The sequence below is a fragment of the Serratia sp. HMSC15F11 genome (assembly GCF_001808215.1).
GTDB lineage: Bacteria > Pseudomonadota > Gammaproteobacteria > Enterobacterales > Enterobacteriaceae > Serratia > Serratia nevei.
In genome coordinates this window covers 11,528-69,198 of sequence record NZ_KV792508.1, presented here as the reverse complement: position 1 = coordinate 69,198, position 57,671 = coordinate 11,528, and the positions used below count along the sequence as shown (strand labels likewise).

General features: G+C 59.8%; 52 protein-coding genes and 1 tRNA gene (1 of these 53 cut by a window edge). 41 read left to right on the top strand and 12 right to left on the bottom strand.

Annotated features, from left to right (window positions below; translation table 11 throughout):
* The 5 genes from nagE to HMPREF3138_RS23100 form a co-directional block, all read left to right on the top strand.
* Positions 1-1,478, top strand: partial view of an N-acetylglucosamine-specific PTS transporter subunit IIBC gene (gene nagE / locus HMPREF3138_RS23120; RefSeq protein WP_038877485.1) — the 3' portion only. 559 nt of this gene lie to the left of the window's left edge; only the last 1,478 of its 2,037 coding nucleotides appear in the window; its start codon lies beyond the left edge, outside the window; the stop codon is at positions 1,476-1,478.
* A 240-nt stretch (positions 1,479-1,718) separates the two neighbouring features.
* On the top strand, positions 1,719-3,383 hold the full coding sequence (gene glnS / locus HMPREF3138_RS23115) for a glutamine--tRNA ligase (RefSeq protein WP_038877487.1): 1,665 nt from the start codon (positions 1,719-1,721) through the stop codon (positions 3,381-3,383).
* 578 nt (positions 3,384-3,961) lie between these two features.
* Entirely contained in the window at positions 3,962-5,365 is a 1,404-nt protein-coding gene (locus HMPREF3138_RS23110; RefSeq protein WP_038877490.1) for a chitoporin ChiP, read from the top strand.
* Between the two features lie 46 nt (positions 5,366-5,411).
* A complete protein-coding gene (chiQ, locus tag HMPREF3138_RS23105) occupies positions 5,412-5,738 on the top strand; it encodes a ChiQ/YbfN family lipoprotein (protein WP_038877493.1) in 327 nt (108 codons plus the stop codon).
* A 13-nt stretch (positions 5,739-5,751) separates the two neighbouring features.
* A complete protein-coding gene (locus HMPREF3138_RS23100; RefSeq protein WP_038877496.1) occupies positions 5,752-8,409 on the top strand; it encodes a beta-N-acetylhexosaminidase in 2,658 nt (885 codons plus the stop codon).
* A gap of 245 nt (positions 8,410-8,654) precedes the next feature.
* Here the strand turns inward: HMPREF3138_RS23100 and fur are convergent, their stop codons facing one another.
* From fur to ybfF, 4 genes are all read right to left on the bottom strand, one after another.
* Positions 8,655-9,101 (bottom strand): ferric iron uptake transcriptional regulator, encoded by a 447-nt coding sequence (gene fur, locus HMPREF3138_RS23095; RefSeq protein ID WP_019454058.1) that lies wholly within the window; start codon positions 9,099-9,101, stop codon positions 8,655-8,657.
* A 329-nt stretch (positions 9,102-9,430) separates the two neighbouring features.
* The gene (gene fldA, locus HMPREF3138_RS23090) at positions 9,431-9,970 is read right to left on the bottom strand and encodes a flavodoxin FldA (protein ID WP_025301862.1); all 540 of its coding nucleotides are present in this window, start codon (positions 9,968-9,970) and stop codon (positions 9,431-9,433) included.
* Between the two features lie 264 nt (positions 9,971-10,234).
* Positions 10,235-10,522, bottom strand: a complete 288-nt coding sequence (gene ybfE, locus HMPREF3138_RS23085; RefSeq protein WP_004939936.1) for a LexA regulated protein — start codon at positions 10,520-10,522, stop codon at positions 10,235-10,237.
* Positions 10,523-10,778: 256 nt separating this feature from the next.
* A complete protein-coding gene (gene ybfF / locus HMPREF3138_RS23080) occupies positions 10,779-11,552 on the bottom strand; it encodes an esterase (RefSeq protein ID WP_080213354.1) in 774 nt (257 codons plus the stop codon).
* 224 nt (positions 11,553-11,776) lie between these two features.
* Between ybfF and seqA the strand changes: the two genes are divergently transcribed.
* From seqA to HMPREF3138_RS23060, 4 genes are all read left to right on the top strand, one after another.
* Entirely contained in the window at positions 11,777-12,319 is a 543-nt protein-coding gene (seqA, locus tag HMPREF3138_RS23075) for a replication initiation negative regulator SeqA (protein ID WP_038877499.1), read from the top strand.
* A 77-nt stretch (positions 12,320-12,396) separates the two neighbouring features.
* The gene (gene pgm / locus HMPREF3138_RS23070; RefSeq protein ID WP_038877565.1) at positions 12,397-14,040 is read left to right on the top strand and encodes a phosphoglucomutase (alpha-D-glucose-1,6-bisphosphate-dependent); all 1,644 of its coding nucleotides are present in this window, start codon (positions 12,397-12,399) and stop codon (positions 14,038-14,040) included.
* Between the two features lie 191 nt (positions 14,041-14,231).
* Positions 14,232-14,876: a PadR family transcriptional regulator gene (locus HMPREF3138_RS23065; RefSeq protein WP_038877502.1), complete on the top strand. Its 645-nt coding sequence runs from the start codon at positions 14,232-14,234 to the stop codon at positions 14,874-14,876.
* A complete protein-coding gene (locus tag HMPREF3138_RS23060) occupies positions 14,876-15,175 on the top strand; it encodes a DUF3861 domain-containing protein (protein WP_038877504.1) in 300 nt (99 codons plus the stop codon). The genes HMPREF3138_RS23065 and HMPREF3138_RS23060 overlap by 1 nt, the downstream gene beginning before the upstream one ends.
* Before the next feature lie 27 nt (positions 15,176-15,202).
* Here the strand turns inward: HMPREF3138_RS23060 and kdpE are convergent, their stop codons facing one another.
* The 6 genes from kdpE to HMPREF3138_RS23030 form a co-directional block, all read right to left on the bottom strand.
* Complete coding sequence (gene kdpE / locus HMPREF3138_RS23055; RefSeq protein WP_038877506.1) at positions 15,203-15,892, bottom strand: two-component system response regulator KdpE; 690 nt, start codon at positions 15,890-15,892, stop codon at positions 15,203-15,205.
* A gap of 16 nt (positions 15,893-15,908) precedes the next feature.
* The gene (kdpD, locus tag HMPREF3138_RS23050; protein ID WP_038877508.1) at positions 15,909-18,605 is read right to left on the bottom strand and encodes a two-component system sensor histidine kinase KdpD; all 2,697 of its coding nucleotides are present in this window, start codon (positions 18,603-18,605) and stop codon (positions 15,909-15,911) included.
* 73 nt (positions 18,606-18,678) lie between these two features.
* Positions 18,679-19,248: a potassium-transporting ATPase subunit KdpC gene (gene kdpC / locus HMPREF3138_RS23045; protein ID WP_038877509.1), complete on the bottom strand. Its 570-nt coding sequence runs from the start codon at positions 19,246-19,248 to the stop codon at positions 18,679-18,681.
* An 18-nt stretch (positions 19,249-19,266) separates the two neighbouring features.
* A complete protein-coding gene (gene kdpB / locus HMPREF3138_RS23040) occupies positions 19,267-21,336 on the bottom strand; it encodes a potassium-transporting ATPase subunit KdpB (RefSeq protein WP_038877510.1) in 2,070 nt (689 codons plus the stop codon).
* Between the two features lie 26 nt (positions 21,337-21,362).
* Positions 21,363-23,051, bottom strand: coding sequence for a potassium-transporting ATPase subunit KdpA (gene kdpA / locus HMPREF3138_RS23035; protein WP_038877511.1), 1,689 nt, complete (start codon positions 23,049-23,051; stop codon positions 21,363-21,365).
* Entirely contained in the window at positions 23,051-23,140 is a 90-nt protein-coding gene (locus tag HMPREF3138_RS23030) for a K(+)-transporting ATPase subunit F (RefSeq protein WP_016928742.1), read from the bottom strand. The genes kdpA and HMPREF3138_RS23030 overlap by 1 nt, the downstream gene beginning before the upstream one ends.
* A gap of 441 nt (positions 23,141-23,581) precedes the next feature.
* Between HMPREF3138_RS23030 and HMPREF3138_RS23025 the strand changes: the two genes are divergently transcribed.
* From HMPREF3138_RS23025 to nei, 12 genes are all read left to right on the top strand, one after another.
* Entirely contained in the window at positions 23,582-23,791 is a 210-nt protein-coding gene (locus HMPREF3138_RS23025) for a YbfA family protein (RefSeq protein WP_038877512.1), read from the top strand.
* 141 nt (positions 23,792-23,932) lie between these two features.
* A complete protein-coding gene (locus HMPREF3138_RS23020; RefSeq protein ID WP_038877513.1) occupies positions 23,933-24,889 on the top strand; it encodes a YbgA family protein in 957 nt (318 codons plus the stop codon).
* A gap of 15 nt (positions 24,890-24,904) precedes the next feature.
* Entirely contained in the window at positions 24,905-26,335 is a 1,431-nt protein-coding gene (gene phrB, locus HMPREF3138_RS23015; RefSeq protein ID WP_038877514.1) for a deoxyribodipyrimidine photo-lyase, read from the top strand.
* Positions 26,336-26,357: 22 nt separating this feature from the next.
* A complete protein-coding gene (locus HMPREF3138_RS23010; protein ID WP_038877517.1) occupies positions 26,358-27,338 on the top strand; it encodes an MBL fold metallo-hydrolase in 981 nt (326 codons plus the stop codon).
* Positions 27,339-27,356: 18 nt separating this feature from the next.
* On the top strand, positions 27,357-28,100 hold the full coding sequence (locus HMPREF3138_RS23005; RefSeq protein ID WP_038877518.1) for a type 2 GTP cyclohydrolase I: 744 nt from the start codon (positions 27,357-27,359) through the stop codon (positions 28,098-28,100).
* 159 nt (positions 28,101-28,259) lie between these two features.
* Positions 28,260-28,916, top strand: a complete 657-nt coding sequence (pxpB, locus tag HMPREF3138_RS23000) for a 5-oxoprolinase subunit PxpB (protein ID WP_094300707.1) — start codon at positions 28,260-28,262, stop codon at positions 28,914-28,916.
* Complete coding sequence (gene pxpC, locus HMPREF3138_RS22995) at positions 28,910-29,842, top strand: 5-oxoprolinase subunit PxpC (RefSeq protein WP_038877519.1); 933 nt, start codon at positions 28,910-28,912, stop codon at positions 29,840-29,842. Before pxpB ends, pxpC begins: the two co-directional genes overlap by 7 nt.
* Positions 29,832-30,572: a 5-oxoprolinase subunit PxpA gene (gene pxpA / locus HMPREF3138_RS22990; protein ID WP_038877521.1), complete on the top strand. Its 741-nt coding sequence runs from the start codon at positions 29,832-29,834 to the stop codon at positions 30,570-30,572. Before pxpC ends, pxpA begins: the two co-directional genes overlap by 11 nt.
* Positions 30,573-30,658: 86 nt before the next feature.
* On the top strand, positions 30,659-31,390 hold the full coding sequence (locus HMPREF3138_RS22985; protein WP_038877524.1) for a DUF969 domain-containing protein: 732 nt from the start codon (positions 30,659-30,661) through the stop codon (positions 31,388-31,390).
* Positions 31,387-32,406: a DUF979 domain-containing protein gene (locus HMPREF3138_RS22980; RefSeq protein ID WP_070559354.1), complete on the top strand. Its 1,020-nt coding sequence runs from the start codon at positions 31,387-31,389 to the stop codon at positions 32,404-32,406. The genes HMPREF3138_RS22985 and HMPREF3138_RS22980 overlap by 4 nt, the downstream gene beginning before the upstream one ends.
* Before the next feature lie 8 nt (positions 32,407-32,414).
* A complete protein-coding gene (pcp, locus tag HMPREF3138_RS22975) occupies positions 32,415-33,059 on the top strand; it encodes a pyroglutamyl-peptidase I (protein ID WP_038877528.1) in 645 nt (214 codons plus the stop codon).
* 53 nt (positions 33,060-33,112) lie between these two features.
* Positions 33,113-33,904 carry an endonuclease VIII gene (gene nei / locus HMPREF3138_RS22970; RefSeq protein ID WP_038877530.1) on the top strand — a complete coding sequence of 264 codons (792 nt, stop codon included), beginning with the start codon at positions 33,113-33,115 and terminating at the stop codon, positions 33,902-33,904.
* A gap of 57 nt (positions 33,905-33,961) precedes the next feature.
* Here nei and HMPREF3138_RS22965 read toward each other — a convergent pair whose 3' ends face one another.
* Positions 33,962-35,254 carry a citrate synthase gene (locus tag HMPREF3138_RS22965; RefSeq protein WP_016928730.1) on the bottom strand — a complete coding sequence of 431 codons (1,293 nt, stop codon included), beginning with the start codon at positions 35,252-35,254 and terminating at the stop codon, positions 33,962-33,964.
* 730 nt (positions 35,255-35,984) lie between these two features.
* Between HMPREF3138_RS22965 and sdhC the strand changes: the two genes are divergently transcribed.
* From sdhC to sucD, 8 genes are all read left to right on the top strand, one after another.
* Positions 35,985-36,374: a succinate dehydrogenase cytochrome b556 subunit gene (gene sdhC, locus HMPREF3138_RS22960; protein WP_004939893.1), complete on the top strand. Its 390-nt coding sequence runs from the start codon at positions 35,985-35,987 to the stop codon at positions 36,372-36,374.
* Positions 36,368-36,715, top strand: a complete 348-nt coding sequence (gene sdhD, locus HMPREF3138_RS22955; protein ID WP_004939891.1) for a succinate dehydrogenase membrane anchor subunit — start codon at positions 36,368-36,370, stop codon at positions 36,713-36,715. Before sdhC ends, sdhD begins: the two co-directional genes overlap by 7 nt.
* Positions 36,716-38,482, top strand: coding sequence for a succinate dehydrogenase flavoprotein subunit (sdhA, locus tag HMPREF3138_RS22950; RefSeq protein WP_015376974.1), 1,767 nt, complete (start codon positions 36,716-36,718; stop codon positions 38,480-38,482).
* A 16-nt stretch (positions 38,483-38,498) separates the two neighbouring features.
* The gene (locus tag HMPREF3138_RS22945) at positions 38,499-39,215 is read left to right on the top strand and encodes a succinate dehydrogenase iron-sulfur subunit (protein ID WP_038877532.1); all 717 of its coding nucleotides are present in this window, start codon (positions 38,499-38,501) and stop codon (positions 39,213-39,215) included.
* A gap of 275 nt (positions 39,216-39,490) precedes the next feature.
* The gene (gene sucA, locus HMPREF3138_RS22940; RefSeq protein ID WP_025301881.1) at positions 39,491-42,298 is read left to right on the top strand and encodes a 2-oxoglutarate dehydrogenase E1 component; all 2,808 of its coding nucleotides are present in this window, start codon (positions 39,491-39,493) and stop codon (positions 42,296-42,298) included.
* 64 nt (positions 42,299-42,362) lie between these two features.
* The gene (gene odhB / locus HMPREF3138_RS22935) at positions 42,363-43,580 is read left to right on the top strand and encodes a 2-oxoglutarate dehydrogenase complex dihydrolipoyllysine-residue succinyltransferase (RefSeq protein ID WP_033637469.1); all 1,218 of its coding nucleotides are present in this window, start codon (positions 42,363-42,365) and stop codon (positions 43,578-43,580) included.
* Between the two features lie 122 nt (positions 43,581-43,702).
* Complete coding sequence (gene sucC, locus HMPREF3138_RS22930) at positions 43,703-44,869, top strand: ADP-forming succinate--CoA ligase subunit beta (RefSeq protein ID WP_015376978.1); 1,167 nt, start codon at positions 43,703-43,705, stop codon at positions 44,867-44,869.
* Positions 44,869-45,741 carry a succinate--CoA ligase subunit alpha gene (sucD, locus tag HMPREF3138_RS22925; RefSeq protein WP_004939878.1) on the top strand — a complete coding sequence of 291 codons (873 nt, stop codon included), beginning with the start codon at positions 44,869-44,871 and terminating at the stop codon, positions 45,739-45,741. The genes sucC and sucD overlap by 1 nt, the downstream gene beginning before the upstream one ends.
* 72 nt (positions 45,742-45,813) lie before the next feature.
* Here the strand turns inward: sucD and HMPREF3138_RS22920 are convergent, their stop codons facing one another.
* Positions 45,814-47,712: a bifunctional metallophosphatase/5'-nucleotidase gene (locus tag HMPREF3138_RS22920; protein WP_038877536.1), complete on the bottom strand. Its 1,899-nt coding sequence runs from the start codon at positions 47,710-47,712 to the stop codon at positions 45,814-45,816.
* Positions 47,713-48,395: 683 nt separating this feature from the next.
* Here HMPREF3138_RS22920 and cydA point away from each other — a divergent pair.
* From cydA to HMPREF3138_RS22860, 12 genes are all read left to right on the top strand, one after another.
* Complete coding sequence (cydA, locus tag HMPREF3138_RS22915) at positions 48,396-49,964, top strand: cytochrome ubiquinol oxidase subunit I (protein WP_019454034.1); 1,569 nt, start codon at positions 48,396-48,398, stop codon at positions 49,962-49,964.
* A gap of 14 nt (positions 49,965-49,978) precedes the next feature.
* Positions 49,979-51,118, top strand: a complete 1,140-nt coding sequence (gene cydB / locus HMPREF3138_RS22910) for a cytochrome d ubiquinol oxidase subunit II (RefSeq protein WP_019454033.1) — start codon at positions 49,979-49,981, stop codon at positions 51,116-51,118.
* Between the two features lie 17 nt (positions 51,119-51,135).
* A complete protein-coding gene (gene cydX / locus HMPREF3138_RS22905; RefSeq protein WP_004939868.1) occupies positions 51,136-51,249 on the top strand; it encodes a cytochrome bd-I oxidase subunit CydX in 114 nt (37 codons plus the stop codon).
* Positions 51,249-51,545, top strand: coding sequence for a cyd operon protein YbgE (gene ybgE / locus HMPREF3138_RS22900; protein ID WP_038877538.1), 297 nt, complete (start codon positions 51,249-51,251; stop codon positions 51,543-51,545). Before cydX ends, ybgE begins: the two co-directional genes overlap by 1 nt.
* A 130-nt stretch (positions 51,546-51,675) precedes the next feature.
* A complete protein-coding gene (gene ybgC, locus HMPREF3138_RS22895; RefSeq protein WP_025160034.1) occupies positions 51,676-52,080 on the top strand; it encodes a tol-pal system-associated acyl-CoA thioesterase in 405 nt (134 codons plus the stop codon).
* On the top strand, positions 52,077-52,760 hold the full coding sequence (gene tolQ, locus HMPREF3138_RS22890; RefSeq protein WP_004939862.1) for a Tol-Pal system protein TolQ: 684 nt from the start codon (positions 52,077-52,079) through the stop codon (positions 52,758-52,760). Before ybgC ends, tolQ begins: the two co-directional genes overlap by 4 nt.
* A 12-nt stretch (positions 52,761-52,772) precedes the next feature.
* Positions 52,773-53,201: a colicin uptake protein TolR gene (gene tolR / locus HMPREF3138_RS22885; protein ID WP_004939859.1), complete on the top strand. Its 429-nt coding sequence runs from the start codon at positions 52,773-52,775 to the stop codon at positions 53,199-53,201.
* A gap of 81 nt (positions 53,202-53,282) precedes the next feature.
* Positions 53,283-54,509 (top strand): cell envelope integrity protein TolA, encoded by a 1,227-nt coding sequence (tolA, locus tag HMPREF3138_RS22880; RefSeq protein ID WP_038877540.1) that lies wholly within the window; start codon positions 53,283-53,285, stop codon positions 54,507-54,509.
* 195 nt (positions 54,510-54,704) lie between these two features.
* Positions 54,705-55,997, top strand: a complete 1,293-nt coding sequence (tolB, locus tag HMPREF3138_RS22875; protein WP_004939856.1) for a Tol-Pal system beta propeller repeat protein TolB — start codon at positions 54,705-54,707, stop codon at positions 55,995-55,997.
* Positions 55,998-56,041: 44 nt separating this feature from the next.
* A complete protein-coding gene (gene pal, locus HMPREF3138_RS22870; RefSeq protein WP_004939853.1) occupies positions 56,042-56,557 on the top strand; it encodes a peptidoglycan-associated lipoprotein Pal in 516 nt (171 codons plus the stop codon).
* Between the two features lie 9 nt (positions 56,558-56,566).
* A complete protein-coding gene (gene cpoB, locus HMPREF3138_RS22865) occupies positions 56,567-57,361 on the top strand; it encodes a cell division protein CpoB (protein ID WP_038877542.1) in 795 nt (264 codons plus the stop codon).
* Between the two features lie 177 nt (positions 57,362-57,538).
* Positions 57,539-57,614, top strand: a tRNA-Lys gene (locus HMPREF3138_RS22860).
* Positions 57,615-57,671 lie beyond the last annotated feature (57 nt).

Sequence of the window (57,671 nt, the reverse complement as noted above, 5' to 3'; positions counted from 1 at the left end):
AACACATCCAGAAATTGGGCTCCGTCGGCGCGGGCATCTATGCCTTCTTCAACCGTCTGCTGATCCCGGTCGGCCTGCACCACGCACTGAACTCGGTGTTCTGGTTCGACGTGGCCGGCATCAACGATATCCCTAACTTCCTCGGCGGCCAGCAGTCGATCGAAGCCGGTAAAGCGGTCGTCGGCATCACCGGCCGTTATCAGGCGGGCTTCTTCCCGATCATGATGTTTGGTCTGCCGGGCGCAGCGCTGGCTATCTATCACTGCGCGCGCCCTGAGAATAAGGCGAAAGTGCTGGGGATCATGATGGCGGGGGCATTCGCTGCCTTCTTTACCGGCATCACCGAACCGCTGGAATTCTCCTTCATGTTTGTGGCGCCGGTGCTGTATGTGCTTCACGCGATCTTGACCGGGATTTCCGTCTTCATCGCCGCCAGCATGCACTGGATTGCCGGTTTCGGCTTCAGCGCCGGTTTGGTGGATATGGTGCTGTCGTCGCGCAACCCGTTGGCGACCCACTGGTACATGCTGATCCCGCAAGGTCTGGTGTTCTTCGTTATCTACTATGTGGTGTTCCGCTTCACCATCAATAAATTCAACCTGATGACCCCGGGCCGCGAGCTGGCGGTTGCCGGTGACGAAACCGACGGTTATGACGTCAACGTCAACAGCAACGCCGGTAAAGACGAGAACGAAACTACCACGCTGGCCCGTCGCTACGTCGGCGCGATTGGCGGTTCCGACAACCTGACCGGCATCGACGCCTGCATTACCCGCTTGCGTTTGAACGTGAAAGATTCTGCGCTGGTGAACGACGCATTGGCGAAACGCCTCGGCGCATCCGGCGTTATCCGCCTGAACAAGCAGAGCGTGCAAGTGATCGTCGGCACCCGTGCTGAACTTATCGCCAGCGCAATGCGCAATGTGATTGCCGCCGGCCCGGTAGCGGCAGCGGCGGCCCCGGCGGCGGCTCCTGCGGCGGAAGCCAAATCGCAGGCGGTACCGAACGCACCGAAAACCGCGCTTGAAACGCTGGTGGCGCCGGTGACCGGTGAAGTCGTGGCGCTCGATCAGGTGCCGGACGAAGCTTTCGCCAGCAAGGCGGTAGGTGACGGCCTGGCGATTCGCCCGACCGACAACATCGTCGTGGCGCCGGCGGACGGCACCGTGGTGAAAATCTTCAATACCAACCACGCGTTCTGCCTGGAAACCGACAAGGGCGCCGAGATCGTGGTGCACATGGGGATCGACACCGTCGCGCTGGAAGGCCAGGGCTTCAAACGCCTGGTGGAAGAGGGCGCGGAAGTGAAAGCCGGTCAACCGATTCTGGAACTGGATCTGGATTATCTGAACGCTAACGCGCGTTCGATGATAAGCCCGGTGGTGGTCAGCAACTCTGACGACTACGCCGGCCTGGCGGCGCTGGCCAGCGGCTCTGTCGTCGCCGGTCAGACCAAGCTGTACGAGATCCAAAAGTAAGGCCGTTTTTACCTGAGTAGTACCGGGGGCCGGCCACGCATCATGGCGGAGTTTGCCCCGACTTGGCGGGAAGAGAGCGATCTCTTCCCGCTTTTTTTATTCCGTTTCGCCCCACGGCGGTGCGCTGCGCGCCGACGGTGCAACGCGCCGCATTTTTCGTGAAACAAACGGTTGTTTCCAGACGTGGCTTGTTGGATCATAGGCGGTTATGTGTAGCGCTTTGCATTGAGGAACAGTGAAATGAGTGAGGCTGAAGCCCGCCCAACCAATTTTATCCGTCAGATCGTCGATGAAGATCTGGCGTCGGGGAAACACACGTCGGTACATACCCGCTTCCCACCGGAGCCTAACGGCTATCTGCATATTGGCCACGCCAAGTCCATCTGCCTGAACTTCGGCATCGCCAAGGACTATCAGGGCCAGTGCAACCTGCGTTTCGATGACACCAACCCGGTGAAAGAAGACATCGAGTTCGTGGAGTCAATCAAGCACGACGTGGAGTGGCTGGGCTTTGAGTGGAGCGGCAACGTTCGTTACTCCTCAGACTATTTCGATCAGCTGCACCAGTATGCGGTTGAGCTGATCACCAAGGGCCTGGCCTACGTCGATGAGCTGTCGCCGGAGCAGATCCGTGAATATCGCGGCACCCTGACCGCGCCCGGTAAAGACAGCCCGTACCGCGGCCGCAGCGTGGAAGAGAACCTGGCGCTGTTCGAGAAGATGCGCAACGGCGAGTTCGCCGAAGGCGCCGCCTGCCTGCGCGCCAAGATCGATATGGCTTCGCCGTTTATCGTGATGCGCGATCCGGTGCTGTACCGCATCAAGTTCGCCGAACACCACCAGACCGGTAACAAATGGTGCATCTATCCGATGTACGATTTCACCCACTGCATTTCCGATGCGCTGGAAGGGATCACCCATTCGCTGTGCACCCTGGAATTCCAGGATAACCGCCGTCTGTATGACTGGGTGCTGGATAACATCACCATTCCTTGCCACCCGCGTCAGTACGAGTTTTCGCGTCTCAACCTCGAATACGCCATCATGTCGAAGCGCAAGCTGCACCAGCTGGTGGCCGAGAAGATCGTCGAGGGCTGGGACGATCCCCGTATGCCGACCGTCTCCGGTCTGCGCCGTCGCGGTTATACCGCCGCCTCGATTCGCGAGTTCTGCCTGCGCATCGGCGTGACCAAGCAAGACAACAACGTCGAGATGGTGGCGCTGGAATCCTGCATCCGCGACGATCTGAACGAGAACGCGCCGCGCGCCATGGCGGTGCTGGATCCGGTGAAAATCGTCATCGAGAACATGGGCGATGCGGTGGAAATGGTCACCATGCCTAACCACCCGAACAAACCGGAAATGGGCAGCCGCGATGTGCCGTTCAGCCGCGAGATCTATATCGATCGCGCCGACTTCCGCGAAGAAGCCAACAAGCAGTACAAGCGCCTGGTGCTGGGCAAGGAAGTGCGTCTGCGCAATGCGTACGTGATCAAGGCCGAGCGCGTCGAGAAGGACGAAGCGGGCGAGATCGCCACCATCTTCTGCAGCTACGATGCGGAAACGCTGAGCAAAGATCCTGCCGACGGCCGCAAGGTGAAGGGCGTGATCCACTGGGTGTCTGCGGCGCACGCGCTGCCGGCGGAAATTCGCCTGTACGATCGCCTGTTCAGCGTGCCTAATCCGGGCGCGGCGGAGGATTTCCTCTCCACCATCAACCCGGAATCGCTGGTCATCAAGCACGGCTTCGTCGAGCCGAGCCTGGCGGCTGCACAGCCGGAGAAAGCCTATCAGTTCGAGCGTGAAGGTTACTTCTGCGCCGACAACCGTCACTCGTCGGCCGAGCATCTGGTGTTTAACCGCACCGTCGGCCTGCGTGACACCTGGGCGAAAATCGAAGGCTAATCTTATTCGCCTCGAAAATTAATGAATCAGCGCGGCTTTAAGCCGCGCTTTTTTATGCCTGCGCTCAGCTCACGCTCTATTTCTCTCTCATTTTATCCGGGATGCGTTTAATTAATGGCGACGCATTAACCCATTAGTTCTCTTATATTGGCTCTATTAGTCTTCATTTTTTCTTATATATTCGTGATGCGAATTAATTTCATTTGGAGAGCGCTCTCAATTTTTATCGTCTGACTGACGAATTTGGTCAGGCTGAAACCATTAATCGTCTCTGGTTGACCTGGTATCTCAATTTATTCTGATTTAATTGAATTTTTTATTCGACAGCCTCTATGATCGCCAGCGTAACAAATTCTCACTGATATGTGCTCCTTGTCATACTTTGACAAATCCCCCGCATTTTTTGTTTGATAATTCGCGTCGCGAAAAATAGTCTGTCTGTAGCAATTAGTGCTGTGGGAATAACATCTCGTCGGCAATATTTTTTACCCGTTCGGGTTTTTTATTGGCAGTCGTGCAGGGCAGTGGTGAACACAGGCGGCTGCAACTTTTAAGTTAAGTCAAAGAGGAATTTCAATATGGGTACGCACGGTGCTCAGCGTAAAACGCTGGCGCTCGCAGTCGCGGGCGCGCTGTTGGGAACAGGGTTTGCCATGGCGCCTGAGGCGAAAGCCGCAGGGTTTATCGATGATTCCACGCTGACCGGCGGCATTTATTACTGGCAACGTGAGCGCGACCGTAAAGATCTCAATCCGGACAGCAAGGATTACAACCAATACACCACCAACCTGTCGCACTCCACCGCCAACCTGAGCCTGGATTTCGCTTCGGGCTACGCCTGGGACATGTTTGGTCTGGACGTCGGTGCCTTTACCGCCATCGAGCTGGCAGAATCCAGCGCCAGCGGCCACCCGAACGAGATCGCGTTCTCCTCGAAAAACCGTACCTACGACGAAGACTATTCCGGTGACAAAGGCGGCGTGAGCCTGTACAAAGCCGCCGCCAAATTCAAATACGGCCCGGTCTGGGCGCGCGCCGGCTATATTCAGCCGAGCGGCCAAACCCTGCTGGCGCCGCACTGGAGCTTTATGCCGGGCACCTATCAGGGGGCCGAAGCCGGCGCCAAGTTCGACTACGGCGACGCCGGCGCGTTGAGCTTCTCCTACATGTGGACCGACAAATACAAGGCGCCGTGGCATATCGAGATGGACGACTTCCGCCAGAACGATAAGAAAACGCGCGTCTCCTACCTGCACTCGCTGGGCGCCAAGTACGATTTCAAAAACGATCTGGTGCTGGAAGCCGCCTTCGGCCAGGCGCAGGGTTATGTGAATCAATACTTCACCAAGGCGTCTTACAAATTCGATGTGCTCGGCAACCCGCTGACCACCAGTTACCAGTTCTACGGTGCGGAAGACCGCATCAGCGACAAGAACGATCCGAACAGCATCTACGACGGCCTGGCCTGGCTGCAGGCGCTGACCTTCGGTTACACCACCGGCCAATTCAACTGGCGTCTGGAAGGCACCATGGTCAAGGCGGAAGGCAACCAGGGCTTCTTCCTGCAGCGCATGACCCCGACCTACGCCTCGTCCAACGGTCGTCTGGACGTGTGGTGGGATAACCGCTCCGACTTTAACGCCAACGGCGAGAAAGCGGTGTACGCCGGCGTGATGTATGACCTCAGCAACTGGAACCTGCCGGGCATGGCGGTCGGCGGCTCCTACGTTTACGCCTGGGACGCCAAGCCGAGCACCAACCCGATCTACGATCAGAGCCAGCGCCTGAAAGAGAGCGCCTGGAGTCTGGACGCGATGTATACCATCCAGGAAGGGCGCGCCAAGGGCACCCTGATCAAGCTGCACTACACCCAGTATGACAACCACACCAACATCCCGAGCTGGGGCGGCGGTTACGGCAACATCTTCCAGGACGAGAAAGACGTCAAGTTCATGGTCATCGCGCCATTCACCATCTTCTGATGTGTTCCCCGGCCTCGCCGCCGGGGGCAGTTAAGGGAATTCAACGATGAAAAAAATCATGCTGATGTTGGCGGCCGCCGCGGCCTTGAGCGCCTGTGCGCAACCCGCCGCGCCGCCGGAAGACGCCAAATTGAAGCAGGCTTACAGCGCCTGCATCAACACCGCCGAAGGTTCGCCGGAGCGTCTGCAGCCCTGCAAGGCGGTGCTGAACGTGCTGAAACAAGAGAAGCAGCACCGGCAGTTCGCCGCGCAGGAAACGGTGCGGGTGATGGATTATCAGAACTGCATTATGGCGGTGCACAGCGGTAACGGTCAGGCTTACGACGCCAAGTGCGGCAAGCTGTGGCAAGAAATTCGCGATAACAATAATTAAGAAGGACAAGAACATGAACGCATTCAAACTGAGCGCATTAGCCGCGTTGACGGCAACGATGGGGTTCCTGGGCGGCATGGGAAACGCCATGGCCGATCAACAGCTGGTGGATCAGCTGAGCCAGCTGAAGCTGAACGTAAAAATGCTGGATAACCGCGCCGGCGAAAACGGCGTGGATTGCGCGGCGCTGGGCGCCGATTGGGCCTCTTGCAACCGGGTGTTGTTCACCCTCAGCAACGACGGCCAGGCGATCGACGGCAAAGACTGGGTCATCTATTTCCACAGTCCGCGCCAGACCCTGCGGGTAGACAACGACCAGTTCAAGATTGCTCACCTCACCGGCGATCTGTACAAGCTGGAGCCGACCGCCAAATTCAGCGGCTTCCCGGCCGGTAAGGCGGTGGAAATCCCGGTGGTCGCCGAATATTGGCAGCTGTTCAGAAACGACTTCCTGCCGCGCTGGTATGCCACGTCCGGCGACGCCAAGCCGAAAATGTTGGCGAATACCGACACCGAAAACCTGGACCAGTTTGTGGCGCCGTTCACCGGCGACCAGTGGAAGCGCACCAAGGACGACAAAAACATTCTGATGACGCCGGCTTCGCGCTTTGTCAGCAATGCCGATCTGCAGACGCTGCCTGCCGGCGCGCTGCGCGGCCAGATCGTGCCGACGCCGATGCAGGTGAAGGTTCACGCGCAGGACGTTGATTTGCGCAAAGGGGTAGCGCCGGATCTGAGCACGCTGGTCAAGCCGGCGGCGGAGGTCGTCAACCAGCGCTTCGCGCTGCTGGGCGTGCCGGTTCAGGCCAACGGCTATCCGATCAAGACCGACATCCAGCCGGGCAAGTTTAAAGGCGCGATGGCGGTGCCGGGCGCCTATGAGCTGAAAATCGGCAAGAAAGAGGCGCGGGTGATCGGCTTCGATCAGGCCGGGGTGTTCTACGGGCTGCAGTCGATCCTGTCGTTAGTGCCGAGCGACGGCAGCGGCAAGATTGCCACGCTCGACGCCAGCGATGCGCCGCGCTTCCAGTATCGCGGCATTTTCCTCGACGTGGCGCGCAATTTCCATAAGAAGGACGCGGTGCTGCGCCTGCTGGATCAGATGGCGGCCTACAAGCTCAACAAATTCCACTTCCACCTGAGCGATGACGAAGGCTGGCGCATCGAGATCCCCGGTTTGCCTGAGCTGACGGAGGTCGGCGGCCAGCGCTGCCATGATCTGAGCGAAACCACCTGCCTGCTGCCGCAGTATGGCCAGGGGCCGGACGCCTACGGCGGCTTCTTCAGTCGTCAGGACTATATCGACATCATCAAATACGCCCAGGCGCGCCAGATTGAGGTGATCCCGGAGATCGACATGCCGGCACACGCCCGCGCCGCGGTGGTCTCGATGGAAGCGCGCTATAAAAAGCTGCATGCCGCCGGGAAAGAGCAGGAGGCCAACGAATTCCGCCTGGTGGATCCGACCGATACCTCCAATACCACCTCCGTGCAGTTCTTTAACCGTCAGAGCTACCTGAACCCATGCCTGGATTCTTCCCAACGCTTTGTCGATAAGGTGATTGGCGAGATTGCCCAGATGCATAAAGAAGCCGGTCAGCCGATTAAGACCTGGCACTTTGGCGGCGACGAAGCGAAAAACATCCGCCTGGGCGCCGGCTACACCGATAAGGCGAAACCGGAGCCGGGCAAAGGCATCATCGATCAGAGCAACGAAGACAAGCCGTGGGCCAAGTCGCAGGTGTGCCAGACGATGATCAAAGAAGGCAAGGTGGCCGACATGGAGCATCTGCCGAGCTACTTCGGCCAAGAGGTCAGCAAGCTGGTGAAGGCGCACGGCATCGACAGAATGCAGGCCTGGCAAGACGGCCTGAAAGACGCCGAGAACGCGAAGGCGTTCGCCACCTCGCGCGTGGGCGTCAACTTCTGGGATACCCTGTACTGGGGCGGTTTCGATAGCGTCAACGACTGGGCTAATAAAGGGTATGAAGTGGTGGTTTCCAACCCGGACTACGTCTACATGGACTTCCCTTACGAGGTGAACCCAGACGAGCGCGGTTACTACTGGGGCACCCGCTTCAGCGACGAGCGCAAGGTGTTCAGCTTCGCGCCGGATAACATGCCGCAGAACGCGGAAACTTCGGTCGACCGCGACGGCAACCACTTCAATGCCAAGAGCGACAAGCCGTGGCCGGGCGCCTACGGGCTGTCCGCTCAGCTGTGGAGCGAAACCCAGCGCACCGATCCGCAGATGGAATACATGATTTTCCCACGCGCGCTGTCGGTGGCTGAACGCGCCTGGCACCGCGCCGGTTGGGAGCAGGACTATCGCGCCGGCCGCGAATACAAAGGCGGGGAAACCCACTTTGTCGATACCAAGACGCTGGAGAAAGACTGGCTGCGCTTCGCCAATATCCTGGTGCAGCGTGAACTGGCCAAGCTGGACAAAGGCGGCGTCGCTTACCGTCTGCCGGTGCCGGGCGCACGCGTAGCGGGCGGCAAGCTGGAGGCGAATATCGCGCTGCCGGGATTGGGCATCGAGTACTCCACCGACGGCGGCAAGCAGTGGCAGCGCTATGACGCCAAGGCCAAGCCGGCGGTGTCCGGTGAGGTGCAGGTGCGTTCGGTTAGCCCGGACGGCAAGCGCTACAGCCGCGCCGAGAAGGTCTAAGCCCGGTGCAACGGCCTGCTGCCCTGGCGGCGGCCGTATAACGAAGGGGGAATACGTTCGCCCGCGCGTGTCGGCGTAGGGCGGACGTTGTAGTGAGAGTAGTACGTGGAGTAGCAGTGCCGCTGCAATTGTGATATTTCATGACATGATTTTCCCCCGGCTTGTCCGGGGATTTTTTTGCCCGTTGCACGGTAGGCATAAAAAAACCGCCTCGGTGTGAGGCGGTTTTTCATAGCCGGTCAGGCTTATTTCTTGTCGTGCAGCGTTTCGTCTTCGCGACAGTCACCGGTTTCACAGTGCCCGTACAGGTACAGGCTGTGGTTGGTGAGCTTGATGCCGTGCTGCTTGGCGATATCACGCTGGCGCACTTCGATGGATTCGTCGCTGAATTCGATCACTTTGCCGCAGTCCAGGCAAATCAGGTGATCGTGGTGATGCTGTTGGGTCAGCTCGAACACGGACTTGCCGCCTTCGAAATTGTGACGTGTCACAATGCCCGCATCGTCAAACTGGTTCAGTACGCGATAAACCGTTGCCAGCCCGATCTCTTCGCCCATATCAATCAGTTTTTTGTACAAATCTTCCGCACTGACGTGATGGCATTCCGGATTTTGCAGTACTTCCAGGATTTTGAGTCGCGGAAGCGTGACTTTTAAGCCGGCCTTCTTCAATGCGATGTTGTTGTCGGTCATGCGAATTCAGTCCTGTTACTATGCTAATCAAGTTGAGGCGTACTCGCCTGTGGCATCGGTCGGCACAAAGAGTTAATGCGTCTCATTATAGAACCGGTTGTACTAAATGGAAACCGCCGGTTGTTAACAAAGATATAATTGCACTATTGCATGTTTTGCATGCAACGCCTTGATGGATGGGATAAACCGATATCTCAGTCTACCGTGACGGGGTGGGAAGTTACAAATCTGTAGCTTCTATCGCAGCAATCCATGCTGCCGATGACGGCCCTGTGGGCACACTATGCACTTTACAGGGCCTTTGTTCAACCTTTCGCCAGTACCGGGGCTTAGCCGACGATATCGGCCAGGCTCAGCTCTTCGACGATCTGTTTGACCCAGGCGTCCACGCGCTCGTTGGTCAGCTCCGGCTGACGGTCTTCGTCGATCGCCAGACCGATGAAATGATCGTCGTCCGCCAGGCCTTTGGAGGCCTCAAAGTGGTAGCCTTTGGTCGGCCAGTGGCCCACGATGGCCGCGCCGCGCGGTTCGATAATGTCGCGAATGGTGCCCATCGCGTCACAGAAGTATTCCGCGTAGTCTTCCTGGTCGCCGCAGCCGAACAGCGCCACCAGTTTGCCGTTGAAGTCGACTTCTTCCAGCGTTGGGAAGAAATCATCCCAGTCACACTGCGCTTCACCGTAGTACCAGGTCGGGATACCCAGCAGCAGGATATCGAACCCTTCCAGGTCTTCTTTGCTGCTTTTAGCGATGTCATGCACTTCAGAGACGTCGTCGCCAAACTGTTTCTGGAGAATTTTCTGGATCATTTTGGCAATGTTTTCGGTATTGCCAGTGTCGCTGCCAAAGAAAATGCCTACAGTAGCCATATCGCGTATAACCTTTAAATTCAAGTAATTGCATTACTCGACGCCGGCACTGCCGCCGCTGACGCCGATTAAAATGATGCCATGGCAAGAGCCTTTCGCCTCCGGGGCGGGCGCCGACAGGCGCAGTCTCTTACCGGTAAATGCGTATCATGCCAGAAAGTGGCGCCGGGGTTTTATCGCATTTATGCGATGCCGGAAAATGAAGAAAAGCGTGGTCGATCCGGCGTTGTCCTTAACGCCGCGCCGCGCGTGCGGCCGAAGAGATCAATGTTCCGGCTGTTCTTCCGCCAGTTGCGCCAACAGCATCTGCTCGATGAGTTCGCTGCGGCTGATGTTGCGCTGTTCCGCCAGTTTGTTCAGGGCGTCCACCGCATCCGCGTTGATTTTCAGCTCTACGCGCCGCAATCCACGCACTTTATCGCGCCGTAACTGATTGCGCTTATTGATTCTAAGCTGTTCATCGCGGGAAAGCGGGTTGGTTTTCGGGCGCCCCGGACGGCGTTCATCTGCGAACAGATCCAGCGTCGTGCGATCCGTTTGTTCTTTTGCCATAGGTAGCGGTACTGCAAGGGAGTTTGCATCAAAAAGCGCTCGCACGCTTCCGGAGGCATCGGTTAACACACTTCGGGCCAATAAACCCTAACCCAAATTCACCCCCGAACCGGCGTTCGCGAACGCGCTGGCGCGGCGGCAAAATTATAGCGCGCCATATTACCCCAGCAGATGGAGCGACGACAATGCCTAACTGCGGGCTAAACGCGCTAAGCCGTTATCTTTAGCGCGTTTTTTCGCCAGGTGAGCGGGTTTTTCAGGCTTCGTCGAGGAAACGGTGGATGGCGCGCAGCACCGCTTCCGGTTTTTCGGCGTGCACCCAATGGCCGGTGCCGGCGACGACGTGTGCGCGGGCCTGCGGGAACTGGCGCGCGATGGCCGCACGGTAGCTGTCCTGCACGTACGGCGACAGGCCGCCGCGAATGAACAGGGTCGGGTGCGGCCAGGCCGGCACATCCTGCCAGCCGGTGATGTCTTCGTAGCGTTCGATCAGCACCGGCAGGTTGAAGCGCCATTCGCCGTTGTGGAAGGACTTCAGCAGGAACTGGATCACGCCTTCTTCCTGCAGGTAGTCGCGCATCAGCTGGGCGGCCGCCTGGCGCTGGGTGATGCCGGCAGCGCTGACGGCCTTCAGCGCGGCGAAGATCTCGTCGTGGCGGCGGGTCTGGTAATCCACCGGTGCGACGTCGATGACGATCAGCCTGGCGACGCGTTCGGGCGCGATGGCGGTCAGCGCCATCGCCGCTTTGCCGCCCATCGAATGGCCGATGACGATCGCTTTCTCCAGCTGCAGTTCGTCGAGTAGCGCCAGCAGATCCTGCGCCATGGCGGGGTAGTTCATGTCGTCGGCGCGCGGGGAGAGGCCGTGGTTGCGCAGATCGACCTTGATCACGCTGTGCTGTTTATGCAGATCGCGCGCCAGCACGCCCAGGTTGTCCAGATTGCCGAACAGCCCGTGGATCAGCAGCACCGGCAGCGCGTCTGACTCGGCGGCCAGCAGTTGATAATGTAATTTCATGGCGAAGTTCATGCTGAGAGAGATTCAGATTAGGGTATCATGATTGAATCGCACGATGAATCATGCGGAATTTTCGCGGCGCGGGCTTGGCAGTGCCGGCTATAGGTATTAGTCTGCATTTTCCGTCCGGAGGCACATTGTTGTGTTCGCCCCAGCGCTTTTAACCTTATAATCCCATGGCTTGAATGCAGGATCTGGCTTCAGGTTCTAAGTAGAAAAAACAGTATTGGATAAAGATGAAAACTATTGAAGTCGACGAAGAGCTTTACCGTTATATTGCCAGCCACACGCAACACATCGGTGAAAGCGCGTCCGATATTTTACGCCGCATGTTGAAATTCACCGCCGGGCAACCGGTGCGCGCGTTGCCTGCCGCCAGTGCGCCGCAGTCCGTCGAGCTGGAAAAAACGGCGCCGGCGCAGCGTCCGCGCGATCGCGTGCGCGCCATGCGCGAGCTGCTGTTGTCGGATGAATATGCCGAGCAGAACAAAGCGGTCAACCGTTTCATGCTGGTGCTGTCCACGCTGTATACCCTCGATGCCGCCGGTTTCGCCGCCGCCACCGAGGCGTTGACCGGCCGTACCCGCACCTATTTCGCCGGCGATCAGCAGACCCTGCTGGCCAACGGCACGCATACCAAGCCAAAGCATGTACCGGGCACCCCTTACTGGGTGATCACCAATACCAATACCGGCCGCAAACGCAGCATGATCGAACACATCATGCAGGCCATGAAGTTCCCGGCGGAACTGATCGAGAAAGTTTGCGGTACCGTCTAATTTAGCGAACAGCCCGTCATGATGGCCGTGCGCGACGTATTTGCCCGGTCACCGACAGGGATGAGGGAGATATGTCGATGGCGAATAATCCACGTGCCGGGCAGCCCGCCCGCCAAAGCGATCTGATCAACGTAGCCCAGCTGACGTCGCAGTACTATGTGCTGCAACCGGAAGCCGGCAATCCCGCACATGCGGTGAAGTTTGGCACCTCCGGCCACCGCGGCAGCGCGCAGCGCCACAGCTTTAACGAAGCGCACATCCTCGCCATCGCTCAGGCGATCGCCGAAGTTCGTCATCAGCAGGGCACCACCGGCCCGTGCTACGTGGGCAAAGATACCCATGCGCTGTCCGAGCCGGCCTTCATTTCCGTGCTGGAAGTGCTGACCGCCAACGGCGTCGATGTGATCGTGCAGGAAAACAACGGCTTCACGCCAACGCCGGCGGTATCGCACGCCATTCTGTGCCACAACCGCCGCGGCGGCGCGCAGGCCGACGGCATCGTCATTACGCCGTCCCATAACCCACCGGAAGACGGCGGCATCAAGTACAACCCGCCGAACGGCGGCCCGGCCGACACCAACCTGACGTCGGTGATCGAAAAGCGCGCCAACGAACTGTTGGCGCAACAGTTGAAAGGCGTTCAGCGCCAGTCGCTGGACAAGGCCTGGAACAGCGGCCACCTGCACGCCAAAGACCTGGTGCAGCCTTATGTCGAAGGCCTGGTTGAGGTGGTCGACATGCCGGCTATCCAACGTGCCGGCCTGAAATTGGGCGTGGATCCGCTTGGCGGTTCCGGCATCGCCTACTGGCAGCGCGTGGCGGAGCACTACAAGCTGGATCTGACGCTGGTGAACGATTCCATCGATCAGACCTTCCGCTTTATGCACCTGGACCACGACGGCATCATCCGCATGGACTGTTCGTCCGAGTCGGCGATGGCCGGCCTGCTGGCGCTGCGCGACAAATTCGATCTGGCGTTTGCCAACGATCCGGATTACGACCGCCATGGCATCGTCACGCCGAAGGGCCTGATGAACCCGAACCATTATCTGGCGGTAGCCATCAACTACCTGTTCCAGCATCGCCCACAGTGGGGCGCCGATGTGGCGGTAGGTAAAACGCTGGTGTCCAGCGCAATGATCGACCGCGTGGTGGCCGACCTGGGCCGCAAGCTGGTGGAAGTGCCGGTCGGCTTCAAGTGGTTCGTGGACGGCCTGTTCGACGGCAGCCTGGGCTTCGGCGGCGAAGAGAGCGCCGGGGCCTCGTTCCTGCGCTTCAACGGCAAACCGTGGTCGACGGACAAAGACGGTATCATCATGTGCCTGCTGGCGGCTGAAATCACCGCGGTAACCGGTGAAAACCCGCAGCATCACTATGACGATCTGGCCAAGCGCTTCGGTGCGCCAAGCTACAACCGCATTCAGGCGCCGGCGACTGCGGCGCAAAAAGCGGCGCTGTCCAAGCTGTCGCCGGAAATGGTCAAGGCCAATACCCTGGCGGGCGACCCGATCACCGCCCGTCTGACTGCAGCACCGGGCAACGGCGCGTCGATTGGCGGCCTGAAAGTGATGACCGACAACGGCTGGTTCGCGGCCCGTCCTTCCGGTACCGAAGAGGCTTACAAGATCTACTGCGAGAGTTTCCTCGGGGCGGAACACCGCGAGAAGATCGAGCACGAAGCGGTCGAGATCGTCAGCGAAGTGCTGGCTTCCGCCAAGTAATCGCTTTTCTTGATTGATAAAAAGCGCTGTTTTTACAGCGCTTTTTTTATGCCTGCAATTTAGATATATCTTTTTATCGGCGCACGCTTGCGCATTTAGATATATCGATCTAGATTAGCGTTATCGACGCTGTTTAGATATATCTAAACAACCTCGTATTGATGTTCACTGTTAAAGCGAGGTATCACCCTATGTTTCATCGATTAGGTTTACACCGTCATCATCACCACCATGAATGCGAAGCGGGCGAGGGCCGCCGTCATCGCGGCGGACGTCATCATTTCGGCGGCGAAGGCGAAGAGCACGGCCGGGGTGGGCGCGGCGGCCGGGGCGGGCGTCACCGTCTGTTCGAGCACGGCGATCTGCGTCTGGTGCTGCTGGCGCTGGTGGCGCGCAAGCCCAGCCACGGCTATGAGCTGATCAAGGCGATTGAGGAAGCTTCATCCGGCCTGTACGTGCCGAGCCCAGGGGTGATTTACCCCACGCTGACGCTGCTGGAAGAACAGGATTTCCTTGAGCCGCTCACCACCGGCAACGGCCGCAAAAGCTACCGCCTCACCGCCGCGGGTGAGGGCGAGCTGCAAAAGCATCAACAGGTGGTTGACGTCATTCTGGCGCGTCTGGCGGGTGCCGGCCGCGAACATCATCGGCACGGCAATCTGGCGGAAGGCATCTACGACGCCATGAACCGCCTGCGCAGCCTGCTGCGCGGCAACGTGATGCGCGCCGATCTCACGCCGCAGCAGGTGGAACGCATCAACGCCGCGTTGCTGACCGCCGTGGCGGCGATCGAAAGCGAAATGCATATTCAACCCACGCAGCAGGAGAAGAACTGATGCCCGGCCACCGTTTTACTATTACCGTTGAAGCCCTGAGCGATCGTCAGGGTAATCCCGTCGAGAAAGCGCCGCTGAGTTTTGAAGTGACCAACCACGACGATATTCTCGATATCGTCGAGCGCATCCGGGCGCGTGACGATCTGAACTTCGGCCCCGAGCAGAGCGCGGCCTTCGCCGTAGGCTTGAAGTTGTTCTCCGAGGTGATGATCGAAAACCGCAAACACCCGGTGTTTGCCCCGCTGCGCGATGCGTTTAAAGAATTTATGGTCGGATTGAAGAAGGGGCCGGCGGCGTAAAGGCGCGGCAAACCGCGCCCGCCGGGGTTAAGGCATGAAGCGATAGCCGACGCCGGTTTCGGTCAGCAGGTGTTTGGGCCGGGCCGGATCGGCTTCGAGCTTCTGCCGCAGGTGGCCCATGTAGATGCGCAGATAGTGGCTGTGCTCCACGTAGTTCGGCCCCCAGACGTGGCTCAACAGCTGGCGTTGGGTGATCACCTTGCCGGCGTTGGCCAGCAGCTCCGCCAACAGGCGAAACTCGATCGGCGTCAGATGCAGATCTTCGTCGTTGCGCAGCACCCGGCGATTCACCAGATCGACGGTGATTTCCGAAAAACTTATCAGCGGGCTTTCCTGTTGGCTGGCGGAGTGGCGACGCAGCGCGACCCGCACCCGCGCCAGCAGCTCGCCGATGCCGAACGGCTTGCTGAGGTAGTCGTCGGCGCCGGCGTCCAGCGCGGCGATTTTGTCCTCTTCGGCGTTGCGCGCCGACAGCACGATCACCGGAATGGCGCTCCACTGCCGCAGATCGCGGATGTAGCTCAGCCCGTCGCCGTCCGGCAAGCCCAAATCAAGAATGATCAGATCCGGTTTGCGCGTGCCGGCTTCAATCAACCCGCGCTGCAGCGTTTCACTTTCAAATACCCGCAGGCCTTCGCTCTCCAGCGCGGTGCGCACGAAGCGGCGGATCTCTTTTTCATCTTCAACAATCAGAATGTTGGTTGGCGTTATGCTCACGTTTCCCCTGCGCTGATTACAGATCGAAGGCGTCGCCGTCGATCTCGGGCGGTTTTTCCAGCGGCAGCACGAAGCGGAAGCTGGCACCGCCGTTGGCGCCGTTTTCCGCCCAGATGCGGCCATCATGCACTTCAATAATGGCACGGCAAATCGCTAACCCCAAGCCGACGCCGGGGATCGCCGACTCTTTATTGCCGCGTGAAAACTTGTCAAAAATCAGCTGCAGCTGATCGGCGGGGATGCCGGGGCCATTATCCCAGACCTCGACTTCCAGCCACTCGGGCAGCGTGCGGGCGCGAATGCCGATGGTGGCCTCGGCACCGGCGTATTTATTGGCGTTTTCCAACAGGTTGGTGAACACCCTCTCCAGCAGGCTGCCGTCGCAGTTGACCAGGATCTGTTCCGGCGGCAGTTCGACCACGATCGGATGCTGGCTGAGCAGCGGCTCCAGCATGTGCAGCGAGGCGCCGACGATCTCTTCCAGCGACTGCCACTCTTTGCGCAGGCTGAAACCGCCGGACTGGATGCGCGCCATATCCAGCAGGTTGTTCACCAGCCGGGTGGTGCTCAGCACCTGCTGGCGAATCTGGCTGGCCTGGGTGGCGTGATTGGAGCCTTCGGCCGCCAGGTCCAGCGTGAGGATTTCCGCCTGGCCGAACAGCACGGTCAGCGGCGTGCGCAGATCGTGCGACAGCGCCGCCAGCAGCGAGTTGCGCAGCTGTTCGCGCTCGGCGTCCAGCTTGGCTTCTTCGGCGCTGCGCGCCAGGTGCAGCCGCTCCAGCGCGCTGGCGATCAGCACCGCGAAGGTCTGCAGCAGCCGCTGCTGTTCCGGCACCATCAGCTGGCGCAGGTTGTTGGGTTCGATCGCCAGCAGGCCGAAGGTCTGCTTGGGGGTATTGAGCGGCAGCAGCTGGTAAGGCACGCCGGGCAGGGTGTCGGTGCCGGCGCCGGCCGGCAGGCCTTTGTCGAAGCTCCAGCGTGCGATGGCCTCGTCTACCGACAGCAGCCCACCTTCCTCGCCGACCATCTGTTGCAGGCGGCCGTCTTCCTGCGGCAGCAGCAGCACGGTTTTCGCCTGGAAACTGCTGGAGAGGAAGTGGCGGCTGGTGTTGGCGATGTCGGCCACGGTCAGCGCGCGGCTCAGCCCGCGCGACATTTCGTACAGGTGGCGCGCCCGCTGCTCGCGGTAGCGCGCCACCCGGGCCTGATAACGCACCCCGGCGGTCAGGTTGCCGATGATGATGCCGACGGCGAGCATCACACCGAAGGTCAACAGGTACTGCATGTCGCTGACGGCGAACGACCATTCGGGCTGGACGAAGAACAGATCGAAACTGGCGACGTTGATCACCGCCGCCAGCACCGACGGCCAGCGGCCGAAGAACAGCGCGACGATCGCCACGCCGAGCAGATAGACCATCACCAGGTTGGCCTGATCGAAGCCCGGTAGCAGCCACTGCGAGAGCAGGGTAATCAGCGCGCACAGCGCCACCGCGACCACGCAACCGCGCAGCTGCATGCGCCATTTATCATTGAAGCTGCGGCCGTCGTGCTCCTTGCCCGGCGGCGGTTGTGCGGTGTCGCTCTCCAGCGCCACGATCACCAGATCGAGATCCGGGCCCAGCCGGCCGAGGCGATCGGCGAAGCTGCCGCGCAGCTTCCAGCGCTGCTCGCTGCGGCGGCCGATGATGATTTTGCCGAGGTTATGCTCGCGGGCATAGCGCAGCACCGCGCGCTCTTCGGACGGATCGGCCAGGGTGGCGGTTTCTGCCCCCAGTTCCTGCGCCAGCCGCAGCGCGCGCAGAATGGCGCGGCGCTGGTTTTCCGGCAGCCGGTGCAGCTTGGGGGTTTCCACATAGACCGCATGCCAGTGGCAGCCGAGCCGCGCCGCCAGCCGGGCGGCGATGCGCACCAGCTTTTCGTTGCCGCTGTTGTGGCCGACGCACAGCAGAATGCTGTCGCGGGTGTGCCACACTTTCTCGCGCCCCTGGGTGTCGCGAAACTCGCGCATCTGGTCATCGACCCGATCGGCGGTGCGGCGCAGCGCCAGCTCGCGCAGGGCGATCAGGTTGCCTTTGCGGAAGAAGTGCTCGATGGCGCGCTCGGCCTGGCCGGGAATATACACTTTGCCTTCGTGCAGCCGCCGGCGCAGATCGTCCGGCGGCAGATCGACCAGCACCACTTCGCTGGCCTCGTCAAACACGTGGTCGGGCACCGTTTCACGCACCCGCACGCCGGTCACGCCGCCCACTACGTCGTTCAGGCTTTCCAGATGCTGCACGTTGACGGTGGTCAGCACGTCGATGCCGGCGTCCAGCAGCTCTTCCACATCCTGCCAGCGTTTGGGGTGGCGCGAACCGTGAGCGTTGCTGTGCGCCAGTTCGTCCATCAGAACCAGCGCCGGGTGGCGCGCCAGCGCGGCGTCGAGATCGAATTCATGCACCAGCCGGCCGCGATGCTGGATGCGTTTTTGCGGCAGCAGCGTCAGGCCGTCGAGCAGGGCGGCGGTCTCGCTGCGGCCGTGGGTTTCCACCACGCCGACCAGCACGTCCAGCCCCTGAGCGCGCAAACGCTGGGCTTCCTGCAGCATGGCGTAGGTTTTGCCGACGCCGGCGCAGGCGCCGAAGAATACCTTCAATCGGCCGCGCGGTTTTTCATTGGCCAACGCCAGCAGGCTATCGGGATCGGGGCGCTGCTGCTCTTCTTCGACCATGACAATTCCTTGTGTTACCAAGCAAAAAGGGGTTCGGCATGCCGAACCCTATCACTATGCTGAATACGGCGCGTTACTTCAATGCGTCCAGCGCCAGGTTCAGCTTCAGCACGTTCACCACCGATTCCCCCATAAAGTTGGGCGTGGCCCGATCGGTGTTGTCTTCGATCAGTTTGGCGATCTGTTCCGGCGGCAGATGCCGTGCCGCGGCGACCCGTGCCAGCTGATATTGTGCGGCGGCGATCGAGATCTGCGGATCCAACCCGCTGCCGGAGGCGGTCAGCAGATCGACCGGGATCGGGCCGCTCATCGCAGGGTTGGCCTGGCGCAGCTGCGCTGCGCGCTCGGCGATAGCCTTATCCAACGCCGGGTTGGTGGCCGCCAGGTTGCTGCCGGCTGAGGCCAGTGGATTATAGGCCGAATCGCCGGTGGCCGATGGGCGGCCCCAGAAATAGTCGGGGCGCGTGAAGTTCTGGCCGATCAGCGCGGAGCCGACCGCCTTGTCGCCCCGGTACAGCAGCGAACCGTTGGCCGCACCCGGAAACAGCAGCTGCGCCAGCCCGGTGGTCAGCAGCGGATAGGCGATGCCGGTGATCAGCGTCAGCAGGATCAGCATTACCAGCGCAGGTCGTAAATAAGTCATGTTCATTTCCCTCAATGGTTAACCGGCGACGTGCAGCGCGACCAGGATCAGGTCGATCAGTTTGATGCCGACGAACGGCACCAGCAGGCCGCCGACCCCGTACAGCCACAGGTTGCGGCGCAGCAGGGCCGCGGCGCTCATCGGTTTGTAGCTCACCCCTTTCAGCGCCAGCGGGATCAGGAACACGATCACCAGGGCGTTGAAGATCACCGCCGACATGATGGCGGAGGCCGGGGAGTGCAGATGCATCACGTTCAGCGCGTTCAGCTGTGGATAGGTGGCCGCGAACGCCGCCGGAATGATGGCGAAGTATTTGGCCACGTCGTTGGCGATGCTGAAGGTGGTCAGCGAGCCGCGTGTCATCAGCATCTGTTTGCCGATGTGCACCACTTCGATCAGCTTGGTCGGGTTGGAATCCAGATCGACCATGTTGCCCGCCTCTTTGGCGGCCTGGGTGCCGGAGTTCATCGCCACCGCCACATCGGCCTGCGCCAGCGCCGGGGCGTCGTTGGTGCCGTCGCCGGTCATCGCCACTAGGCGGCCTTCCGCCTGGTACTGGCGGATCAGCGCCAGCTTGGCTTCCGGCGTGGCTTCCGACAGGAAGTCGTCCACCCCGGCTTCGGCGGCGATCGCCGCCGCGGTCAGCGGGTTATCGCCGGTGATCATCACCGTTTTGATGCCCATCTTGCGCAGCTCATTGAAGCGTTCCTTGATGCCGCCCTTGACGATATCCTTCAACGCCACCACGCCCAGCACCCGGGCGCCTTCCGCCACCACCAGCGGCGTACCGCCGGTGCGCGCCACGCTTTCCACCAGATCGTCCACCGCCCGCGGGAAGTGCCCCTGATTGGATTCGACGTGACGGCGAATGGCATCCACTGCGCCTTTGCGGATCATGCGCTCCTGCACGTTGACGCCGCTCATGCGGGTTTGGGCGGAGAAGGGCACGAAGGTGGCGTTCAGCGCCTGCAGATCGCGTTCGCGCAGGTTGAATCGCTGTTTGGCCAACACCACAATGCTGCGGCCTTCCGGCGTTTCGTCCGCCAGTGAGGCCAGCTGCGCGGCATCCGCCAGCTCTTGCTCTTTCACGCCCGGCGCCGGCAGGAACTCCGAAGCCTGGCGGTTGCCCAGCGTGATGGTGCCGGTTTTATCCAGCAGCAGCACGTCCACGTCGCCGGCGGCTTCCACCGCGCGGCCGCTGGTGGCGATCACGTTGGCGCCGAGCATGCGGCTCATCCCGGCCACGCCGATGGCGGACAGCAGGCCACCGATGGTGGTGGGGATCAGACAGACCAGCAGCGCGACCAGCACGGTGATGGTGACCACGCTGCCGCTGCCGGCCGCTTCCACGCTGTATTGCGAGAACGGGAACAGGGTGGCGGTGGCCAAGACGAACACGATGGTCAGCGCCACCAGCAGGATAGTCAGTGCGATCTCGTTCGGCGTTTTGCGGCGTTTGGCGCCTTCCACCATGGCGATCATGCGATCGAGGAAGGTTTCCCCCGGGTTGACGCTGCACTGCACTACCAGCCAGTCGGACAGCACGCGGGTGCCGCCGGTGACCGAGGAGAAGTCGCCGCCGGACTCGCGGATCACCGGCGCGGACTCACCGGTGATGGCGCTTTCATCTACCGAGGCGCCGCCTTCTAGCACTTCGCCGTCGCACGGAATGGTGTCGCCGGCTTCCACCAGCACGATATCGCCTTTGCGCAGGCTTTCGGCGGCCACTTTCTCCGTGGCGCCGTCGCGGCGCGGGCCGGCCAGCTTTTTCGCCCAGCTGGTTTTCTTGGTGCCCCTCAGGCTTTCCGCCTGGGCCTTGCTGCGCCCTTCGGCCAGCGCTTCCGCGAAGTTGGCGAACAGCACGGTGAACCACAGCCACAGGGAAACGCTGCCGGTAAAGGCGGCGGCGCCGTCGGTTTGGCCGGTGAGGATCGCCAGCCAGATGGCGGTGGTCAGAATGCTGCCGATATACACCACGAACATCACCGGGTTGCGCCATTGAACGCGAGGGTCCAGTTTTTTCACCGCATCGATCAGCGCGGTGCGCACCAGGGCCGGTTCAAACAGCGCGCGTTGTTTGCGAGTCATCTCTTATTCTCTCTCTGTGACGTCTGTTAGTTTGCCAACCAAAGCTGCAAATGCTCGGCCACCGGGCCCAGCGCCAGCGCCGGCACGAAGGTCAGCGCGCCCACCAGCAGCACGGTGCCGATCAGCAGGCCGATAAACAGCGGCCCATAGGTCGGCAGGGTGCCGTTGCCCGCCGGTTGGCGTTGTTTGGCGCTCAGCGAACCGGCGATCGCCAGCACCGGCAGGATCACCCCGAAGCGGCCGACAAACATGGCGAAGGCCAACAGCAGGTTGTAGAACGGCGTATTGACGCTCAACCCGGCGAAGGCGCTGCCGTTGTTGTTGGCGGCGGAGGACAGGGCGTACAGCACTTCACTGAAGCCGTGGGCGCCCGGGTTGAGGATGCCGGCGCGGCCCGCGTCGGTGCCGATGGCCAGCGCGCTGCCCAGCAACACCAGCGTCGGCGTGACCAGGATCGCCAGCGCGGTCATCTTCATGTCGTAAACGTCGATCTTCTTGCCCAGATATTCCGGGGTGCGGCCGATCATCAGACCGGCGATAAACACCGTCAGCAGCACGAACAGCAGCATGCCGTACAGGCCGGAGCCGACGCCGCCGAATACCACCTCACCTATCTGCATCAGCCACATCGGCACCATGCCACCCAGCGCGGTGAAGGAGTCGTGCATGGCGTTAACCGCCCCGCAGGACGCGGCGGTGGTCACCACCGAGAACAGGCTGGTGGCAAGAATGCCGAAGCGTGACTCTTTGCCTTCCATATTGATATTGCTGTCGGCGCCCAGCGCGCTCAGGTGCGGGTTGCCCGCCAGTTCGGCGTACATCACCACGACCACCGCCACCACGAAGATCAGCGCCATTGCCCAGATCAGCGCATGGCCCTGGCGGTTTTCACCGGCCAACTGGCCGAAAGAGAAACACAGCGCGCAGGGGATCAGGAAGATGGCCAGCATCTGCACGAAGTTAGTCAGCACGGTTGGGTTCTCGAACGGGTGCGCGGAGTTGGCGCCGAAGAAGCCGCCGCCGTTGGTGCCGAGCATCTTGATCGCTTCCTGCGAGGCCACCGGCCCCATCGGCAGCGTCTGCTGCGCGCCTTCGAGCGTGGTGACGTGCAGGTAAGGCAGGAAGTTTTGCAGCGTGCCCTGGCTGACGAAGAACAGGGCGATCAGCAGCGCGATCGGCAGCAGCACATACAGCGTGATGCGGAACAGATCGGCCCAGGCGTTGCCGACGGTGTTGCCGGCGCGGCGGGTAAAGGCGCGGATCAGCGCAAAGGCCACGGCGATGCCGGTGGAGGCGGAGACGAAGTTCTGCACCGCCAGCCCGGCCATCTGGCTGAAATAGCTGAGGGCGCTTTCGCCGCTGTAGGCCTGCCAGTTGGTGTTGGTGACGAAGCTGACGGCGGTGTTGAGCGCCAGATCCCAGGAGAGGCCAGGGAAGCCTTGCGGGTTGAGCGGCAGCGAGCCCTGCGTCATCAGCAGGGCGAACAGCAGCGCCAGGCCGAGCAGGTTGAACGCCAGGATCGCCAGCGCGTACTGCCACCAGTTCATCTCGGTGGCGCGGATGCCGCAGGCGCGCCAGACGCCGGCTTCCACCCCGCGCAGCGCAGGCAGCGGCTCACCCTCGATCAGGCGCGCCATAAAGCCGCCCAGCGGCCGGGCCAGCAGCAGAAGCACCAGCAGGAAGCTGGCGATCAGTAAAAAGGCTGAAGCCGCCATCAGAAATCCTCCGCGTTAAACAGGGCGTAGACCAAATAGGCCAACAGCAGCAGAACCAACAGCGCACCACCAATAACGCTGAAACTCACGGGACACCTCCAGAGGTGTTGTTTTTGATAGAGGCAGTGTAGGGAGAGGGGTAGAAAGAAGATGAAAAAATCGCGCGGATGGGTGTAAAAAAAGTATAAAAATGGCTGAAATTTCAGCGGAAATTCAGCGCTTCAACCATCAGGCCGGTGGCGAGATTGCCCCTGATGGAGGAGGGTGAACGGGCGTAAGCGGGAAATAACCACCCGGATAATAACCACAATGTAACCCATGGTAAGTTAAAAATTAACCTTGCTGTAACAAAATTACGGATCGCTGCGGCGATTAGCGATTTTTTGTGCGATTTAGTGGTCGGATGAGTAGTAAACTTTCATCAAGTGCGCTAAAATTTTGCCCAGTTACCAAATTACCGATTGTTCATTTGATACGCCGACGCCGTTTTCCCTGACAAATCAACGGCAGGCGTTTTTAAGGAGGTTCGCATGTCTACTACCTATCACGCTTATTCACTGCATCGGATTCTCCTGCGCCGCAGCGCAGTCGTCCTCGCGGGCATTTTGGCCCTGCCGGTGATGTTGTTCCGCAGCGATCGCGGGCGTTTTTACAGCTACCTGCACCGCGTCTGGTCAAAAACCAGCGATAAGCCGGTCTGGCTGCAGCAGGCGGAACTGGCGTCCTGCGATTTCTACTGAGCCATTGCCGATTCACGAAAAACCCTCGCCCTACGGCGGGGGTTTTTTTACGCCTATAGCCGCCCCTATCAAGCGCAAGGTCGTATTCGGCAAGCCATTCTTCTACACTTTCCTCATCGGCCAACAACACGGGAGAGCGGTATGAGCGACAAGATCCCTATCGGTATCAGCGCCTGTTTACTGGGCGAAGCGGTGCGTTTCGACGGCGGCCACAAGCGGCTGGCCTTTGCGGTGGAACAGTTGGCGCCCTATGTGCGCTTTGAGCCTGTTTGCCCGGAAATGGCGATTGGCCTGCCCACGCCGCGCCCGGCGCTGCGCCTGGTGAAGCAGGCGCAGCCGTGGCCGGCGATGCGCTACAGCAACGACGCCGGCGTGGATCTGACCGAGGAGATGCGCGGCTTCTCCGCGCAGCGCGTGGCGGCCTTGCAGCATCTGTGCGGCTATATCGTCTGCGCCAAGTCACCGAGTTGCGGCCTGGAGCGGGTGCGGGTCTACAGCGAAAACGGCAAGGACTCGCGTAAAAACGGCGTCGGTCTGTTTACCGCCGAACTGCTGCGCCAGATGCCGTGGCTGCCGGTGGAAGAGGATGGACGATTGCAGGACGCGGCACTGCGGGAAAACTTCATTGAACGGGTATACGCGCTGTACGAGCTGAACATGCTGTGGCGTCAGGGGCTGACCCGCGGCGGGCTGATCGCGTTTCACAGCCGCTATAAGCTGTCGCTGCTGGCGCATTCGCAGCCTGCGTATCGGGAGCTGGGGCGCTTCGTCGCCGATATTCACCGCTGGGACTCGCTGGAGGCCTTCGCCGTGGAATACCGCAGCCGCCTGATGGCGCTGTTGGCGCACAAGGCAACGCGCCGCAACCACACCAATGTGCTGATGCACGTGCAGGGCTACTTCCGCCGTCAGCTCAGTACGGCGCAGCGCCAGGAGCTGGCGCACCTGATCGACCGCTACCGGCAGGGCATGCAGCCGCTGTTGGCGCCGATCGCGCTGCTCAAGCATTACATGGCGGAATACCCCGATCGCTATCTGGCGGAACAACGCTATTTCGAACCTTATCCGGAGGCGCTGCGTTTGCGTTACGGCCATTGATTGACAAGGAGTTTTATGACCACGCATCTGGTCTGGTTGCGTAACGATCTGCGTATCACCGACAACAAAGCGCTGCAGGCGGCCTGCAGCGATCCCGAAGCCCGGGTGCTGGCGGTGTTTATCGCCACGCCGCAGCAGTGGCGGCAACATGAGATGGCGCCGCGGCAGGCGGCGCTGATCCACGCCAGCCTGCAGGCGGTGCAGCAGGCGCTGGCGCACAAGGGCATTGCGCTGCATTGCCATTCCTGTGCGGACTTTGCCGCGTCGATTGATTGGCTGTCGGACTATTGTGAGCGGGAGCAGGTGGATGCGCTGTTTTACAATCGCCAATACGAACTGAACGAACGGCGGCGAGATGCGCGGCTGGAACAGCGGTTGAGTGGCCGGGTGAGGTGCCACGGTTTCGATGACAGCCTGCTGTTGCCGCCGGGCAGCGTGCTCACCGGCGGCGGCGAGATGTACAAGGTCTATACGCCGTTTCGCAACGCCTTTCTTCAACGCCTGACCGAGTCCGACGTGAGTTGCCTGCCGGCGCCGAAGATCCGCGCCGGTGGTGCGTTACCCATGCCTGAAGCGCCGGTGGCGTTCGATTATCCCGTGGCAGACATCGGGGATGGCTATCCCGCCGGTGAGGAGGCCGCGTTGCAGCGGCTGCGCGCCTTTTGCCGCGAGCAGGTGCAGGATTACCTCCGGCAGCGCGATCTGCCGGCCCTCGCCGGCACCAGTAGCCTGTCGCCCTATCTGGCGATCGGCGTGCTGTCGCCGCGCCAGTGCTTCAATCGCCTGCGCGCCGAATGCCCGCAGCTGCTGGAAGATCGCGAAAGCGGTGCCTTCGCCTGGCTCAACGAGCTGATTTGGCGCGAGTTCTATCGCCATCTGCTGGTGGCCTATCCCGATCTGTGCCGCCATCGGCCGTTTATTGCCTGGACGGACAAGGTGCGCTGGTGCGATGACGCGGCGAAGCTGCAGGCCTGGCAGCGGGGCGAGACCGGCTACCCGATCGTCGATGCCGCCATGCGCCAGCTCAACGCCACCGGCTGGATGCACAACCGGCTGCGCATGATCAGCGCCAGTTTTCTGGTGAAGGATCTGCTGATCGACTGGCGCGCCGGGGAGCGCTATTTCATGTCGCAACTGCTGGATGGGGATCTGGCGGCCAACAACGGCGGCTGGCAGTGGGCGGCCTCTACCGGCACCGACGCCGCGCCGTATTTCCGCATCTTCAACCCGACGACTCAGGGTGAACGTTTTGATCCACAAGGCACTTTTATCCGTAAATGGTTGCCGGAACTGGCGGATGTGCCCGACAATGACATCCATCATCCCCATCGCTGGGCGGAAAAGCAGCGATGCACGCTGAACTACCCGCTGCCGATCGTCGACCATAAGCAAGCCCGGCTGGAGACGCTGGCGGCGTTCGAGGCGGCAAAACGGGGAGAGTCTTGAGGCAACTGCAAGGAGCGACGCAATGATGAAAAAGGTGCTGGCCCTGTGCCTGAGCGGCTATTCGGCGCTGGCGATCGCCGGCTTTGACGTGGTGGCGCTCGGCGTCGACGGCGGCGTCAGCGACGGGAATCTGACCTCCTACCTGATCCGCAGCGACAATCAGCCGCGTTATGTGGCGCTGGACGCCGGTTCGCTGCTGCCGGGCATCGCCAAAGGGCTGGAGAAGGGCAGCTTCCCGCAGGTGACGCCCGAGCTGGCCGCGCCTTACACGCCGCAGGGCTATGTGTTCCGGCAGTTGATCGGCAGCTACTTTATCAGCCACGGCCACCTGGACCACGTGGCGGGGCTGATCGTCGGCTCACCCGAGGACAATAAAAAAACCGTTTACGCCCAGGCGGACACGGTACTGACCCTGCGTAATCACTACTTCAACTGGAAGGCGTGGCCGAACTTTACCGACGCCGGCAACGGCTCGCGGCTGGGCACCTACCGGCTGCAAACGGTGCGGCCGCAGCAGCGGTTTACCCTCGGCCTGACCGGATTGACCGGCGTGATGTACCCGCTCAGCCACGATCGCTATCCGTCGTCGATGCTGCTGATTTCCAACGGCAACGAGTTCTTCGCCTACTTCGGCGATACCGGGCCGGATAAGGTGGAGCAGTCGCGCGATCTCGATACCGTCTGGCGCGCGCTGGGGCCGCTTGTCGAGCAGAAGAAGCTCAAGGGCATGATTATCGAAACCTCTTACCCTAACGGGGTGGAGGATAAACATCTGTACGGTCATTTGACGCCGGCTTGGCTGCTGAAGGAGCTGAAGAACCTGACGCAGTACAGCGGCGGCGATGGCTCGCTGAACGGTTTGCCGGTGGTGATCAGCCACATCAAGCCCAGCCTGAAACAGGGCGAAGACACGCGCGCCGCCATTGCGCAACAGCTGGCGCAGGGCAACGATCTGGGCGTGAAATTTATCCTGATGGCGCAGGGCGACCGGCAGACATTTTGACTATGAAGAGAGAAGAGAATGCGTAACCTCGATCTGGAACAACTGATCAACACGGAACTGAACGTCGCGGCGTTTCAGGACTACGCCCCCAACGGATTGCAGGTAGAAGGCTGCCCGCACGTGCAGCGTATCGTGACCGGCGTCACCGCCTGTCAGGCGCTGCTGGACGCCGCGGTGGCGCATCAGGCCGACGCGATTATCGTGCACCATGGCTATTTCTGGAAAAACGAGGCGCCGGCGGTGCGCGGCATGAAGCGCAACCGCCTGAAAACGCTGCTGACCCACGATATCAACCTGTACGGCTACCACCTGCCGCTGGACGCGCATCCGGTGCTGGGCAACAACGCGCAGCTGGCGCAGGCGCTGGGCATTCGGGTGATTGGCGAAGTCGAGCCGCTGGTGCCGCACGGCGAATTTGAACAGCCGCTGACCGGCGAAGCGCTGCAGCAGCGAATCGAAAGCCGGCTGGGGCGCGCGGTGCTGCACTGCGGCGATAACGCGCCTGAGCACATTCGCCGGGTGGCCTGGTGCACCGGTGGCGGCCAGGGCTTTATCGACAGCGCGGCGCGCTTCGGCGTCGATGCGTTCATCAGCGGTGAAGTGTCTGAGCAGACCATTCACAGCGCGCGCGAAATGGGCGTGCATTTCTTCGCCGCCGGCCACCACGCCACCGAGCGCGGCGGCGTGAAGGCGCTGGGCGACTGGCTGGCGCAGCACCACGGCTTTGATGTGACCTTTATCGATATCCCGAATCCCGCCTGATTTTTTTCTTCCCCGGATCCAGCCCGGCCTGTGCGCCGGCTGAATCCTTTTACCGCGCTATTTCCTTATTTTCCTTATGGTTGCGTTCTATTGACAGCCGGGGCCGCGTCACGCATAACTGGTGTGTTTTTCATCGCGATAATAATAAGGAGAATAAGGGTGCAACAAGCACGTTATTACCTGTTGGGTGAAAGAGCGGTAGTGCTTGAACTGTCGCCGCCGGTGACCTTACCGAGCCAGCAGCGCATCTGGGCGCTGGCGGAAAAGCTGAATCACCACCCCGACGTGCGGGAAGTGGTGCCGGGGATGAATAACCTGACGCTGTTGCTGCATACGCCGCAGGCCGACGCCGAAGCGATGCTCGCATTGTTGCAACAAGGTTGGGAAAGCAAAGAGAGCCTGACGCCGGAATCGCGTCAGGTGGATATTCCGGTGGTCTACGGCGGGGAGCAAGGCCCCGATCTGGATGAAGTGGCGCGCCATATCGGCATGACGCCGCGGCAGGTGGTGGAATGCCACGCGGCGGCGGCCTACGTGGTCTATTTCCTCGGCTTTCAGCCGGGTTTCTCCTATTTGGGCGGCATGCCGGAACAGCTGGCGACGCAGCGCCGCGCTGAGCCGCGTCTGGCGGTGGCGGCCGGCTCCGTCGGCATCGGCGGCGGCCAGACCGGCATCTATCCGCTGGTGACTCCCGGCGGCTGGCAGCTGATTGGCCGCACGCCGCTGGCGCTGTTCAATCCGCATGAAATGCCGCCGACGCTGCTGCGCCCGGGCGATAACGTGCGCTTCGTGCCGCAGAAGGAGGGCGTATGCTGATTATTCTGCGTGCCGGCATCTATACCACGGTGCAGGATTTGGGCCGCGAGGGATTCCGACGTCTGGGCATCAGCACCGGCGGGGCGCTGGATCAACCGGCGTTGAAGATCGCCAACCTGCTGGTGGGCAATGCGCCGGAGGCCGCCGGGCTGGAGATCACCCTCGGCCAGTTCAGCGCCGAGTTTACCCGCCCTGGCTGGATCGCCCTGACCGGCGCCGGCTGCGACGCGCAGCTGGACGGCAAGCCGCTGTGGACCGGCTGGCGCTACCCGGTGAAAAAGGGGCAGCGGCTGGCGCTGGGCACGCCGAAACGCGGCATGCGCAGCTACCTGGCGATCTCGGGCGGCATCGCCGTGCCGGAAATGCTGGGCTCGTGCAGCACCGATATGAAAGCCGCCTTTGGCGGCCACGAAGGCCGTAATCTGAAGGACGGCGATCGGCTGCCGCTGGGCAAATCCCACGCGCTGCCGCAACACCGCTGTGGCGTGAAGCAGCTGCTGTTCACCAACCGCATCCGCGCACTGCCGGGGCCGGAGTACGCTGAGTTCAGCGAAGAGGCGCAGGACACGTTCTGGCGCACCGCCTGGCAGCTCAGCCCGCAGAGCAACCGCATGGGCTACCGCCTGCACGGCGGCACGCCGCTGGAGCGCACCACCGACCGCGAGATGCTGTCGCACGGCCTGCTGCCCGGCGTGGTGCAGGTGCCGCACAACGGCCAGCCGATCGTGCTGATGGCCGATGCGCAAACCACCGGCGGTTACCCGCGTATCGCCTGCGTGATCGAGGCCGATCTCTACCACTTGGCGCAGATCCGTCTCGGCGAACCGATCCACTTCGTTCTCTGCTCACTGACCGAGGCGCAGCGCGCCAAAGCCGAGCAGGATCTCTTCCTTCGACAGATTGCCTGGGGGTTACATGATCGTTGATTTAAACGCCGATCTCGGCGAAGGCTGCGCCAACGACCAGGCGCTGTTGCAATTGGTGAGTTCGGCCAACATCGCCTGCGGCTTCCACGCCGGCGATGCGCAGACCATGCGTCAGTCGGTGCGCTGGGCATTGCAGTACGGCGTGGCGATCGGCGCTCACCCGAGTTTTCCCGATCGGGAGAACTTCGGCCGCACCCGCATGCAGCTGCCGCCGGAAACGGTCTACGCGCAGGTGGTGTATCAGCTCGGGGCGCTGGCGGCGATCGCCCGCGCCGAGGGCGGAGTGATGGTGCACGTTAAGCCGCATGGCATGCTGTACAACCAGGCGGCGGTTGAGCCGGCGCTGGCGGAAGCGATCGCCCGGGCGGTGCAGGCGGTTGATCCGGCGCTGCGGCTGGTGGGGCTGGCCGGCAGCGAGCTGATTCGCGCCGGGGAACAACTCGGTCTGACCACCCGGCAGGAGGTATTCGCCGATCGCGGCTATCAGGCCGACGGCACGCTGGTGCCGCGCGGTTTGCCGGGGGCGTTGATCGACGATGACGAACAGGCGCTGGCGCAAACGCTGGAGATGGTGCGCCATCACCGGGTGCGCAGCGTGGATGGCGTCTGGACTGCCGTTCAGGCGGAAACCGTCTGCCTGCATGGGGACGGCGAGCATGCGCTGGCGTATGCGCGCAGGCTGCGGGACAGTTTTGTTCAGCAGGGCATCCGCGTCAGCGCGGAGCAGTAAAGCAGTAAAGCAATAAAGCAATAAAGCAATAAAGCAAGACACAACATCACAAGCAAAAAACTATTAGAAAATATCGAGGGAAGACTATGGAACAGGCCGTGAATCTCTGGCCACTGATTGGCATCGCCGCCATCGTGGTCGGGTTTGTATTGCGTTTCAACCCGGTGCTGGTGGTGATCGCCGCCGGCATCATCACCGGTTTGGCGGCGCTGATGCCGCTGGATGTCATTCTGGAAAAGCTCGGCGAGGGCTTTCTCAACACCCGTAACCTGCCGCTGATCCTGCTGCTGCCGCTGGCGGTGATCGGCCTGCTGGAGCGCCACGGGCTGAAAGAGCGTGCGCAGGCGTGGATCGCCAAGATCAAAAGCGCCACCGCCGGCCGTTTGCTGATCGTATACCTGTTCGTGCGCGAGATTACTGCAGCGATGGGGCTGACCAGCCTGGGCGGGCATCCGCAGATGGTGCGGCCGCTGCTGGCGCCGATGGCGGAAGGAGCGACGGAAAACCGCTACGGCGAGCTGCCGGAGCGCACCCGCCACCGTCTGCGCGCCATGTCGGCCGCGACCGACAACGTCGGGCTGTTCTTCGGCGAAGATATCTTCGTCGCCTTCGGCGCGATCATCTTCATGCACAACTTTATGCTGGAGTCCGGCGGCATTCAGACCGAGCCGCTGCATATCGCGCTGTGGGGCATTCCGACCGCGATTTTCGCTTTCCTGATCCACGCGTTGCGGCTGTATCGGATGGATAAGCAGCTGAGCGCCGAGCTGGCGCAGCTGAATCAGGCGGCGCTGCAGGCGAAGGGGGAGGCACGATGAACTTCCAGCAACAATATCTCTACTGGCTGGCCGGCGCGGTGCTGCTGATTGTGGCGGTGATGTCCTTCCGCGATCGCGCCAACCCGCGCCGCATCACCACCGGGCTGTTTTGGGGGCTGTACGGCCTGGTGTTCCTGGTCGGCGACTGGACTTACCGCCTGCTGGGCGACGTACTGGGCGAGGGCAGCAACGAAAAACGCATGCTGCATATCATCGTTGGCGGGGTGGTGGTGGTGATGGCCCTGATTGCCGGCTTTGGCGGTGTGCGCCTCGGCAGCTATCACCAGCGGACGCCGCAGGAGCGCGAGGCCAGCGCCAAGCGCCTGGGCAACAAGCTGTTTATCCCCGCCCTGGCGATCCCGGTGGTGACGGTGATCGGCGTGCTGTTGTTCAACAACGTGCCGGCGTTGCAAACCGCGGTGTTCGGCAGCGGCAACCATGCGACGTTGATCACCCTGTTCTCGATGACCGTCGGCTGCCTGATTGGCCTGGCGATCGCGGTGAAAATGCCCCACGAGAAGGCGCTGCAGCCGGTGCAGGAAGCGCGGCGCTTGCTGGATTCGATCGGCTGGGCGTTCATTCTGCCGCAGATCCTCGCCACGCTGGGGCTGCTGTTTACCGTCGCCGGCGTCGGCACCGCGATCTCGCATTTGACCCAGGAGTATCTGGCGGTCGATAACCGCTTTATCGCCGTGGCAGTCTACGCTATCGGTATGGCGGTGCTGACCATGGTGATGGGCAACGCCTTCGCCGCTTTCCCGATCGTTACCGCCGGCATCGGCATTCCGATCCTGGTGTTGCAGCACGGCGGCAACCCGGCGGTGATGGCGGCGATCGGCATGTTTTCCGGCTATTGCGGCACCCTGATGACGCCGATGGCGGCGAACTTCAACATCGTGCCGGCGGCGTTGCTGGAGCTGCCGGACAAGAATGCGGTGATCAAGGCGCAGGTGCCGACCGGCGTGCTGCTGCTGTTGGTTAACGTGTTCCTGCTGTATTTCCTGATGTTCCTGTAGGAGTAAGGATGCAAAAAGTATTGATTACCGGCTTTGAGCCGTTTGGCGGCGAGCGCCTCAACCCCTCCTGGGAAGTGGTGAAGCAGCTCAATGATATGGAGCTGGTCGGCACGCGCATCGTGGCGCGCCAGCTGCCGTGCGTGTTCGGCGCGGCGTTGGACGCGCTCAATGCGGCGATCGACGAGGTGCAGCCGGTAATGGTGCTGGCTATCGGCCAGGCCGGCGGCCGTACCAACATCACGATTGAACGGGTGGCGATCAACGTCGACGACGCGCGTATCCCCGACAATCAGGGGCAGCAACCGGTGGATGAGCCGATCGTCGCCGGCGGTCCGGCGGCCTATTTCAGCACTTTGCCGATTAAAGCGATGGTCAGTTCGATGCGCGAGGCCGGCATTCCGGCCGCCGTTTCGCAGACCGCCGGCACCTATGTGTGCAACCATGTCATGTATGGCCTGCTGCACCGTTTGAGCGGCCAGCACGAGGTCAAGGGCGGGTTTATCCATATCCCGTACCTGCCGGAACAGGCGGCGGCACACCCCGGTGCGCCGAGCATGGCGGCCTCGACGGTGCTGTTTGCATTGGAGCTGGCCGTTTCCATCGCTTTGCAGGTGGAGCACGATCTGAAAGTGGTGGGCGGCGCGACGCATTAATCATGTCATCCCCGGCGCATCGGGCTGCGCCGGGTCTACGCAAGGAGTGGTCTATGCCGGAAGGACCGGAGATTCGCCGGGCGGCGGACAAATTGGCGGCGGCAGTGATCGATCAGCCGCTGACCGCCGTCGATTTCGCTTTTCCCCAGCTGAAACACTATCGCCAGCGTCTGCTCGGCGAGCGCATCGTCGCCATCGAGCCGCGCGGCAAGGCGCTGCTGACCCATTTCTCCAATGGGCTGACAATGTACAGCCACAACCAGCTGTACGGCGTGTGGAAAGTGGCGGCGGCAGGGGAGACGCCGGAGACCAAGCGCGATCTGCGGGTGCGGCTGGAAACCGCCCGCAGCGCGATATTGCTTTACAGCGCTTCCGACATTACCGTCGGGCCGCGCGAGGAAATAGAGCAACACCCGTTTTTGCAACGCATCGGCCCCGACGTGTTGGACATGTCGCTGACGGTAGACGATGTGGAGGAGCGGTTGCTGACGCCGCGTTTTCGCCGCAGGCAGCTGGGGGGCATGCTGCTCGACCAGGCGTTTCTTGCCGGATTGGGCAATTATCTGCGCGCCGAAATCCTGTGGCAGGCCGAACTGGCGCCGCAGCACAAACCGCAGGATCTGACGCCAGAGGCGCTGCGCCGCCTGGCGGAGGCATTGCTGGCGGTGCCGCGCCTTTCCTACCAGACGCGCGGGCAGGCGGATGACAACCGGCATCACGGCGCGCTGTTTCGCTTCAAGGTATTTCATCGCAGCGGCGAGCCCTGCGAACGCTGCGGTGGGATGATCGTGCGTACCGAACTGTCGTCGCGGCCGTTTTATTGGTGCCCGGGCTGCCAGAAATAACCAAAAAAAACGCCGCCCGAAGGGGCGGCGCTGTGCGGTTTCAGCCGGGAAAGCGGCTTACTTGTTTTTCAGCTGGGATTTGAAATCACGCTCGGCATAGCCGGTGTACAGCTGACGCGGACGGGCAATTTTGATGCCTTCGTCGTGCATTTCGTTCCAGTGGGCGATCCAGCCGATGGTGCGCGCGATGGCGAAGATCACGGTGAACATGGAAGAAGGAATGCCCATCGCCTTCAGGATGATGCCGGAGTAGAAGTCGACGTTCGGGTACAGTTTCTTCTCGATGAAGTACGGGTCGTTCAGCGCGATGTGTTCCAGCTCCATCGCGACCTGCAGCAGGTTGTCGTCCTTCTTGTTCAGCTCTTTCAGCACTTCGTGACAGGTTTCGCGCATCACGGTAGCGCGCGGATCGTAGTTCTTGTACACGCGGTGGCCGAAGCCCATCAGGCGGAAGGAGTCGTTCTTGTCCTTGGCGCGCTTGATGAATTCTGGAATGTGCTCGACGGTCTTGATCTCTTCCAGCATTTTCAGCGCCGCTTCGTTGGCGCCGCCGTGCGCCGGTCCCCACAGGGAGGCGATACCGGCCGCGATGCAGGCGAACGGGTTGGCGCCGGAAGAGCCGGCGGTGCGCACGGTAGAGGTAGAGGCGTTCTGCTCATGGTCGGCGTGCAGGATCAGAATGCGGTCCATGGCGCGTTCCAGCACCGGGTTCACCACGTACTCTTCGCACGGAGTGGCGAACATCATGTGCAGGAAGTTGCCGGCATAGGACAGATCGTTGCGTGGGTAAACGAACGGCTGGCCCAGGGAATATTTGTAGCACATCGCGGCCACGGTCGGCATTTTGGACAGCAGACGGAACGCGGTGATTTCACGGTGACGCTCGTTGTTGACGTCCAGCGCATCGTGGTAGAACGCCGCCAGCGCGCCGGTCACACCGCACAGCACCGCCATCGGGTGCGAGTCGCGACGGAAACCACGGAACAGATGGGTGATCTGGTCGTGAATCATGGTGTGGCGGGTGACGGTGGTCTTGAAGGTCTCGAACTCTTCCGGCGTTGGGGTCTCGCCGTACAGCAGGATGTAGCACACTTCCAGGTAGGAAGATTCTTTCGCCAGCTGCTCGATAGGGAAGCCGCGGTGCAGCAGCACGCCTTTGTCGCCGTCGATGAAGGTAATCTTGGATTCGCAAGAAGCGGTGGAGGTAAAGCCGGGATCAAATGTGAAATAACCTTTGGAACCCAGAGCGCGGACATCGAGGACATCAGGGCCCAGTGTCGGTGTCAATACGCCCAGTTCGATCGGAGCTTCGCTGTCGTTAATGGTTAGCGTCGCTTTCTTATCAGTCATTTACTGTCTCCTTAGCGCCTTATTTTAAAAACCACTAACAACTGAAATACCTTAAATCTCTGCAGGTTGCCCGCAAAAAAATGGTGCGGACGCTAACTCTGTGAGCGACTGCGCAACTGTGCGCGGGTAGGGTACAGAGTGCTGACCAGGCGAACGAGACGGGTGACCAGTTGTTAACGATTCATAGTAATTCGTTATAGTCTGTTAATCTTACCTATGAGCTGTTCGAAGAGATGTGAACCTATCCCAATAATCTGTTTTTATTTGCTTTATTTGCTTTTTGACGCCGGCAAAATCGAGCGGGAAACAACGGCTATTGGGATAGGTTCGTCAAATACACTGTTGCATAACTCGAACCCGGGGGGAAGTGTATCTGCTGACCCATAGCGCATCATAGGACCGTTTGTGCCCCTATATGTAATGGAAATGTTGATCTCTTGTCAAATCAGATAATTAATTTTGCACTAATTGTGAAATCCGTGATCTGAATCACTGTTCGGGGGAAATGTTATCAAAGCGGTTGTATGAGAATTGTAATCAGAATGTGATCCTCCTATACTGCCGCCAGGTCTCCGGATTACCCTGAAGTAGGAGCACCCAGCGTTATAAATGCGCGCCGTTTGAGCACAGAGGATGTTGATGTTTGAGCGCGTGACGTGTAAGGGTTTTAGGCTCTTAACGCTGTCTGATCCCCGCCCAGGCCCGGAGGAAGGAAAATAATAAGAGCTGTGTGGGCAAATACGTGAAAAAACAACGACCTGTCAACTTGGATCTGCAAACGATCCGGTTCCCCGTAACTGCGATAGCGTCTATCTTACACCGAGTCTCTGGCGTAATTACCTTCGTTGCCGTGGGTATCCTCCTCTGGCTGCTGGGCCTGTCACTCTCTTCCCAAGAGGGGTTCCTGCAGGCGGCCGCCATCATGAATAGCTTCATCGTCAAATTCATATTCTGGGGCATCCTCACGGCGCTGGCCTATCACATTTGCGGTGGCATCCGTCACTTGTTAATGGATTTTGGCTACATCGAAGAGAGTTTGGCCGCCGGTACCCGTTCCGCCCAGGTGGCGATCGGTCTGACCGTCGTGCTGTCAGTTCTGGCTGGAGTCCTCGTATGGTAAACAACGTTTCTGCATTAGGGCGCAACGGCGTGCACGATTGGCTGCTGCTGCGCGCTTCCGCTATCATCATCACCCTGTACGTCCTGTATATCCTGGGCTTCTTCGTCACGGCTCCGGAACTCACTTATGACATCTGGCGCGGTTTCTTCGCCACTTCCATTACGAAAGTGTTCACTCTGCTGACCTTGCTGTCGATTCTGGTGCACGCCTGGATCGGGCTGTGGCAGGTGCTGACGGACTACGTCAAGCCGCTGGCGGTTCGCCTGGTGTTGCAGCTGGCTGTCGTGGTCGCGTTGCTGGTCTATTTACTGTACGGAACAATCGTAGTGTGGGGGGCTTAAATGAAACTGCCAGTCAGAGAGTTTGATGCCGTCGTAATCGGCGCCGGCGGTGCAGGCATGCGTGCCGCGCTGCAAATTTCCCAAGCGGGCTCGACCTGTGCCCTGCTGTCCAAAGTTTTCCCGACCCGTTCCCATACCGTGTCCGCACAGGGCGGCATCACCGTCGCGCTGGGCAACAGCCACGAGGACAACTGGGAATGGCATATGTACGACACGGTGAAAGGTTCCGACTATATCGGTGACCAGGACGCCATCGAATATATGTGTAAAACCGGCCCGGAAGCGATTCTGGAACTGGAACACATGGGCCTGCCGTTCTCTCGTCTGGACGACGGCCGCATCTACCAGCGCCCGTTCGGCGGCCAGTCGCTGAACTTCGGTGGCGAGCAGGCGGCGCGTACCGCAGCCGCAGCCGACCGTACCGGCCACGCGCTGCTGCACACCCTGTACCAACAGAACCTGAAAAACCACACCACCATCTTCTCCGAGTGGTATGCGCTCGATCTGGTGAAAAACCAGGACGGCGCGGTGGTCGGCACTACGGCTATCTGCATCGAAACCGGTGAAGTGGTTTACTTCAAAGCCAAGGCCACCGTGCTGGCGACTGGCGGCGCAGGCCGTATTTACCAGTCCACCACCAACGCCCACATCAACACCGGCGACGGTGTCGGCATGGCGCTGCGCGCCGGCGTGCCGGTGCAGGACATGGAAATGTGGCAGTTCCACCCGACCGGCATCGCCGGCGCGGGCGTGCTGGTGACCGAAGGCTGCCGCGGCGAAGGCGGTTACCTACTGAACAAACACGGCGAGCGCTTCATGGAGCGTTATGCGCCGAACGCCAAAGATCTGGCGGGCCGCGACGTGGTTGCCCGTTCGATCATGATCGAAATCCGCGAAGGCCGCGGCTGCGACGGTCCTTGGGGCCCACACGCCAAGCTGAAGCTGGATCACCTGGGTAAAGAGGTGCTGGAATCCCGTCTGCCGGGCATTCTGGAACTGTCCCGCACCTTCGCGCACGTCGATCCGGTGAAAGAGCCGATCCCGGTTATCCCAACCTGTCACTATATGATGGGCGGTATTCCGACCAAGGTGACCGGCCAGGCATTGACCGTGAACGAGAAAGGCGAAGACGTGGTGATCCCGGGGCTGTTCGCCGTGGGCGAAATAGCCTGCGTATCGGTGCACGGCGCCAACCGCTTGGGCGGCAACTCGCTGCTCGACCTGGTGGTGTTCGGCCGTTCCGCCGGCATGCACCTGCAGGAATCGCTGGAAGAGCAGGGCGTGAGCCGTGACGCCAGCGACTCCGACGTGGAAGCCTCGCTGGATCGTCTGAACCGTTGGAACAACACCCGTTCCGGCGAAGACCCGGTCGAAATTCGCAAGGCGCTGCAGTCTTGCATGCAGCACAACTTCTCGGTATTCCGCGAAGGCGATGCGATGGCCAAGGGCCTGGAAGAACTGAAAGTGATCCGTGAACGTCTGAAGAACGCACGCCTGGACGATACCTCCAGCGAGTTCAACACCCAGCGCATCGAGTGCCTGGAGTTGGATAACCTGATGGAGACCGCGTATTCCACCGCCGTGTCGGCCAACTTCCGTACCGAGAGCCGTGGCGCACACAGCCGCTTCGACTACCCGGAACGCGATGACGCCAACTGGCTGTGCCATTCGCTGTATCTGCCGCAATCGGAAAGCATGACGCGTCGTGAAGTGAACATGCAACCGAAGCTGCGCCCGGCATTCCCGCCGAAAGTGCGTTCTTACTAATTGCGGAGATCGACAGATGAAACTCGAATTTTCCATTTATCGCTACAACCCGGATGTCGATGACGCACCGCACATGCAGGACTACACCCTGGAAGCGGAAGAAGGTCGTGACATGATGCTGCTGGATGCGTTGATCCAGCTGAAAGAAAAAGACCCGACCCTGTCGTTCCGTCGCTCATGCCGCGAAGGCGTCTGCGGTTCCGATGGCCTGAACATGAACGGTAAAAACGGCCTGGCGTGCATCACCCCGATTTCGTCGCTGCGCAAAGGCAGCGGCAAGATCGTGATCCGTCCGCTGCCGGGCCTGCCGGTGGTGCGCGATCTGGTGGTGGATATGGGCCAGTTCTACACCCAGTATGAAAAGATCAAGCCATACCTGTTGAACGACGGCAAGAACCCGCCGGCGCGCGAGCACCTGCAGTCGCCGGAGCAGCGCGCCAAGCTGGACGGTCTGTACGAGTGCATTCTGTGCGCCTGCTGCTCGACCTCTTGCCCATCGTTCTGGTGGAACCCGGACAAGTTCATCGGGCCTGCCGGTCTGTTGGCGGCATATCGCTTCCTGATCGACAGCCGTGACACGGAAACGCAAGAACGTTTAGATGATCTGGACGACGCTTTTAGTGTTTTCCGCTGCCATAGCATTATGAATTGTGTCAGTGTATGTCCTAAAGGCTTGAACCCGACGCGTGCGATCGGGCATATCAAGTCCATGCTGCTGCAACGCGGCGCATAAACGGAATGAGATGCTGCGCCGGGCTCTTTTCCGGCGCACATCCCATAGGGGAGGGAACCTCTAAAAACTGACCCGCGGCTGCGGCGCTATGCAGCCTGGTTCTTCCGCCGGTTTTTAGAGGTTCCTTGTAAGGGACCGCAAGGTCCATAACAGAACGTATCGGGCCGTCATGGCCGCAAGTACGTCGAGTGAACCGTTTTACGGCAAACCGTATTCATCACGGTAATTATGTTAACCACGGCGAAAACTAAAGCTTCAAAGCTTAAGGGATCATGATGCAGAACGGCGCAATGAAGGCCTGGCTGGATTCCTCCTATCTGGCGGGCGCGAACCAGTCTTACATAGAGCAGCTCTATGAAGACTTCTTAACCGATCCGGGTTCCGTTGAAGATAGCTGGCGTTCCATTTTTCAACAGCTACCAACCGCGGGTGTCAAACCCGATCAGCTTCACTCTCAAACGCGCGATTACTTCCGCCGCCTGGCGAAAGACTCCGCGCGCTATAACACCACCATCACCGATCCGGAAACCGACGCCAAACAGGTCAAGGTACTGCAGCTGATCAACGCCTTCCGCTTCCGCGGGCATCAGCATGCCAACCTCGATCCGCTCGGCCTGTGGCAGCGCGAGCAAGTTCCTGACCTTGATCCCGCTTACCACAACCTGACCGAAGCCGATTTCCAGGAAACCTTCAACGTGGGCTCTTTCGCCATCGGCAAAGAAACCATGAAGCTGGGCGATCTGTACGCCGCGCTGAAGCAGACCTATTGCGGGTCGATCGGTGCTGAGTACATGCACATCACCAACACCGAAGAGAAACGCTGGATCCAACAGCGCATCGAGTCGGTGGTGGGGCGCGCCAGCTTTACCGCCGACGAAAAACGCCGTTTCCTGAACGAGCTGACCGCGGCGGAAGGCCTGGAACGTTACCTGGGCGCCAAATTCCCGGGCGCTAAGCGCTTCTCGCTGGAAGGCGGCGACGCGCTGGTGCCGATGCTGAAAGAGATGGTGCGCCACGCCGGTAAGAACGGCACGCGCGAAGTGGTGTTGGGCATGGCCCACCGCGGCCGTCTGAACGTGCTGATCAACGTGCTGGGCAAAAAGCCGGCCGATCTGTTCGACGAATTCGCCGGCAAGCATAAAGAACACCTCGGCACCGGTGACGTGAAATATCACCAGGGCTTCTCTTCCGACGTGGAAACCGAAGGCGGCATGGTTCACCTGGCGCTGGCGTTCAACCCGTCGCACCTGGAGATCGTCAGCCCGGTGGTCATGGGTTCGGTTCGCGCCCGTCGCGATCGTCTGGACGAAGCGCGCAGCAACATGGTGCTGCCGATCACCATCCACGGCGACGCCGCCATCACCGGCCAGGGTGTGGTTCAGGAAACCCTGAACATGTCTCAGGCTCGCGGCTACGAAGTGGGCGGCACCGTGCGCATCGTCATCAACAACCAGGTTGGTTTCACCACCTCCAACCCGCTGGATGCGCGCTCTACCGAATACTGCACCGACATCGCCAAAATGGTTCAGTCGCCGATCTTCCACGTTAACGCGGACGATCCGGAGGCCGTGGCCTTCGTCACCCGCCTGGCGTTGGATTTCCGTAACACCTTTAAGCGTGACGTGATGATCGATCTGGTCTGCTACCGTCGCCATGGGCACAACGAGGCCGACGAGCCGAGCGCCACCCAGCCGGTGATGTATCAGAAGATCAAGAAACACCCTACGCCGCGCAAAATCTACGCTGACGTTCTGACCGAGCAGAAAGTGGCCAGCTTGGAAGATGCCACGGAAATGGTCAACCTGTACCGTGACGCGCTCGACCGCGGCGATTGCGTGGTTGAAGAGTGGCGTCCGATGAACCTGCATTCCTTCACCTGGTCTCCGTACCTGAACCACGAGTGGGACGAAGAGTACCCGAGCAAGGTTGAGATGAAGCGCCTGCAGGAGCTGGCACGCCGCATCAGCACCGTGCCGGAAGCGATCGAAATGCAGTCGCGCGTGGCGAAAATCTACGCGGACCGCGCCGAGATGGCAGCGGGCAACAAACCGTTCGACTGGGGCGCCGCCGAAACGCTGGCCTACGCCACCATGGCGGATGAAGGCATTCCAATCCGCATCTCCGGCGAAGACGCCGGCCGCGGTACCTTCTTCCACCGTCACGCGGTGGTGCACAACCAGAAAAACGGTTCTGTCTACGTTCCGCTGGCGAACATCCACAGCGGCCAGGGCGAATTCAAGGTCTGGGACTCCGTGCTGTCCGAAGAAGCGGTGCTGGCGTTCGAATACGGCTACGCGACAGCGGAACCGCGCACGCTGACCATCTGGGAAGCGCAGTTCGGCGACTTCGCCAACGGCGCGCAGGTCGTTATCGACCAGTTCATCAGCTCCGGCGAGCAAAAATGGGGCCGTATGTGCGGCCTGGTGATGCTGCTGCCGCACGGCTATGAAGGCCAGGGCCCAGAGCACTCTTCCGCGCGTCTGGAACGCTATCTGCAGCTGTGCGCAGAGCAGAACATGCAGGTGTGCGTCCCGTCCACGCCGGCGCAGGTTTACCATATGCTGCGTCGTCAGGCGCTGCGCGGTATGCGCCGTCCGCTGGTGGTGATGTCGCCGAAGTCACTGCTGCGTCACCCGCTGGCGATTTCTTCGCTGGACGAACTGGCCAACGGCACCTTCCTGCCGGCGATCGGCGAGATCGACGACTTGGATCCGAAAGCGGTCAAGCGCGTCGTGCTGTGCTCCGGCAAGGTCTACTATGACCTGCTGGAACAGCGTCGCAAGAACGAGCAGAAAGACGTGGCCATCGTGCGTATCGAGCAGCTGTATCCGTTCCCGCATCAGGCCGTGCAGGCCGTGCTGGAGCAATACTCGCACGTGCATGACTTCGTCTGGTGTCAGGAAGAGCCGCTGAACCAGGGCGCCTGGTACTGCAGCCAACACAACTTCCGTGAAGTGGTACCGTTCGGGGCTTCTTTACGTTACGCAGGACGTCCGGCCTCCGCTTCTCCGGCGGTGGGCTATATGTCCGTACACCAGAAGCAGCAGCAGGCTCTGGTGAACGACGCGCTGAATATTGACTAATGTTCGCTCGCTTGCCGGCCGAGGGGCCGGCAAGCAGATGATAAAAAACTTAAGGGAAAGCTAAATGAGTAGCGTAGATATTCTGGTTCCTGACCTTCCTGAATCGGTTGCTGATGCGACCGTAGCCACCTGGCACAAAAAACCGGGCGACAGCGTGCAGCGTGATGAAGTCTTGGTTGAAATCGAAACCGACAAAGTCGTGTTGGAAGTGCCGGCCAGTGAAGCGGGCATTCTCGATGCTATCGTGGAAGAAGAGGGCGCGACCGTGCTGTCTCGCCAGCTGCTCGGCCGCATCCGTCCGGGCGACAGCTCCGGCAAGCCGACCGCTGAGAAGAGCCAAGAGAAAGAAGCCACGCCTGCCCAGCGCGCTACCGCGAGCCTGGAAGAAGAAAGCAATGACGCGCTCAGCCCGGCGATTCGTCGCCTGATCGCCGAACACGATCTCGATGCCGGCGCCATCAAAGGCACCGGCGTGGGTGGCCGCATCACGCGTGAAGACGTGGAAGCGCACCTGGCCAAAGGCGGCGCCGCTGCCAAACCGGCCGCCGCCGCTGAAGCCGCACCGCAGCCTGCTCTGGCCGGTCGCAGCGAAAAACGCGTGCCGATGACTCGCCTGCGCAAACGCGTCGCCGAGCGTCTGCTGGAAGCGAAGAACAGCACCGCGATGCTGACCACCTTCAACGAAATCAACATGCAGCCAATCATGGACCTGCGCAAGCAGTACGGCGAAGCCTTCGAGAAGCGTCACGGCGTGCGTCTGGGCTTCATGTCCTTCTACATCAAGGCGGTGGTTGAAGCGCTGAAGCGCTTCCCGGAAGTGAACGCGTCGATCGACGGTTCCGACGTGGTTTACCACAACTACTTCGACATCAGCATCGCGGTTTCTACCCCGCGCGGCCTGGTGACGCCGGTACTGCGCGATGTGGACGCCATGAGCATGGCTGACATCGAGAAGAAAATCAAAGAGCTGGCCGTTAAGGGCCGCGACGGCAAACTGACCGTGGAAGAGCTGACCGGCGGTAACTTCACCATTACCAACGGCGGCGTATTCGGCTCCCTGATGTCCACCCCGATCATCAACCCGCCGCAGAGCGCCATCCTGGGCATGCATGCCATTAAAGATCGCCCAATGGCGGTCAATGGTCAGGTGGTGATCCAGCCGATGATGTATCTGGCGCTGTCTTATGACCACCGCCTGATCGACGGTAAAGAATCCGTCGGTTATCTGGTGACGGTCAAAGAGATGCTGGAAGATCCGGCTCGTCTGCTGCTGGACGTCTAGTAACCCTTGCCGGGCGCGGCATGCCGCGCCCGCACTCTGTGCTATGTGGCCGGAAAACCATGCGGTTTACCGCGTAATAATGGTCCGGCTAAAAACCTTCAGAACTGAATGGATAGAACATCATGAATTTACACGAATATCAGGCAAAACAGCTGTTTGCTCGGTATGGCATGCCGGCACCAACCGGTTACGCCTGTACCACTCCGCGTGAAGCAGAAGAAGCCGCATCCAAAATCGGCTCCGGCCCGTGGGTGGTGAAATGTCAGGTTCATGCTGGCGGCCGCGGTAAAGCGGGCGGCGTTAAAGTCGTCAACAGCAAAGAAGATATCCGTGCTTTCGCGGAAGCCTGGTTGGGCAAGCGTCTGGTGACTTACCAGACTGACGCGCTGGGCCAGCCGGTTAACCAGATCCTGGTTGAAGCGGCGACCGACATCGATAAGGAACTGTATCTGGGCGCCGTCGTAGACCGCGCGACCCGTCGCATCGTGTTCATGGCGTCTACCGAAGGCGGCGTGGAAATCGAGAAAGTGGCGGAAGAAACCCCTGAACTGATCCACAAAATGACCATCGATCCGCTGGCGGGTCCACAGCCTTATCAGGGCCGTGAACTGGCCTTCAAACTGGGCCTGACCGGTAAGCAAGTCAGCCAGTTCGCCAAGATCTTCATGGGTCTGGCGACGCTGTTCCTGGAGCGCGACCTGGCGATGGTTGAGATCAACCCGCTGGTGATCACCAAGCAGGGCGATCTGGTATGCCTGGACGGTAAACTGGGCGCCGACGGCAACGCTCTGTTCCGTCAGCCTGAACTGCGTGAAATGCGTGACCCTTCCCAGGAAGACGAGCGCGAATCCCGTGCGGCTCAGTGGGAACTGAACTACGTTGCCCTCGACGGCAACATCGGCTGCATGGTTAACGGCGCCGGTCTGGCGATGGGTACCATGGACATCGTTAAACTGCACGGCGGCGAACCGGCCAACTTCCTGGACGTTGGCGGCGGCGCGACCAAAGAGCGCGTGACCGAAGCGTTCAAAATCATCCTGTCTGACGACAAGGTGAAAGCGGTTCTGGTTAACATCTTCGGTGGTATCGTGCGTTGCGATCTGATCGCCGACGGCATCATCGGCGCAGTGGCCGAAGTGGGCGTTAACGTCCCGGTGGTGGTGCGCTTGGAAGGGAACAACGCCGAACTGGGCGCCAAGAAACTGGCGGACAGCGGCCTGAATATCATTGCTGCGACCAGCCTGACTGATGCGGCTCAGCAAGTTGTTGCAGCAGTGGAGGGTAAATAATGTCCATTTTAATCGATAAGAACACCAAAGTAATTTGCCAGGGCTTCACCGGTAGCCAGGGGACTTTCCACTCCGAACAAGCTATCGCTTACGGCACCAAAATGGTTGGCGGCGTAACCCCGGGCAAAGGCGGCACTCAGCACCTGGGCCTGCCGGTGTTCAACACCGTGCGCGAAGCGGTTGAAGCGACCGGCGCGACGGCCTCTGTGATCTACGTTCCAGCGCCGTTCTGCAAAGACTCGATCCTGGAAGCGATCGATGCCGGCATCAAACTGATCATCACCATCACCGAAGGCATCCCGACCCTGGACATGCTGACCGTGAAAGTGAAGCTGGACGAAGCCGGCGTGCGCATGATCGGGCCGAACTGCCCTGGCGTGATCACCCCAGGTGAGTGCAAAATCGGCATCATGCCTGGCCACATCCACCTGCCGGGCAAAGTGGGCATCGTTTCCCGCTCCGGCACCCTGACCTATGAAGCGGTGAAACAAACCACCGATGCCGGTCTGGGCCAGTCCACCTGCGTGGGCATCGGCGGCGACCCGATCCCGGGTTCCAACTTCATCGATATCCTGAAGATGTTCCAGCAGGATCCGCAGACCGAAGCGATCGTGATGATCGGTGAGATCGGCGGCAGCGCTGAAGAAGAAGCGGCAGCGTACATCAAAGAACACGTCACCAAACCGGTTGTCGGCTACATCGCCGGCGTGACCGCGCCGAAAGGCAAGCGTATGGGCCACGCGGGCGCCATCATCGCAGGCGGCAAAGGCACGGCGGACGAGAAGTTCGCTGCGCTGGAAGCCGCGGGCGTGAAAACCGTTCGCAGCCTGGCGGACATCGGTGACGCGGTAAAAGCGGTGCTGAAGCGCTAAGAATTTAGTACGAAATAACAATATCTCGACATGTTTGGCCACCCATTGGGTGGCCTTTTTTATGGTCGCAGATCAGAAGTGGTTGATCGCCTTGATCAGTGCGATCCGATCCTGCAGGCGGCGCTGTTGCACCGGATCCGTAGCGGCCTGGCGCTGTTGCTCCAGCGAGGTGAGGGCGGCGCGGTAATCGTCGGCGTTGCGGAACAGCGCGTCTTTGACGTTGATCGAGGCGACGTTGGTGTAGCGGCCGTCGTCGGTGGTCGGTACCTGGATAACGCCCTCATTGAGCAGCCGTTTGACGATCGCCCGCTGCGGTTCGTAACCCTCCATGCCGATCAGCTTCCAGCGCTGCGGCGGCACGCCCTGATAGTGGCCGTGTTTCACCTCCGTCAGGTAGCGCAGAGTCAGGTGGCGAATGGTGCCTTCTTCTTCACCGTATTGCGCTTTGCTGTCGAACAGCACCGGGAAGGATTGCCCCTCCAGCGCGCCACCCTTTTGCGTCAGGTGGCCCATACGGTAACTGTTCATGCCCAGGCGGATCGGCATATCGTCGGTGACCGGCGTGCCGTCCGTCAGGCGCAGATCGACGATGCGCGAGCCGGCGGGTTGGCGCAGGTCGATGGTGTAAGTGACGCCGTCGAAGAAATCATTGGTGGAATATTTGGACGATCGCCGCGCCGGGTTAAAGCTGTAGGTGACATCGCCCGGCTGCAGCTGATTGAAATAGTCGGCGGACCATTCCATGTAGCGTTTAAGCGCTTTGCCGTTGAGCTGATACACGGTGATCTCGCCGCCGGCGTATTGGTAGTTAAAGGCGATATCCTTGGCCTTGATGTCGCCGACGTCCAGCTTGGCGCGATCGTTGTCGATCTGCAGGGCGATCACCTGCGCCAGCGGCGCATAGTGGCGGGCGGCCTGCTGGAACAGCGCGCTGATGCCGGTATCCTGCACGTGTACCTGGGGAATGCCGCGGAATTCGTCGGCGGGCACCAGATCGCTGCCGCTCAGTTTCGCCACGACCCGGTTGGCATTGGCGCGCAGAATGTCATGGTACGGCTGGTAGAGCGCTTGCATGGCGCTGTCCGGCGTCATCCCCTTGATGGAGTAGGTGTAGCTGTTTTTGTCGATCAGCGTGAATTTGCCGTCGCGGCGTTCAAACTGCAGATCGATGCGCGACAGCGCGCGGCCGTATTTATCCGGCTCGGTGATGATGACGCCGTTAACCACCGCTTTGTCGATCTTCACATGCATATGGCCGGCGACGATCGCCGCCAGCTCCGGGTTGGCGTTGGCGATGTCGGCCACGCCGGTGCCGGGGCGCTGATTTTCGTTGTCGATGCCCATATGCGCCACCAGCACGATGGCGTCGACCTGGCCGTCGATTTGCCTGATGACCTGTTTCACCGCCTGCACCGGATCGGTGAAGTTCAGCCCTTTGATGCGATCGGTGCCCTTGGCGAATTCCGCGGTCATCGGCGTGTCCATGCCGATAATGCCGATCTTCACGCCCTGGCGTTCGACGATGGTGTAGGCGGGCAGATAGGGATTGCCGTTGTCCCAGACGATGTTACCCGCCAGCGCCGCGCCCTTGAACTGCTTGAGCGGGGTAGCCAGCACCGGCAGGCCGAAGTCGAACTCGTGGTTGCCCATCACCCAGACATCGTAATTGAGCGCGTTGAGGCCCAGCATCATCGGGCTGACGGCCTCATGCTTGAAGGTTTCGACGAAGTTGCCTTGAATGGTGTCGCCGGCGTCCACCAGGATCAGGTTGGGCTGCTCGGCCCGTACCTTTTTGACCTGAGTGGCTATCTGGCTCAGGCTGCCCGCCAGATTTTCCGTGTCGCTGGCGTAGTCCCAGGGCACGAAGGTGCCGTGCAGATCGGAGGTGCCCAGCAGGGTGATATTTACCGTTTCGGCGGCCATGACGTTTCCCGAGAGTCCCAAGACAGAGGCAAAGATGATTTTTTTCATAAGTTATTGTCACTCAATGCAATTTTAACATAAGTGGTCATTTTGCTACAAAATAGCAACCTTTACGATCCTATCGCGAGAAATAGACTAATATTGGAGAGAGATTTGTTGTTTTGTGACTGCTATCACTGTCACGGCTTATTGGAAATAAAAGGTTAATTATGTCGCATAATAAGCGCGTAATAATACAATGGTGGCTCTTTTAAATTACATTTATTTAACACAAAAATATCATTAAAAAACAATTAAACCATTGCGCAACATACCCCTAAGAAAATTATGCGAAATGTGCTGATGAATATGGAAATAAGATGCGGATAGGCTTAAATTGTCTCAGATCAAATTAGCCCGAAGTACCTCTTTCGGCTAAGATTTGACCTGTAACCAAAAGTCTAACCCACGTCACGTAAAAACCTATTTATTGTGTGGGATTGGGCGAGTATCATCCATGTTGTGATTATGGATGGTTGATCTTGTTGCATTTGTTACCCGTTGTCGGTTTTCAGTGGCGTGCTTGTCGGCGGCCCGTGGGGCTATTGGCCGAGTGTGCGGTTGAAAGCGGAGAAGCTGGATCAAATTTGTTGTGTTTAAGGGCATTCACTGCGGGGCGTTACTGGCGGCTTTGAAAGAAGCGTGCCGATAACCGCGTGTCGGAGTCTTCCTGCGAGGAGCAAGGAGTCAAGATGTTTGATATTGTCGAACTGTCGCGCTTACAGTTTGCTTTAACGGCGATGTACCATTTCTTATTTGTCCCATTAACGCTCGGTATGGCGTTCTTGCTGGCAATTATGGAAACGGTATATGTCCTGTCTGGCAAACAAATCTATAAAGACATGACCAAATTCTGGGGAAAGTTATTTGCGATTAACTTTGCTCTGGGTGTGGCCACCGGTTTGACCATGGAGTTCCAGTTCGGGACTAACTGGTCGTATTTCTCTCACTACGTCGGCGATATCTTCGGGGCCCCTCTGGCTATCGAAGGTCTGATGGCGTTCTTCCTTGAATCGACGCTGGTCGGCCTGTTCTTCTTCGGCTGGGATCGTCTGAGCAAGGTGCAGCACATGGCGGTAACCTGGTTCGTGGCCCTCGGCTCCAACCTGTCCGCGCTGTGGATCCTGGTCGCTAACGGCTGGATGCAGAACCCGATCGCTTCGGATTTCAACTTCGAAACCATGCGCATGGAGATGGTCAGCTTCTCCGAACTGGTGCTTAACCCGGTTGCACAGGTGAAATTCGTTCACACCGTGGCTTCCGGCTACACCTGTGGCGCGATGTTCGTTCTGGGCATCAGCTCCTACTACCTGCTGAAAGGCCGCGACATCGCCTTCGCCAAGCGCTCCTTCGCCATCGCTGCCAGCTTCGGTATGGCTGCCATTCTGTCCGTTATCGTTCTGGGTGATGAATCCGGCTACGAAATGGGCGACGTGCAGAAAACCAAACTGGCCGCTATCGAAGCGGAATGGGACACCCAGCCGGCACCGGCGTCCTTCACCCTGTTCGGCATTCCCGATCAGGACAAGATGGAAAACTCCTTCTCTATTCAGATCCCGTATGCGCTTGGCCTGATCGCCACCCGCTCCACGGACACTCAGGTCACCGGCCTGAAAGATCTGATGGCGCAGCATGAAGTGCGTATCCGCAACGGCATGAAAGCCTACCAGCTGCTGGAAGAGCTGCGCGGCGGCAACACCGATCCTGCGGTGCGCGCCGAATTCAACAAAACCAAGCAAGACCTGGGCTACGGCATGCTGCTGAAGCGCTATACCCCGAACGTCACCGACGCGACGGAAGCGCAGATCCAGCTGGCGACCAAGGACTCCATTCCGCGCGTGGCCCCGCTGTACTTCGCCTTCCGCATCATGGTGGCCTGTGGCGTGATCATGCTGTTGATCATCGGCCTGTCGTTCTGGAACGTGATCCGCGGCCGCATCGGCCAGAAAAAATGGCTGCACCGCGCGGCGCTGTACGGTTTGCCGCTGCCTTGGATCGCGATCGAGTCCGGTTGGTTCGTGGCGGAATACGGCCGTCAACCGTGGGCGATTGGTGAGGTGCTGCCGACGGCGGTCGCCAACTCTTCGCTGACCGCGGGCGACATTCTGTTCTCGATGGGGCTGATCTGCGGCTTGTACACCCTGTTCCTGGTGGCTGAATTGTACCTGATGTTCAAGTTTGCGCGTCTGGGTCCAAGCAGCCTGAAAACCGGCCGCTATCACTTTGAACAACCGACTGCCGCCGTGCAGGAAGCGCGCTAAACAGGAGTCCACGTATGTTTGACTATGAAGTACTGCGATTTATTTGGTGGGTCCTGGTTGGCGTACTGCTGATCGGCTTCGCCGTCACCGACGGTTTCGATATGGGCGTCGGCATTCTGGTGCGCATCATCGGGAAAACCGATACCGAACGCCGGGTGATGATCAACTCCATCGCCCCGCACTGGGACGGTAACCAGGTGTGGCTGATCACCGCCGGCGGCGCGCTGTTCGCCGCCTGGCCGATGGTCTACGCAGCGGCCTTCTCGGGCTTCTACGTCGCCATGATCCTGGTGCTGGCCGCCTTGTTCTTCCGCCCGGTCGGTTTCGACTACCGCTCCAAGCTGGAGAGCAGCCGCTGGCGCAACATGTGGGACTGGGGCATCTTCATCGGCTCCTTCGTGCCTGCCGTGGTATTCGGCGTGGCGTTCGGCAACCTGCTGCAGGGCGTGCCGTTCCACATGGACGAGTACATGCGCCTGTTCTACACCGGCAACTTCTTCCAACTGCTGAATCCGTTCGGTCTGTTGGCGGGCGTGGTCAGCCTGACCATGCTGGTTACCCAGGGTGCGACCTACCTGCAAATGCGCACCACCGGCGAGATCCACCTGCGTTCACGTGCTGCGGCGCAGATCGCGACGCTGATCATGGCGGTGTGTTTCCTGCTGGCGGGCGTATGGCTGGTGAAAGGCATCGACGGCTTCGTCGTGACGTCGGCGCTGGACACCCTGGCGGAATCCAACCCGATGCGTAAAGAAGTGGCGCATCAGGCCGGTGCCTGGTTGATCAACTTCAACAAGTATCCGCTGCTGTGGGCGTTGCCTGCGCTGGGCGTGGTGCTGCCGTTGTTCACCATCCTGTTCTCGCGTCTGGAGAAAGGCGCGCTGGCGTTCGTCACCTCGTCGCTGACCATCGCCTGCGTCATCCTCACCGCCGGGGTCACCATGTTCCCGTTCGTGATGCCGTCCAGCACCGTGCCTAACGTCAGCCTGACCATGTGGGACGCGACGTCGAGCCTGTTGACGCTGAAAGTGATGACCGTCGTGGCGGCGATCTTCGTGCCTATCGTTTTGGCGTACACCAGCTGGTCGTATTACAAAATGTTCGGTCGCCTCGACAAGAACTACATCGAAAACAACAAGCATTCGCTGTACTAAGGATAAGGAGCTAAACCATGTGGTATTTTGCCTGGATTCTCGGAACGCTTCTTGCCTGCGCCTTCGGCATCATCACGGCGCTGGCGCTTGAGCAGAGCGAAGCGACCAAAGCTCAGCAAGACGGTAAGTGATGAGCTCGTCCGTGATTGACAAGCTGTACGCTGTCACTGACAAGGGCCCGATCCGGGCCCTTTCCCTGGTGCTGGCGTTGATTTTGGCGGGGTGCGTGTTCTGGGATCCGACGCGTTTCGCCGCCAAAACCAGCTCGCTGGAGATTTGGGAAGGGCTGTTGCTGATTTGGGCGGTGTGCGCCGGGGTGATCCACGGTTTCGGATTCCGCCCGCAGCGCAGCATCTGGCGCGCCTTTTTCGCGCCACTTCCCGCAATTGTGATCCTGTGCGCAGGATTACTTTACGTTTCTTTATAATCTCCCTGATGTCCCCACGTTATGGGCCCTCACGGCCCATAATTATTTTCATTCCCATCTTGTAACCCATTCCCAACCCGATCCGTCTTGCGTATAGTAGCAGCGTTAAATTGCATTGCTGGGAAGTAGAGTGAGTAATACGTTGTTTCGATGGCCGGTTCGCGTTTACTACGAGGATACCGATGCCAGTGGTGTGGTCTATCACGCCCGCTACGTCGCCTTTTTTGAAAGAGCGCGCACAGAGATGCTGCGTCAGCACAACTTTCATCAACAGCAGCTGCTCAGTGAACAAGTCGCTTTTGTCGTCCGGCGCATGACGGTGGATTATCTGGCTCCGGCTCGTCTCGACGAGCAACTGGAGGTCCAGAGCGAAATCACCTGTCTGCGCGGGGCTTCTCTCACGTTTGCTCAACGCATTGTCAATTCTGACGGGGCCCTACTGAGCCAGGCAGATGTCCTGATTGCCTGTATTGATCCACACCAAATGAAGCCAAGAGCGCTTCCTAAGTCTATTGTCGCGGAGTTTAAGCAGTGACTGACATGAACATCCTAGATTTATTCTTGAAGGCGAGCCTGCTGGTTAAGCTTATCATGTTGATTTTGATATGCTTCTCGGTAGCCTCTTGGGCGATCATCATTCAGCGCACCCGCATCCTCAATGCGGCGACGCGTGACGCCGAAGCCTTTGAAGACAAATTCTGGTCCGGTATCGAGCTTTCCCGTCTGTACCAGGAAAGTCAGGCGCGTCGCGATAGCCTGACCGGTTCCGAGCAGATCTTCCATTCCGGGTTCAAAGAGTTCGCCCGCCTGCACCGCGCCAACAACCATGCGCCGGAGTCGGTGATCGAAGGGGCGTCGCGCGCGATGCGCATTTCGATGAACCGCGAGCTGGAAACGCTGGAAACCCATATTCCGTTCCTCGGCACCGTCGGTTCGATCAGCCCGTACATCGGCCTGTTCGGCACCGTGTGGGGGATCATGCACGCCTTTATCGCGCTGGGCGCGGTGAAGCAAGCCACGCTGCAGATGGTGGCGCCGGGTATCGCCGAAGCGCTGATCGCCACCGCGATCGGTCTGTTCGCCGCCATCCCGGCGGTAATGGCCTATAACCGTCTCAACCAGCGCGTCAACAAGCTTGAGCAGAATTACGACAACTTTATGGAAGAGTTCACCGCTATTCTGCATCGTCAGGCCTTCTCCAGCGACAGCAAATAAGTAGGAGGTAGCATGGCGAGAGTACGTGGACGTAGTCGGCGCGAGCTGAAGTCCGAAATTAACATCGTTCCGCTGCTCGACGTGTTGCTGGTGCTGCTGCTGATCTTTATGGCAACCGCGCCAATCATCACGCAGAGCGTGGAGGTTGACCTGCCGGACGCCACCGATTCCAAAACGGTGTCCAGCGATGACAATCCGCCGGTGATCCTCGAGGTTTCCGGCGTAGGTCAATACACCCTGGTGGTGGATCACAACCGTATGGAGCTGCTGCCGCCTGAGCAAGTCGCGGCCGAAGCCAAGTCGCGTTTGGCGGCTAACCCGAAAACGGTCTTTTTGATCGGCGGTGCGAAGGAAGTCCCTTACGATGAGATTATCAAGGCATTGAATATTCTCCATCAGGCGGGCGTGGCTTCCGTGGGGCTGATGACCCAGCCGATCTGACCGTAAGGCGAACGGCAACCCGGTTCCTGCGCTGCGGCCCAGGAACCCCGTATAAGCAACACCAGTTTTTGGGAATCTATTTTGGTAAAGGCAACTGAGCAAAACGATAAGCTGAACCGCGCCGTTATTGTTTCGGTCGTTCTGCACTTCATATTGATTGCCCTGCTGATTTGGGGATCGCTGCAGGAAAAGGTCGACATGGGCGCCGGCGGTGGCGGTGATGGCACCGTGGTGGGCGCAGTGATGGTCGATCCTGGCGCGGTGGTGGAGCAATACAACCGCCAGCAGCAGCAGAGCAACGATGCGCAGCGTGCCGAGAAGCAGCGCCAGAAAAAGGCGGAGCAACAGGCCGAAGAGCTTCAGCAGAAGCAGGCGGAGCAGCAACAGCGCCTGAAGGAGCTGGAGAAAGAGCGTTTGGCGGCGCAGGAGAAAGCCGCGCAGAACGCCAAGGCGCAGGCTGAGCAACAGCAGAAGGCGGCGGAGCAGCAGAAGCAGGCCGCCGAGCAGCAAAAAGCGGCGGAAGCCGCCGCTGCGAAGGCCCAAGAGCAACAGAAGGTCGCCGAAGCCGCCGCCGCCAAGGCGAAGGCCGAAGCGGACAAGGTCGCCAAGGCGCAGGCGGACGCGCAGAAGAAAGCCGAAGCGGAAGCCAAGAAAGAAGCGGCCGCTGCCGCCGCCGCCAAGAAACAGGCGGAAGAGGCGAAGAAAGCCGCCGCCGCCGCGGCAGAAAAGAAAGCTGCAGAGGCCGCAGAGAAGAAAGCGGCTGCTGAAGCCGAGAAAAAAGCCGCAGCGGAAGCCGAGAAGAAGGCTGCCGCCGAGGCAGAGAAGAAAGCGGCGGCCGAGAAAGCCGCTGCCGCCAAAAAAGCCGCTGCGGACGCCAAGAAGAAGGCCGCCGCCGAGGCTGCGAAACAATCGGAGGAAGTTAGCGATCTGTTTGGCGGCTTGGCGGATGGCAAGAACGCGCCGAAAGGCGGCGGTGCCAAATCGAAGGGCGACGGTAAACCGGCCGGGCAGGGCAATGCCAAGGCGGCAGGCGCCAGCGGGGCGGATTTGGCCAGCTACGGTAACCAGATAAAAATTGCGGTGCAGAACAAGTTCTATGATTGGGACTCATACAAGGGACGTACTTGTACGTTGAGAATCAATATGGCCCCTGATGGTCTCGTGATTGGTGTGAAAGTGGAGGGTGGCGATCCTGCACTTTGCCAAGCAGCTGCAGCGGCAGCTCGGCAGGCGAAAATGCCTAAACCACCAAGTAAAGAGGTTTACGAGGCATTTAAAAATGCACCAATTGATTTTAATCCTCGGTAATGACTTCTCTGGCGGTGTATGAGGTGTTTAAGAATGCTCCCCTTACGTTCAAGCCGCAATAATGGTTGTTTGAGCTGAGTAATATCACAGGGATGTACTAAGGTAACCAACAGGGATTATGTAGTTTTACGTAAGTTGGTTTGTTAAAATTCTGCTAATTTATCGCAGGCATCCCGCCTGGATAAGGGAGATGAGATGAAGCAGGCATTTCGAGTAGCGCTAGGTTTTTTAATTCTGTGGGCGTCCGTGCTGCACGCGGAAGTTCGCATTGAAATCACCCAAGGGGTCGACTCCGCTCGTCCGATTGGCGTGGTGCCGTTTAAATGGGCGGGCCCAGGCACGCCGCCGGAAGATATCGGCAAGATTGTCGGCGCGGATCTGCGCAACAGCGGCAAATTCAACCCGATCGACGTGGCGCGCATGCCGCAGCAACCGACCTCCGCGTCTGAAGTGACGCCGGCGGCCTGGACTGCGCTGGGCATCGACGCCGTGGTTGTCGGCCAGGTTCAACCTGGCGCCGACGGCAGCTACCTGATCTCCTACCAGCTGGTGGATACCTCGGGTTCGCCGGGCACCGTACTGGCGCAGAACCAGTATAAAGTAACCAAACAGTGGTTGCGTTATTCTGCCCATACCGCCAGCGACGAAGTGTTCGAAAAGCTGACCGGCATCAAGGGCGCGTTCCGTACCCGTATCGCCTACGTCGTGCAGACCAACGGCGGGAAATTCCCGTATGAGCTGCGCGTAGCGGATTACGACGGTTACAACCAATTCACGGTGCACCGTTCGCCTGAGCCGCTGATGTCACCGGCCTGGTCGCCGGACGGCAGCAAACTGGCTTACGTAACCTTCGAAAGCGGCCGTTCCGCGCTGGTGGTACAGACCCTGGCTAACGGTGCTATCCGCCAGATCGCCTCGTTCCCGCGCCACAACGGTGCGCCGGCGTTCTCGCCGGACGGCAGCAAGCTGGCCTTCGCGCTGTCCAAGAGCGGCAGCCTGAACCTGTACGTGATGAACCTCGGCTCCGGCCAGATCACGCAGCTGACCGATGGCCGCAACAACAACACCGAACCGACCTGGTTCCCGGATGGCCAGTCTCTGGCGTTTACCTCCGACCAGGGCGGGCGTCCGCAGATTTATAAAATCAGCGCCAGCGGCGGTGCCGCACAGCGTCTGACGTGGGAAGGCTCTCAGAACCAGGATTCTGAAGTCAGCTCCGATGGTAAATTCCTGGTGATGGTCAGCACCAACAGTGGTGCACAACACATCGCCAAACAAGATCTTGGATCAGGCGCCGTTCAGGTTTTGACCGGCACCTTCCTGGATGAAACGCCTAGTATTGCGCCAAACGGCACCATGGTGATCTATAGCTCCACGCAAGGTATGGGCTCCGTGCTGCAGTTGGTGTCAACTGATGGGCGTTTCAAAGCGCGTCTTCCGGCAACTGATGGACAGGTCAAATTCCCTGCCTGGTCGCCGTATCTGTGATGCATGTGTAAATATGTATGGCAAACTATAAAAGGATCAAAGAAATGCAACTGAACAAAGTGCTGAAAGGGCTTCTGCTGGCACTGCCAGTTCTGGCTGTAGCAGCTTGTAGTTCTAACAAAAGCGCGAACAACGACCAATCTGGTATGGGCGCTGGCGCCGGCACTGGTATGGAAAACGGCAGCAGCAACCTGTCTTCCGAAGAACAAGCTCGTCTGCAGATGCAAGAACTGCAGAAGAACAACATCGTTTACTTCGGCCTGGACAAGTATGACGTAAGCTCCGAATTCGCTCAGATGCTGGACGCGCACGCTGCATTCCTGCGTAACAACCCGTCTTACAAAGTGACCGTTGAAGGCCACGCTGACGAACGCGGCACGCCGGAATACAACATCGCTCTGGGTGAGCGTCGTGCTAACGCCGTTAAAATGTACCTGCAGGGTAAAGGCGTTTCCGCTGACCAGATCTCTATCGTTTCTTACGGTAAAGAAAAACCAGCAGTACTGGGCCACGACGAAGCGGCTTATGCTAAAAACCGTCGTGCCGTTCTGGTTTACTAAGAGAATCGCATGAACAGTAACTTCAGACGTCACCTGTTGAGTCTGTCGTTACTGGTTGGCGTAGCGGCCCCTTGGGCCGCTACTGCCCAAGCGCCAATCAGTAATGTCGGCTCCGGCTCGGTCGAAGACCGCGTCACCTCGCTTGAGCGCATCAGCAATGCTCAAGGCCAGCTTTTAAACCAACTCCAGCAACAACTCTCTGACAATCAACGCGACATTGATTCTCTCCGTGGGCAAATCCAGGAAAGCCAGTATCAGTTGAATCAGGTCGTTGAACGCCAGAAGCAAATCTATCAACAGATGGATAGCCTAAGCCAGGGCGGCGCTCAGAGCGCCTCTGCGGCAGCGGGCGCTGCCGGCGGGGCAGCCGCAGGCGCATCTTCCGATGCGGGCAGCAGCGCGCTTGCAGCCGCTTCTGCAACGCCGAGCGGCGGTGATGAGAACAGCGACTACAACGCCGCTGTTTCTCTGGCGCTGGAAAAAAAACAGTATGACCAGGCGATTTCCGCCTTTCAGTCCTTCGTAAAACAGTACCCGAAGTCTACCTACCAGCCCAACGCCAACTATTGGCTGGGCCAGTTGTTCTACAACAAGGGTAAAAAAGACGACGCGGCCTACTATTTTGCGGTGGTGGTGAAGAATTACGCGAAATCACCGAAGGCGCCGGACGCCATGTACAAGGTGGGTATCATCATGCAGGAGAAAGGGCAGGCTGATAAAGCCAAAGCCGTGTTCCAGCAGGTGATTAAACAGTACCCAACCAGTGCGGCGGCCAAACAGGCGAAAAGCCGCGTAGGCGGTTAACAGTCAGAAAAATGAGCCCAGAAGTTAGTCGATTTGACCGATTTCTGGGCTCATTCGCGTGAAGAACAAGCAGTTGAACGCATCAGTAAAAAATTTAGGTTGCGCTGCCAAGATAAATTAGTAATATATGCCGCCGTTGCCAAGACATCTTGCAAGATGTTAAAGCGGCAGGGAAATGGGTCGTTAGCTCAGTTGGTAGAGCAGTTGACTTTTAATCAATTGGTCGCAGGTTCGAATCCTGCACGACCCACCAATTTCTGAAGTAGCAGTAACCACAACAGTGGGTGATTAGCTCAGTTGGTAGAGCATC

Bases quoted from the DNA above. Each gene is read 5' to 3' on its own strand.
- glnS (WP_038877487.1), top strand. From the start codon at position 1,719: ATGAGTGAGGCTGAAGCCCGCCCAACCAATTTTATCCGTCAGATCGTC.
- HMPREF3138_RS23110 (WP_038877490.1), top strand. From the start codon at position 3,962: ATGGGTACGCACGGTGCTCAGCGTAAAACGCTGGCGCTCGCAGTCGCG.
- chiQ (WP_038877493.1), top strand. From the start codon at position 5,412: ATGAAAAAAATCATGCTGATGTTGGCGGCCGCCGCGGCCTTGAGCGCC.
- HMPREF3138_RS23100 (WP_038877496.1), top strand. From the start codon at position 5,752: ATGAACGCATTCAAACTGAGCGCATTAGCCGCGTTGACGGCAACGATG.
- fur (WP_019454058.1), bottom strand. From the start codon at position 9,101: ATGACCGACAACAACATCGCATTGAAGAAGGCCGGCTTAAAAGTCACG.
- fldA (WP_025301862.1), bottom strand. From the start codon at position 9,970: ATGGCTACTGTAGGCATTTTCTTTGGCAGCGACACTGGCAATACCGAA.
- ybfE (WP_004939936.1), bottom strand. From the start codon at position 10,522: ATGGCAAAAGAACAAACGGATCGCACGACGCTGGATCTGTTCGCAGAT.
- ybfF (WP_080213354.1), bottom strand. From the start codon at position 11,552: ATGAACTTCGCCATGAAATTACATTATCAACTGCTGGCCGCCGAGTCA.
- seqA (WP_038877499.1), top strand. From the start codon at position 11,777: ATGAAAACTATTGAAGTCGACGAAGAGCTTTACCGTTATATTGCCAGC.
- pgm (WP_038877565.1), top strand. From the start codon at position 12,397: ATGGCGAATAATCCACGTGCCGGGCAGCCCGCCCGCCAAAGCGATCTG.
- HMPREF3138_RS23065 (WP_038877502.1), top strand. From the start codon at position 14,232: ATGTTTCATCGATTAGGTTTACACCGTCATCATCACCACCATGAATGC.
- HMPREF3138_RS23060 (WP_038877504.1), top strand. From the start codon at position 14,876: ATGCCCGGCCACCGTTTTACTATTACCGTTGAAGCCCTGAGCGATCGT.
- kdpD (WP_038877508.1), bottom strand. From the start codon at position 18,605: ATGGTCGAAGAAGAGCAGCAGCGCCCCGATCCCGATAGCCTGCTGGCG.
- kdpC (WP_038877509.1), bottom strand. From the start codon at position 19,248: ATGACTTATTTACGACCTGCGCTGGTAATGCTGATCCTGCTGACGCTG.
- kdpB (WP_038877510.1), bottom strand. From the start codon at position 21,336: ATGACTCGCAAACAACGCGCGCTGTTTGAACCGGCCCTGGTGCGCACC.
- kdpA (WP_038877511.1), bottom strand. From the start codon at position 23,051: ATGGCGGCTTCAGCCTTTTTACTGATCGCCAGCTTCCTGCTGGTGCTT.
- HMPREF3138_RS23025 (WP_038877512.1), top strand. From the start codon at position 23,582: ATGTCTACTACCTATCACGCTTATTCACTGCATCGGATTCTCCTGCGC.
- HMPREF3138_RS23020 (WP_038877513.1), top strand. From the start codon at position 23,933: ATGAGCGACAAGATCCCTATCGGTATCAGCGCCTGTTTACTGGGCGAA.
- phrB (WP_038877514.1), top strand. From the start codon at position 24,905: ATGACCACGCATCTGGTCTGGTTGCGTAACGATCTGCGTATCACCGAC.
- HMPREF3138_RS23010 (WP_038877517.1), top strand. From the start codon at position 26,358: ATGATGAAAAAGGTGCTGGCCCTGTGCCTGAGCGGCTATTCGGCGCTG.
- HMPREF3138_RS23005 (WP_038877518.1), top strand. From the start codon at position 27,357: ATGCGTAACCTCGATCTGGAACAACTGATCAACACGGAACTGAACGTC.
- pxpC (WP_038877519.1), top strand. From the start codon at position 28,910: ATGCTGATTATTCTGCGTGCCGGCATCTATACCACGGTGCAGGATTTG.
- pxpA (WP_038877521.1), top strand. From the start codon at position 29,832: ATGATCGTTGATTTAAACGCCGATCTCGGCGAAGGCTGCGCCAACGAC.
- HMPREF3138_RS22985 (WP_038877524.1), top strand. From the start codon at position 30,659: ATGGAACAGGCCGTGAATCTCTGGCCACTGATTGGCATCGCCGCCATC.
- HMPREF3138_RS22980 (WP_070559354.1), top strand. From the start codon at position 31,387: ATGAACTTCCAGCAACAATATCTCTACTGGCTGGCCGGCGCGGTGCTG.
- pcp (WP_038877528.1), top strand. From the start codon at position 32,415: ATGCAAAAAGTATTGATTACCGGCTTTGAGCCGTTTGGCGGCGAGCGC.
- nei (WP_038877530.1), top strand. From the start codon at position 33,113: ATGCCGGAAGGACCGGAGATTCGCCGGGCGGCGGACAAATTGGCGGCG.
- HMPREF3138_RS22965 (WP_016928730.1), bottom strand. From the start codon at position 35,254: ATGACTGATAAGAAAGCGACGCTAACCATTAACGACAGCGAAGCTCCG.
- sdhD (WP_004939891.1), top strand. From the start codon at position 36,368: ATGGTAAACAACGTTTCTGCATTAGGGCGCAACGGCGTGCACGATTGG.
- sdhA (WP_015376974.1), top strand. From the start codon at position 36,716: ATGAAACTGCCAGTCAGAGAGTTTGATGCCGTCGTAATCGGCGCCGGC.
- HMPREF3138_RS22945 (WP_038877532.1), top strand. From the start codon at position 38,499: ATGAAACTCGAATTTTCCATTTATCGCTACAACCCGGATGTCGATGAC.
- sucA (WP_025301881.1), top strand. From the start codon at position 39,491: ATGCAGAACGGCGCAATGAAGGCCTGGCTGGATTCCTCCTATCTGGCG.
- odhB (WP_033637469.1), top strand. From the start codon at position 42,363: ATGAGTAGCGTAGATATTCTGGTTCCTGACCTTCCTGAATCGGTTGCT.
- sucC (WP_015376978.1), top strand. From the start codon at position 43,703: ATGAATTTACACGAATATCAGGCAAAACAGCTGTTTGCTCGGTATGGC.
- sucD (WP_004939878.1), top strand. From the start codon at position 44,869: ATGTCCATTTTAATCGATAAGAACACCAAAGTAATTTGCCAGGGCTTC.
- HMPREF3138_RS22920 (WP_038877536.1), bottom strand. From the start codon at position 47,712: ATGAAAAAAATCATCTTTGCCTCTGTCTTGGGACTCTCGGGAAACGTC.
- cydA (WP_019454034.1), top strand. From the start codon at position 48,396: ATGTTTGATATTGTCGAACTGTCGCGCTTACAGTTTGCTTTAACGGCG.
- cydB (WP_019454033.1), top strand. From the start codon at position 49,979: ATGTTTGACTATGAAGTACTGCGATTTATTTGGTGGGTCCTGGTTGGC.
- cydX (WP_004939868.1), top strand. From the start codon at position 51,136: ATGTGGTATTTTGCCTGGATTCTCGGAACGCTTCTTGCCTGCGCCTTC.
- ybgE (WP_038877538.1), top strand. From the start codon at position 51,249: ATGAGCTCGTCCGTGATTGACAAGCTGTACGCTGTCACTGACAAGGGC.
- tolR (WP_004939859.1), top strand. From the start codon at position 52,773: ATGGCGAGAGTACGTGGACGTAGTCGGCGCGAGCTGAAGTCCGAAATT.
- tolB (WP_004939856.1), top strand. From the start codon at position 54,705: ATGAAGCAGGCATTTCGAGTAGCGCTAGGTTTTTTAATTCTGTGGGCG.
- pal (WP_004939853.1), top strand. From the start codon at position 56,042: ATGCAACTGAACAAAGTGCTGAAAGGGCTTCTGCTGGCACTGCCAGTT.
- cpoB (WP_038877542.1), top strand. From the start codon at position 56,567: ATGAACAGTAACTTCAGACGTCACCTGTTGAGTCTGTCGTTACTGGTT.